This window comes from Catenisphaera adipataccumulans (assembly GCF_014202755.1).
GTDB lineage: Bacteria > Bacillota_I > Bacilli_A > Erysipelotrichales > Erysipelotrichaceae > Catenisphaera > Catenisphaera adipataccumulans.
In genome coordinates this window covers 1-57,671 of the sequence record NZ_JACHHK010000010.1, presented here as the reverse complement: position 1 = coordinate 57,671, position 57,671 = coordinate 1, and the positions used below count along the sequence as shown (strand labels likewise).

The following is a 57,671-nucleotide window of genomic DNA, read 5'->3' as shown; positions in this document are numbered from 1 at the left end:
GTTACATCCGGGAAGGCAAATATCTTCATCTTCGTTCAAGATGCAGCCGCTGGCCGATCCTGACGGGAAAGGAAGCCGTCCGGGCATTGGTCCAAGAACAAGGAATTGATAATTATTTATGGGGAAAATTGTATAAAAAAGAATGTTTTGATGGTATCCGTTTTCCCGAACAGAAAGACTCTTTTGAGGATGCTTACACAAGCTACCGTGTGCTCCTGAACGCTGAACGTGTCGGCTGTCTGCATGAATATGGTTACCATTACCGGGTCGGCCGATCTGGGTCATTGACCAATCATATGGATTACGACCGTGTTTCGGAGATGCGCGAGTCCTTCCGCTATCAAGAGCGGGCATTGAAAAAACTTTTTCCGGATGATGACTTTCAGTTTGACCGCCAGTACTGCAATGCCGATCTTTATTTAATGAGCCTGCTGGTATTTCGTCCATCGGCAAGCCAAGGATCTGAATTCAGACCTTCACCCATTCGCTGGCAGTATGTGCCTGTCAGCCGAAAAATTGCTTATCAGCTTTTGCAGGAGGCATTAAAAATAAAGACGAAACGCAAATGACAATTTGATACAATTATGGTACTCTAGACATGTTTGAGGAGTGAAACTATGGCATTTGAATCATTAAGCGACCGCTTAAATAAAGCATTAAAAAATATTACCGGTCAAGGTAAACTGACCGAAAAGAATATGAACGACATGCTGAAGGAAGTCCGCATGTCGCTGCTGGAAGCCGATGTCAACTATGAAGTTGTCAAGAATTTCATCGCCGATGTAAAAGAAAAGGCCATGGGCCAGGAAGTCATGGAATCTTTGAATCCAGGCCAGATGGTCGTGAAGATCGTTCATGATGAAATTCAGGAACTGCTCGGATCAGAAGATGCGCAGCTGAACTTTAAGAAACAAGGCATTACTACATTGATGATGGTCGGCCTTCAAGGAACCGGTAAAACAACCGCTTCGGCAAAGATCGCAAAATATTGCACGAAGAAAATGAAACGGCGGGTCCTGCTGGTCGCCTGCGATGTGGTCCGTCCGGCTGCTATTCAGCAGCTGCAGACATTGGGGCAGGACATTGATGTCGATGTCTTTACGATGGGCGCCGATGTAGATGCGGTGACGACAGCTGAAGAAGCGATGAAATATGCGCAGGATCGGCAGAAAGATTTAGTTATCTTCGATACCGCCGGCCGTCTGCATATTGATGAAGCTTTGATGCAGGAATTATCCGATATGAAAGCGTCGATCCAGCCGGATAATATTGTGCTGACCGTCGATGCGATGAGCGGTCAGGATATTATCACTGTAGCCAGGGATTTCAATGAAAAACTGGGAATAACCGGATTGATCGTCACGAAGTTAGATGGTGACGCCCGCGGCGGCGGCTTGCTTTCTGTGCGCAGCATCACGAATGTACCGGTCCTATTTGTGTCCAATGGTGAAAAAATGGATGATCTGGAAGCCTTCCATCCCGACCGTATGGCGGACCGGATCCTGGGCATGGGCGATGTCATGACTTTGGTAGAGCAAGCACAGGACAAACTGGATATGGAAGTCGAACAGAAGACTGCCGAACGAATGATGGCTGGTGTCTTCACATTCAATGATCTGCTGTCACAGTACGGCCAGATCAAGAAAATGGGTTCGATCCAGAATATGATGAAGATGATCCCCGGCCTGAATAAGATGGTCAAAAATGTCGATGATGATAAGCTGAATTCGGAGATGAAACGCAACGAAGCGATCATACAATCGATGACACCGTATGAACGTGATCATCCGAAAGTCTTGAAGGCATCCCGCAAGAACCGGATCGCAAAAGGGTCCGGCGTCAAAGTGGCAGATGTCAATAAATTGATCAAACAGTTGGAACAGATGCAGTCGATGACAAAAATGATGAGCGGCGGCAGAATGCCGAACATGGGCGCGTTCCAGAATATGCAGCGCGGCGGGGGCTTAGCCGGAACCAGCCGTCATGCCGGAAGCAAGAAACAAAAGAAAAAACGGAAAAAGAAGAAAAGATAAAAGTGTCAAGTAAAAATACTTGACACCTTTTTTTATCTATGATAGAGTTGTGACTGTCTTAGAAAAGGAAGGTATAAACAATGGTTAAATTACGTTTAAAGAGAATGGGTAAAAAAGGACATCCGTTTTATCGGATCGTCGCTGCTGATTCCCGCAGTCCGCGTGACGGCCGCATCATCGAGGAAATCGGTACATACAACCCATTGTTAGAAAAGGACCAAGTCAAGTTAGATAAAGAAAAAGCGATGAAATGGCTGCAGAACGGTGCACAGCCATCGGATACCGTTCGTTCTATTTTATCAAAACAAGGCATCATGAAAGAATTTCATGATTCTAAATTTGCGAAGTAATCATGGTTGATTTAGAAAAAACGTTGTATGATCTGTGCTGTCCGCTGGTCGAAGATGATAAGTCTTTATCGGTAAAAACGATGACATCTACCAACGACAATGAAATTTTGTTGTATGTGTATGCAGCCAGCGAAGATGTCGCCCGTTTGATCGGACGCAACGGCTCGATGGCGGCCAGTCTGCGTCAGATGATGTCTGTTGCAGCACGGGATGAGAAAAAACGCGTTTCGGTAAAATTTGAAGCATATTAGGATGTGAGTTCACATCCTGCTTTTTTTAAGAGGTGTCTATGCAGAAAGTAGGAACCATAATCAATACGCACGGGCTCAAAGGAGTCTGTAAAATTCAGTTGACGACCGATTCGCCGGCCGAGCGTTTTGCATCCGGGCAGACGCTTTATACGGAAAACCAACGGCCGCTGACGGTTGTATCATTCCGCATCCAAAAAGGATTTGGCTACTGCCAGTTTGAAGAGATCCGTACCATCGAACAGGCAGAAGCCATCAAGCCGATGGATCTGTACATCCGTGAAGAAGATTTGCCGGAACCCGAAGACGGTCACTATTACTATTATCAGCTGATGCATTGCACGGTATACAACGAACAGAATGAAGAACTAGGGGAAGTGACCGATATTCTGGAGACGGGTGCGAATGCGGTGCTGCGGATCAGCAGCGGCAAAGGAACTTTTTTATGTCCGTATGTGCCGGCCTTTATTCTTGCTGTCGATCCGGAAGCCAAGACGATCCACATCCGGGAAATAGAGGGACTGCGATGAAGATATCGGTATTGACATTATTCCCGGACTATTTTCAGTCATTGATCGGGACGAGCATCATCAAACGTGCATATGAAAAAGATTTGTTTTCGTTTGAAACCATTGATTTCCGCACATTTACGAAGGAAAAACACGGGCATGTAGATGATACGCCGTACGGCGGCGGCGCCGGAATGCTGCTGATGTGTCAGCCGATCCTGGATGCGCTGGCATCGATCCGCACCGAAGACAGCACGGTGATCCTGCTCAGTCCGCAAGGAAAGACATTCAATCAGCAGATGGCTGAAAAACTGGCGCTTCGTTCTCATTTGATCTTCATCTGCGGACACTATGAAGGCTTTGATGAACGGATCCGCGACTATGCGGATGTTCAGATTTCTCTGGGGGATTTTGTGCTCACCGGCGGGGAACCGGCTTGTGCAGTGATGTGTGATGCGATCCTTCGGCTGGTACCGGGGGTCATCAAAGCGGATTCCAGTGCGGATGATTCATTCAGCAGCGGTCTGCTGGAGTATCCGCAGTATACTCGTCCGGAAGTTTATGACGGTAAACGGGTACCGGAAGTACTGCTGAGCGGACATCATGCGAAAATTGCCGCATGGCGTCATGAGCAGGCACTGATCAATACGGCACGGCACCGTCCTGACTTGTTGGAAAACAAGGAATTATCGGCTTCGGATCAAAAAATTGTGGATGATATATTGAAAAACAAAAACTGATATGGTAACATATTTAAGCGATTGTTCCGCTGGCACAATGTGCGAATGAACAAGTAAATCGCATGTGTGACAAGGAGGAAAAACGTATGAATTTACAGTTGGTGAATGAAATTACTAAATCGCAGTTAAAAAGCGATATTCCGGAATTCCGTACCGGCAGCACGGTACGAGTTCATGTTCGTATCAAAGAAGGTAACAAGAGCCGTATCCAGGTGTTCGAAGGTGTTGTGATCGAACGCAGCGGCGGCGGTATTTCTGAAACGTTTACAGTTCGTAAAATGTCCAGTGGAATTGGTGTGGAGCGTAAATTCCCGCTGCATTCACCGGCCATTGACCACATTGAAGTTGTTCGCAACGGTAAAGTTCGTCGTAACAAGTTGACTTACTTACGCAACCGTTCTGGAAAATCAGCACGTATCAAAGAAATTCGCTAAGAAGCCGACTTACCTCGGCTTTTTTTCAATTGAGAGGAAATAGATTATGAGCAAAGAACAGAAAAAGAAATCTGAACTCGATTACAACGAAGACGATGAACGGACGTTAGGCGAGGATATTCTGGATTTTGTCAAAGTATTTGTGATCTGTGCCATTATCATCATGGTATTTATCAATTTCATCGCCTATCCGGTCACCGTCGTCGGCCGCAGTATGAAACCGACGCTGCTGAACGGAGAATATGGTTTTACGAACCGTTTTACCGTACTGACGAATTCGGAAGTCAAACGCGGGGAGATCGTCGTCATTACGATGAAAAACGAAGATACCGGCGAAACCGAACATTGGGTCAAACGAGTGATCGGCTTGCCGGGGGAAACGATCTCGTGTAAAAATGAAACGATTTATATTGACGGGAAAGCACTGGATGAATCGGATTATATCAATGAATCTTATCGTCAGGAAATGATTGATCAGTTTGGCTATTTTAATATGGATTTCGATGAAGTCACTCTGGATGATGATGAATACTTTGTCATGGGTGATAATCGTCCTTATTCAAAGGACTCCCGCTATGCGGATGTCGGACCGATCAAGAAAAGTCAGATTTTCGGCGAAGGTGTTTTTGTGCTTTTGCCGCTCAGTAATATGGGGATGAAATAATGGCCCGGTCCATTCAGTGGTATCCAGGTCATATGACCAAGGCCAAACGCCAAATGGAACAAAGCCTAAAAATGGTCGACTTTGTGATCGAAATACGGGATGCCCGCATCCCTTTTTCCAGTAAGAACCCGATGCTGGATGAACTGGTCAAAAACAAACCGCGGCTGATCGTTCTGTCCAAAAAAGACATGGCTGAGGCTGAGAAAACGGCCGAATGGATCAATTATTTTCAGACGGAAGGGGTGGCAGCTCTGGCATTGGATCTGACTGCCGGACGATATAAAAATGACATCGTCAAAGCCAGCCGCCAATTGTGCGCTCCGCTGATCGAAAAGCAAAAACGGCGCGGCATCCGTCCGCGGCCTTTGCGTGCGATGGTCTGCGGGATCCCGAATGTCGGAAAGAGCACATTGATCAATGCGCTTGCCGGCCGCAAGGCTGCCCAGACGGCCAATAAACCAGGGGTAACCAAAAGCCTGCAGTGGATCCGTTTAGGAAAAGACATCGAACTGCTGGACACGCCAGGTGTGTTATGGCCGAAGTTTGAGGATCAAACGATCGGATTGAAATTAGCATTGATCGGCAGCATCAATGATACAATCGTGCCGATGGATGATCTGGCTTTGTATGCCTGCAGCTGGCTGGGCCAAAATCATCCGGAAGTATTTGAAGACTATTATCAAGTACCCATTCATGAGCAGCCGTATGACACGCTGCAGGAAATTGCCCGTAAACGTGGTTATCTGAAAAAAGGTGAAATTGATGATGACCGCTTGATGAAAGCTTTTATCAAAGATATCCGCGATTGTCGCTGCGGAACCTTTACATGGGAGATGCCAAATGATTGAAAATCCGTTGGAAAACAAATTTCATAGAACCATTGTCGGTTTAGATGAAGCCGGCCGCGGACCAATGGCAGGCCCGCTGGTCGTTGCCGGGGTCGTCTTTCCGGATGGTTATACCAACCCGGAATTGGATGATTCCAAACGTCTGAGCGAAAAGAAAAGAGAACGGCTGTTTGCGGTCATCAAACAAGATGCCGTATGGTATGATATCGAATTCGTCGATGAGCAGACCATTGATAGGAAAAACATTTACCGGGCCGATCAGGAAGCAATGTTCCAGATTGCGAAAGCAGCGCCGGCCGATATCGTGCTGACGGATGCGATGCCGCTTGATGGTCTGCATAAACATGTGGAATCGATCATCAAGGGAGATCATAAATCCATTTCGATCGCTGCTGCCAGTATTTTGGCAAAAGTCAGCCGGGATCATTATATGTATCACTTGGATGCTTTGTATCCGCAGTACGGATTTGCGAAACACAAAGGCTATCCGACCAAGCAGCACAAGGAAGCGCTGCGGCGGTTCGGCGTACTGCCGTGCCATCGCCGTAGTTATGCGCCGGTCAAAGAACAGCTGGAACCGCGCTTATTTTGAGACAAGTCTTTTGTCTCTTTTTTATTTTTTCCGTATATCGGAATATGAATGCATTACGAAGTGCGATCTTATGGTATGCGGTCCAATACGACGGCAGCTGGCAGCAGATCGGCAAAGCCATCCGCGATGAAGAGCCTTATGAACCGATCGTATATCCTTATGAATATGTGACCATTGTGGATCCGGCATATCCTGATTGTCTGCGCCGGCTGCGTTATCCGCCCTGGATCTTATTTTATCAGGGGCATTGGGAACTGGCCGGCACGCCATGTATCGGGATCGTCGGCTCCCGTCAGTGCTCGATGGAAGGACTGAAACAAACGGTACAGGTCGTCAATCGTGTAAAGCATCGTTATACCATTGTGTCCGGTCTGGCAAAAGGCATCGATGCCGCATCGCACCAGGCTGCCTTGGATACATCGACCATCGGTATTCTTGGCTGCGGGATCGACCGTATCTATCCGAAGGAAAATAAGATATTGTATGAAACAATGCGTACCCATCATTTGATCATCAGTGAGTACCCGATGGGCTCGCCGCCGAAAGCCTTTCACTTTCCATGGCGAAATCGTTTGATTGCCGCGTTTTCAAACGCCTTGATCGTCATTCAGGCAACTTATAAAAGCGGTACGATGCTGACGGTGAAGGAGTGCATCGATTTATCCGTTCCGGTCTATTGTCTGCCGACGTCTTTCAATGATTCAGCGTATCCAGGGTGCAACCTACTGATCAGCCAGGGAGCAAATATCCTTTGCGGAATGGAAGATCTTGATGAGATATAATAATTGACAAAACGTTTTTTTTATAGTTTTATGTATCGTGAACATCGGAGGAACTTTATGAAGAAACATTTAGTGATCGTGGAGTCGCCTTCCAAAGCGAAGACGATTGAAAAATATTTAGGAAGCGACTACAAAGTTGTTTCCAGTAAAGGTCATATCTGTGATTTATCTACCTCAGGAAAAGAAAGACTGGGAATCGATATCGAAAACAATTTCGAACCGAAATATTCCATCAGCCGTGATAAACGGGAAACTGTCAAAGAACTAAAAGAGTTGACGAAAAAAGCCAAAGATGTCTATCTGGCAAGCGACCCTGACCGGGAAGGAGAAGCCATTGCCTGGCATCTGGCCCGGGTCCTGGGTTTGAATACCGACGAAAATAATCGCATCGTATTCCATGAAATCACCAAACCGACTGTGCTGGCTGCTTTGGATGAGCCGCGTAAAATTGACATGAATCTGGTCAAATCGCAGGAAACCCGCCGGATGTTGGACCGCATCATCGGCTTTAAATTAAGCAAATTGCTGCAGAATAAGATCCGTTCCAAATCCGCCGGCCGCGTTCAGTCTGTTGCGTTACGATTGATCGTTGATCGGGAAAATGAAATCAAAGCGTTCAAACCGGAAGAGTATTGGACCGTGCATGCGCAGGCAGCGAAAAATCGCCGGAAGTTTGAGGCCACGCTGTCGAAAGTGGATGGCAAAAAACCAAAAATCTCCAATAAGGAACAGGCAGATGCTATTGTAGATCGCTGCCAGGGAGATTTTGAAGTCACTGCAGTAACCAAACGGAAGAAAACCAAACAACCGAAACTGCCGTTTACAACCTCGACTTTGCAGCAGGAAGCCAGCATTAAATTAGGCTTCGGTGCCCGCCGGACCATGAGCGTTGCGCAGCGTCTGTATGAAGGTATTGATCTGGGCGGCCGTCAGGAAGGTTTGATTTCCTATATGCGTACCGATTCCACACGGCTGTCTGATCTTTTTGTCAACGATGCCATGGATTATATTGATAAAACCTATGGCAAGGAATATCATGGAAAAGTTCATCAGAAAAACAGTGCCAATGCGCAGGATGCCCATGAAGCCATTCGACCGACAAATATCAACTATACGCCGGAATCCATTCGACAGTATTTAAAGCCGGAAGAATATCGTTTGTATTCTTTGATTTATGCACGCACACTGGCAAGTTTGATGAAAGAAGCTGTTTTTGATGCGACTTCCGTCACAATGGAACACGACGGCTGTCAGTTTAAGGCGACCGGTCAGACCATGACATTCGATGGTTATACAAAAGTCTATGGAAAATATGAAAAATCCAAAGATGAACTGCTGCCGGAACTAAAGAAAGGAGACATCCTAAAAGATGTTCATGTCGAGGGCAAGCAGCACTTTACCGAACCGCCGGCACGTTATACCGAAGCACGTTTGATCAAGGAACTGGAAGAAAAATCCATCGGCCGCCCGAGCACGTATGCGACGATCATCGATACGCTGCAGAAGCGCGGTTATGCAACGTTGGAAAAAGCTTCGGAAACCAGTAAGACAAAAGTCTTTGTTCCGACCCAGCAAGGCATCTTGACCGATGAAAAACTGCGCCAGTATTTCTCCAGCGTGATCAATGTCGAATATACAGCGGAAATGGAAAAGACATTGGATGAAATTGCCGAAGGCAAAAAAGACAATGTAGCCTATTTACGATCCTTTTATGACAATTTCCAGCCATTGGTCGATCAGGCATATGAAAAAATGCCGAAAAAGGAGCTGGAGAAAGTCGGCAAGAAATGCCCGAAATGCGGCGGCGAGCTGGTGTACCGCAATGGGAAATATGGTAAATTCATTTCCTGCATCAATTTTCCTAAGTGTAAATATACCGAGAACATCGATGAACCAGAAGAAGCCAAGGAAGAAAAATTCTGCCCGAAGTGCGGTGCGCCGATGGTCATCAAACGCGGCAAATACGGAATGTTCTGGGCATGTTCCAACTATCCGGAATGTAAGACGATCGTTCCGTTAAAAGAAAAGCCGAAAGCGGAGCCGACCGGAGAAATGTGTCCGGTATGCGGGCATGAATTGGTACGTCGTCGTTCGCGTTACGGGAAGATGTTCATTGGATGTTCGAATTATCCAAAATGTCACTACATCAAGAAAGAACCGAAAAAGGAAAAGAAAAAAGATGAAGCCTGAAGTAACTATTATCGGCGCTGGTCTGGCAGGCAGTGAAGCCGCCTGGCAGTGCGTCAAACGAAATATCCCCGTTCATCTGATCGAAATGCGGCCGGTTCAGTATCCGGCCGCTTTTCATACGGAACAATTTGCGGAATTGGTCTGCTCCAATTCGTTACGCAGCAATTCTTTGAACAATGCGGTCGGCATATTAAAAGAAGAACTGCGCCGGCTGGATTCGCTGATCATGAGATCCGCCGATCTCCATGCCGTGCCGGCCGGCAGTGCCCTGGCGGTAGACCGTACAGGTTTTTCACAGTACATCACGGATGTGCTTCAGAACCATCCGTTGGTGCGGATCACTCATGAAGAAGTCACTGAGATTCCAAATGGTCCATGCTTGATCGCGACCGGACCGCTGACCAGTGAGGCACTGACACAATCGATCATCGACACGCTGCACACGGAAACATTTCATTTCTATGATGCGGCAGCACCGATCATTGAAAAAGAGTCCATTGATTTTTCAAAAGCGTATTATAAATCACGCTATGACCGTGGGGAGGCTAGTTATATCAACTGTGCGATGAACCAGGAAGAATTCGATGCTTTCTATGACGCCTTGGTGCATGCGGAATGTGCGAGGATGCACGATTTTGAACAAACCTATTTTGAAGGCTGTATGCCGATCGAGGAAATGGCCCGGCGCGGCCGGAAGACCATGTTGTTTGGGCCTTTGAAGCCAGTCGGTCTGCAGCGCAGCCCGGATGAACATCCGACCGCAGTCGTACAGCTGCGGCAGGATAACGTGGCTGCAACGATGTACAATATCGTCGGGTTCCAGACCCATCTGACTTGGCCGGAACAACGCCGGGTCTTCCGTATGATCCCCGGCCTGGAACATGCTGAATTCGCTCGCTATGGCGTCATGCACCGCAATTCGTTTATTTCCAGTCCGCAGGTGCTGCGTGAAACGTATCAGTCCAGACTGCGGGATGATTTATTCTTTGCCGGGCAGCTGACAGGCGTCGAAGGATATGTAGAATCATGTGCATCGGGCCTGATTGCCGGCATCAACCTGGCGCGTCTGGTTTCGGAACAGGAACCGATCGTGTTCGGACGCACTTGCATCATGGGCTCACAAGCCTATTACATCACGCATTGTGATCCGAAGCATTTTCAGCCGATGAATGCGAATTTCGGCATTCTGCAGTTTAATGAAAAATGTCGGAAGAATGAACGCAAGCAGAAGATGGCGGAACAAGCATTAGATCGAATCGATGCCATCAAGGAGGAACTGGATGGATGAACAAATTGAACGGTTTCTGCAGTACATCTATCGTTCTCATTCTCAATCGGAACAAACCGTGGATTCCTATCGGCGGGATCTCAATCAACTGAAAGATTTTGCCGCGGCACAGGGAATCAGCCGATTTGAAGACATCGATCGTCTGCTGCTGCTGCAGTTCATTGCCAATCTGCGCAACACGGAAAATGTAAAAAATGCGACCATTGCCCGCAAATTGAGCACCTATCGGTCATTTTATCGTTATTTAAATACGTATTTTGGCATTTCGGCCGATCCGACAGTTTCTGTTCGGGCACCAAAAAATCAGCGGAAGATACCGGAGTTTATGTTCGTGGATGAAGTCCGCCATTTTCTTGAGACGTATGATACGAAAGATCCTGTCGCCCTGCGTGATCAGACCCTGTTTACAATGATGTATGCCTGCGGGCTGCGGGTTTCTGAAGCCGTCAATCTGCAGTGGGCCGATATCGATATGGATCACCGGATCGTTCGAATCTTAGGTAAAGGCGATAAAGAACGGCTGGTGCCGTTTTTCAGCGGTTTTGAAGAGCAGCTCAAAGAATACAAACTGCGGTATTGGGAAAAATATGCGAAAGGTGATCATGTGTTCGTGAATCAAAGAGGGCAGGGCATGACCAGCCGCGGTATACAATATCTTATGCAGAAACATGCCGATGCGATCAATTTTCATATGAAGGTGCATCCCCATATGCTGAGGCACAGCTTTGCGACCCACCTGCTGGATAATGGCGCCGATATCCGTGTCGTACAGGAGCTGCTGGGACACGCCAGCTTGTCAACGACGCAGATATATACCCACGTTTCCAATCGAAAATTGAAAGAGGAATATCAGAAGGCGCATCCATTTGCACAAAAGAATTCCTTATGATATACTTATCAAGCGCGAGTGCGCGAAAAATTCACACACCATGAATTCGATCGCCCGTGCACATTGTGTTGCGATCGTTCGAAATGGTGGAGGAGCAACGGAAAGGAAGGACTATCATGTCAGAAAAAATCGTATCTATGAAGAAGCTGTTGGAGAACGGTGTTCATTTTGGTCATCAGACACGTCGTTGGAACCCAAAGATGAAACCGTATATCTACACCAGCCGCAACGGTGTTTATATCGTTGATTTAAACAAAACATTGGAAGAAATTGAAGAAGCCTACAACGAGCTGCGCGCCATCAGTGAACGCGGCGGCAAGGTTCTGTTTGTCGGAACTAAAAAACAGGCTGCCGAGACGATCGAGGAACAGGCACTGCGTTCCGGTTCCTTCTATGTCAACAAGCGTTGGTTAGGCGGACTGCTGACGAACTTCCGCACGATCCAGAAACGTGTAAGACGACTGGTTGAGATCGAGGAAATGGAAGCCAGCGGACAGATCGAAGTATACACAAAGAAAGAACAAGCTCATCTGCGCAAGGAAAAAGCCAAATTGGAAAACTCCCTGGGCGGAATCAAAGAAATGAAAAAGCTGCCGGATGCATTGTTTGTCATCGATCCGAAAGAAGAGCACAATGCGGTAGCTGAAGCGAAGAAACTGGGTATTCCGGTATTTGCGATGCTGGATACAAACTGCGATCCGGATGATGCGACATATCCGATTGCCAGCAATGATGATGCCGTTCGTTCCATTAAATTGGTGACGACGCTGATGGCGGATGCCATTGTCGATGCCAAGGGCGGTGTACGTGAACTGGCATATCTGGATGATACCGAAGATGACGTCAACATGGAAGATGTCATCAAAAATGTCGAACAGCAGATCGCTGAGAATGAGCGCCGCCGCCGTCAGAGAAACGAAGAGCGCCGCAGAAGAAATATGGAGCGCCGCAACCGCCGTTTCAAGCAACAGCAGGCACGTGAAGCTGCTAAGACGGAAGCAGCGAAAGCAGAAGCAAAACCTGCTGAGTCGAACAATGATCAGTAATGGATAGAAAGGAATAAAACTATGATTACAGCTGCGCAAGTAAAAGAATTACGTGAAAAAACCGGTGCCGGTATGATGGACTGCAAAAAAGCATTGGTTGCGACCGATGGTGATATTGAGAAAGCCATTGACTGGCTGCGCGAAAAAGGCATTGCCAAATCCGCAAAGAAAGCCGGCCGTATCGCTGCCGAAGGTTTGACCCGTGTAGCAATCGAGGGAAACAAAGCCGTGATCTTCGAAATCAACTCGGAAACCGATTTCGTTGCGAAGAACGAAAAATTCCTGAGCTTATTTGATGTCATCGGCAAAGCCCTGCTGGCCAATGAGCCGAAGACGATGGAAGAAGCATTGGCCGTTTCTACACCGGAAGGCACGATCAATGATCTGATCGTCGATGCCACCGCAACGATTGGTGAAAAGATTTCTTTCCGCCGATTCGATATCGTTACACTGAATGACGGTGAATATTTCGGAAGCTATATGCATATGGGCGGAACCATTTCTGCATTGGTTGTCATGAAAGGCAATGAAGATCCGACGATCGCAAAGAATATGGCAATGCAGGTGGCTTCGATGGCACCGTTATATGCAACAGAGGCCGATATTCCGGAAAGTGCGGTCGAACATGAACGCGCTTTACAGATGCAGATGATGAAGGAAGATCCGAAGATGGCCGAAAAGCCGGAGAAGGTTCTGAAAGGCATCCTGCAGGGAAAAGTGAAGAAACATTTCAAATCGATGTGCCTGGCCGATCAGGAATTCTTCCTTGAGCCGAAGAAGAGCGTCGCAAAATATTTGAAAGAAAACAAAGCCGAAGTTGTTTCTTTTGTCCGCTACCAAGTTGGTGAGGGAATCGAAAAGAAAGAAGAAAACTTCGCAGATGAAGTAATGTCTCAAATCAAAGGATAGTGATTTGAACCCCGCGGTTCTTGCCTGCGGGGTTTTTTTTACGTATGAAATCGTGTATAATCAGAATAGAAAATTAAAGGAGAAAAATCATATGTATAAACGCGTTCTACTGAAATTGAGCGGCGAAGCATTATCTTCTACCGGCCAGGGGTTTGATCCGAATATTTTAAAACGTCTGGCTTCGGAACTGAAAGAAGTTCATGAATTGGGTGTAGAACTGGCTGTTGTGGTCGGCGGCGGTAATTTTGTCCGCGGCAAGATGCTCTCGGAGATGGGAATGAACCGGGCGCAGGGCGACTACATGGGTATGCTGGGTACGGTCATCAATGCCTTAGCAGTGCAGAATGCGCTGGAAAATGAGGGCGTCGATACCCGTGTACAGACGGCAGTTCAAATGCAGGAGGTTGCGGAACCGTTTATTCTGCGCAGAGCCATCCGCCACTTGGAAAAAGGACGTATTGTCATTTTTGGTGCGGGCACCGGTTCACCGTATTTCAGTACCGACACGACGGCAGCTTTACGCGCCAGTGAGATCGGTGCTGATGTCATCTTAATGGCAAAGAACGGGGTCGACGGTGTATATAACTGTGATCCGAAAACACATCCGGAAGCGAAACGATATGAAAAGCTGTGGTATATGGATGTCTTGAATCAGGGCCTGAAAGTCATGGACTCGACCGCAATCAGTATGTGTATGGACAATGATATCGACTTGATCGTCTTCAACATGAACGAAGCCGGAAATATCGTTCGTGCGGTGAAACAGGAAGTCGACGGAACTTTGATCACAAAAAAGAAATAGGAGTAAAAATATGAGTGATTATTTAGATGAAGCAGAAATGCGCATGATGTCAACCATCGAAAACTTAGAAAGCAATTTGCACACGCTGCATACCGGGCATGCCAATGCCGGTCTTTTGGACGGTATTGCGGTGGATTATTATGGTGCGCCGACACCAATCAATCAAATGGCACAAATCAAGGTCGTGGAAGGAACACAGTTGGTGGTTCGTCCTTACGATCGTTCGATCGTGAAGGAAGCGACGCATGCGATCGCAGCCGCAAACATCGGACTGAATCCGCAGAATGAAGGCGATCAGATCCGCATCAATGTTCCGCAGCTGACCGAAGAACGTCGGAAAGAGCTGGCAAAGAAAGCGGATAAATTCGGTGAAGAAGCCAAGGTGGCCATTCGCAACATCCGCCGCGACACCAACGATCAAATTAAAAAAGATAAAGAACTTCGCGAAGATGAGGAAAAGGGAGAATTGGAAGATTCTCAGAAACTGACCGATAAATATGTAAAAGAAGTCGGCCGGTTAGTGGACGAGAAGAAGAAAGATATATTGAACGTATAAGCCCAAGCGATTGGGCTTTTTTCAGAAAGGACTGGCTATATGAATAAAATTCCGAATACGGTTGCGATCATTATGGACGGCAACGGACGCTGGGCACAGCAGCAGGGACTGCCGCGGACCGCAGGACACAAGCAGGGGGCAGAAACGATCCGGATCGTGGCACTGGAGGCCAATCGGATCGGCATCAAAAAATTGATTCTTTATGCATTTTCGACAGAAAACTGGAAACGGCCGGAGGAGGAAAAGAATTATCTCTTCAAACTGCCGGGCATTTTCTTTGCGAAATACATCAAAGAACTGCAGGAAAACAATATTCGGGTGACATATGCCGGTGAGCTGGAACGTTTCCCGCAGGCAACGCAGACCGTCATCAACAAGGCTGTCGCTCAGACTGCCGACAATACAGGTCTGGAACTATGCCTGGCGATCAATTATGGTGCCCGCCGTGAACTGATCCTGGCAATGCGCCGTTACGCACAGGACGTTCAATCCGGACGCCGGGGAAATACCATCGAAGAAGCCGATGTATCTAATTATTTGATGGTGCCGGAAGAAATCGATTTGATGATCCGTACCAGCGGAGAATTTCGTATTTCTAACTTTTTGCTTTGGCAGATTGCCTATGCGGAATTGATCTTTACACCGGTTGCCTGGCCGGCATTTGATGAACAGGCACTGCACGACTGTCTGGATGAATACGCACATCGTGACCGTCGCTACGGAGGGTTGACAAAATGAAAAAACGAGTAATTACTGCATTGATCATTGTTGCTGTGGTGGCGATCCCGCTAGGGTTCGGCGGCATCCCTTTGGAGATCCTCTCCCTCTTTATCGTTTTGACCGGTGCCTGGGAATGGACCCATGCCACGCCAAGCCAGAAACAATGGCCGCGATGGATCCTGCCGGTATTGATTGCTTGTGTGATCGTCAGCCGTTATGTACCGGAAAGCTATCGTTTCGCTGCTTTTGCAATTCCGACGATGTTCTTCTGGATCTTGACGATTTTTGTGGAAACATTTAGTATTGCGGATTTCTTTTACTGCATCACTTTTTTCTACATCTTTGCGCTGCTGTATTCAACGATGGGCTGGCTGGAAGCCGGACATCATCATTTGTATTTGATCACGGTCGCATTTGCCAACTATGGTTCCGATACCGGTGCCTGGTTTGTCGGCCGTAAATGGGGCAAGCATAAGATGAATCCGCGGCTGTCTCCGAAGAAAAGCTGGGAAGGTTTCTTCGGCGGCATCGTATCCGGTGCACTGATCAGTTATTTGGTCAGTCTGCTGTATATGCCGTATCTAACCTTGCCGACATATGTCAATGTGCTTTTGTGGATAGGCTGCCCGATCATTGCGGAATTGGGTGATCTGAGCTTCAGTGCGATCAAGCGATATTATCATAAAAAAGATTTTTCGAACTTTCTGCCCGGACACGGCGGAATTTTGGATCGCGTAGATTCTTTATTGATGAATATCCTGTTTTTGGGTATACTATTATCATTATCGTCTGCATTGTAAGGAGGAGCTCATTTGGATACTTTGATCGGCATCATCGCATTCATCTTCATGCTGAGTGTGATCATTATCGTTCACGAACTCGGTCACTTCTTGGTGGCTCGTCATTTTGGCGTCTATTGCCATGAATTTTCGATCGGCATGGGACCGCTTCTGTATCAGAAAAAAGGCAAGGAAACGAACTTTTCCATTCGTGCTGTGCCGCTGGGCGGATATGTCATGATGGCCGGTGAAGAGGACGGCTCTCAGGATGAAGAGGAAGACGACTGGCTGAAGAATGTTCCGGAGCATCGGCGTCTGAACAATTTGGAATGGTGGAAGCAGATCCTGGTGATGTTGGCGGGCATCTTTGTCAATGTTGTTCTGGCCTGGGTGATTTTTATCGGGGTGGCGATCAACCGCGGCTATGTCGTGGAACCGGCGCAGCCGGTCGTCTACCAGTTTACGGAAAATTCGGCGGTGAAGGAAGCCGGATTGAAAAAAGGAGACCGCATCATTAAATTATCTGCTGATGGCGAAACAGAGAAACCAAAGACCAACAGCGATGTTGCAGAATTCGTGCAGTATCACCATAAAGAAGTAACGCTGACCGTCAAACGGGACAAAAAGACGTTTGAAGTCACCGTAAAGCCGACATATGATAAAGAAACGAGCGGATACTATCTTGGTTATCAAGCAGTTGCTTATGCAAGGTATACATCAGCGTGGGAATGCTTCCTGGCCGGCAACAGCGATTTTGCTGAATCAGCCACAGCAATATTCAAAGCTTTTGGTATGCTGATCCAGGGAGAAGGACTCAACCAGCTGTCCGGTCCGGTCGGTATTTATCAGGTCACCAGCAAATCTGCTCAGATGGGCCTGCGGACTTATTTATCGCTGTTTGCGATGATCTCGCTGAACATCGGTATCTTTAACGCGTTCCCGCTGCCGGCATTGGACGGCGGACGTGTTCTGATCGTGCTGCTGGAGCGGATCTTTCGGCGCAAGATCAATCCCAAGATCGTGGAAACGGTCATCGTGGTCAGCTTCGTACTGCTGATGATGTTGATGGTCTATGCTACGTACAATGATATTTTACGATTGAGTTAAGGATGAGCAATCATCCTTTTTTGATGCCTGAAATTGTAGTATAATCAAGAAGTTAAGGACACAAGGAGTTGAAGTCATGTTTTTAAAACGAATTGAAATGCAGGGGTTCAAAAGCTTTGCCGATAAGACCGTGATTCAGTTTGACCATGATATTACCGGGATCGTCGGACCCAACGGCTGCGGCAAGAGCAACATTAACGATGCCATCCGCTGGGTGCTTGGTGAACAAAGCACGAAATCGCTGCGTTCAGGCAGTTCGATGTCGGATATCATCTTTGCCGGCAGCCAGGAACGAAAACCCGTCAATTTAGCGAAAGTGACACTGGTCTTTGACAATACTGCACATGTCTTCGATTCGCCGTTTGAAGAAATCGAAATTACGCGTCAGCTTTCCCGCGCCAACAACGAAGCTGGCTATTTTATCAATAAAACACCATGCCGTCTGAAAGATATCAGCGATCTGGTCATGGATACCGGATTAGGAAAAGATTCTCTGAATATCATCACTCAGGGAAATATTTCATCGTTTGCAGATGCGAAACCGGAAGAGCGGCGCTTGTTGTTTGAAGAAGCGGCCGGCGTGGCAAAATATAAAAAACGGAAACAGATCTCGCTGCATAAACTGGACCGCACCAAAGAAAACTTGGATCGCGTGCAGGACATCATCGATGAAATTGAGCGGCAGCTGAAGCCGCTGGCCCGCCAGGCAAAGAAAGCCAATCAATATTTTGAATATCACGAAGAATTAAGCCGTATTGAAATTAGTGTTTTGGTCGATGAGATCACGACGCTGCATGCCCGGCTGCAGGATTTGGAACGAGAATTATTTGAAAAACGTGCTAAATATACAAGCCAGGAAACAACGCTGCAGAAGCTGGATGAACAGATCCAGGGCCTGCGGTCATCCATGTATCAGACCGATCGGGATGTGAATGCGCTGCAGGAGCAATATACACAGAAGATGGAAGAAAGCATGCGTTTGGAACGCCGCAAGATCGAACTGGATGAAAAGCGCAAATACGCGATGCGGCAGGCGGACCGTCAGCAGCGTAAAGCAGAAGTACAGAAGATGCTGGCAGAAGCCCAATATGAATACAATGACCGGAAGGCCCGCTTCGAACAAGCCCGTGCCGATTACGAAACGTCCAATCAAGCGTTGAGCGCAGTGCGCACCCGTTTGTCAAGAAAAGAATATGAAGTTAATCAAGCCGAGGACATCTACCGCGATATTGCCAACCGGAAAACCGTTGCGGAGAATATGCTCCGCCAGCCATATCAGCACCAGGCCGGTGTTCGTTCCGTGACGGCAGCCAAAGCGTCGCTGCACGGCATCGAAGGAGTTGTCAGCGAGCTGCTGGTACCGGATGATAAGACAGCGTTGGCCATTCAGGCTGCCTTGGGCGGAAGCATGTATCAGATCGTCACGGCGGATGAAGCCGATGCCCGTCAGGCCATCCGGTTTTTAAAGCGCAACCGCGGCGGCCGGGCGACCTTTTTGCCGCTGACCGTCTGTAAAGGCCGCTATCCTTCAGACGGACAGCGCCTGATTGCCTCTGAAACACCGGGATACATTGCCTGGGCCAATGACTGCGCCGCGTGCGACCCGCGTTATGATGCGGTCAAGGACCGTCTGTTAGGCAATGTGCTGGTCATCGATACGCTGGAGCATGCCAATGAGGCCGCAAAGCGTCTGAATTATCGAGTCAAGATCGTAACACTTGATGGTGAAATTGTACATGCCGGCGGCAGTATGACCGGCGGCCGCGGCCGCAGCCAATCTTCTCCGATCACCTTGCGCAAAGAGCTTGAAACCATCGAGCGCCAGCTGCAGGAACAGGAAACCAAACGCAGTGCACTGCAGGATGAACTGACAGACCTGCGCAACGAAAACAATCGCATGGAACAGGAAAATGTCCAGCTGCGCGTAGAATTGGCGAAGATTGAAAGTGTCTACCAGGCTAAAAAAGAAAAATATGCGTCATTAAAAGGGGAATATGAACAATTTAATGAAAGTGATGCTAAATTGCAGGACGATGAATTGGTCGTGCAGATGTCAAAAATGCATGCGGAAATCGATGGTTTGACCGCCAAGATCCAAAATCAGCGCAAGCACCGCATGGATCAAGGAACACAGGCGGAAGAATTGGAAAACCGTGTACGTCTGATCCGTCGGGAAATGAGCGCAGCTTCGCAGGAGATCCACGAAGGCGAAGTGAAACAGACCAAATACCGCACACAGCTGGAAAATTATCTGACCCGGCTGAATACGGATTATCAGATGACGTTCGAATATGCGCAGTCGCAGAAACAGGATATAGAAATTGAAGCCGCGAAAGATCGTGTGGCTCTGCTGCATGAGAAGATCAATGCATTAGGCAGCGTGAATCCGGATGCGCCGAAACAATATGAAGAAATCAAAGAACGTTATGATTATTTGACCAGTCAGAAAGAGGATTTGGAACAAGCAGGCGCTCGGATCGAACAGGCCATCAAAGAGATGGATCACACGATGGTCACGCAGTTTACCGATATGTTCAATAAGATCAATGATCAATTGGATGGTGTATTCAAGGCAATGTTCGGCGGCGGCCGGGCGCATTTGAAAATGGTCGATCCGGAAGATGTGCTGAATACAGGGATCGATATCGATGTCCAGCCGCCGGGAAAAACCGTGAAAAACATTCAAACGTTTTCCGGCGGGGAAAAGGCTTTGATCGCCATCAGTGTGCTGTTTTCCATTTTACAGGCACGGACGATGCCGTTGTGCATTTTTGATGAAGTAGAAGCAGCACTGGATCAGGCAAATGTGGAGCGTTTTGCGAAATATTTGTCTCATTTTAAAGGAAAGTCACAATTTATCGTCGTGACCCATCGCCCGGGCACGATGGAGCAATGCGATACGCTGTACGGCGTCACGATGCAGCAGGACGGCGTCAGCCAGCTGCTGAAAGTCCAATTGAAAGATGCAGTCAATATTACGGAAGGAGAACAGAACGATGGCATTTCGTAAAGAAAAAGATCATTCCGATAAATATTTATCCGGATTGAAAAAAAGCAAGAAGAGTTTCGGCGACCGGATCCACTCGCTTTCGGATCATTTCCGCGGGGTGGATGATGAACTGCTGGAGGAGATCATGGTCATCCTGTTGGAAAGCGATGTTGGGATCCATACGGCACAGAAAATCGTGGATCTGTTTTCAGAACGATCCAAGGAAATTAAAAACTATGACTCGATGGAAGACTATTTCATTGCGATCCTGAAGGACTTTTATAATGAGGATCCGTCCGATATTATCCACTACAATACCGAAGGTCCGACCGTCTTTTTAATGGTCGGCGTCAATGGTTCCGGCAAAACGACGACAGCTGCGAAATTGATGCAGATGTATAAAGATGTTGAGTTTAATGTGGCAGTCGCTGCTGCCGATACATTCCGTGCCGGAGCGGTCGACCAGATCGAAGAATGGGCAAACCGGATCGGTGTGCCGTGTATCAAAGGCAAGCCGAACCAGGATCCATCCAGCGTCCTGGTCGATGCATGCCGCTATGCCAAAACCAACAACATCGATATTTTGATCTGCGATACTGCCGGCCGGCTGCAGAATAAATCCAATCTAATGAAGGAATTAAGCAAGATGAACCGTGTGGTAGCCAGAGAAATTGAAGGTGCGCCGCAGGAAGTTTGGCTGGTGCTGGATGCGACGACCGGACAGAACGGCATCTCACAGGCGAAGATCTTCATGGAAGCTGTCAATGTAACAGGCATCATCTTAACGAAGATGGACGGAACCGCAAAAGGCGGCGTAGTGCTTGCCATCCGCGATCAGCTTCACCTGCCGGTACGTTTTCTTGGATTGGGCGAAAAACCGGAAGATTTGTGTCCGTTTGAACTGGATAACTATTTAATGGGCATCACCAAAGGAATGGATCAGAATGCTGAATAAAATTGAAGCCAATGAACTGTTGGATATTTACGGAGAGCTGCTGACGCAGCGCCAGCAGGAAATTGCCGCATTCTATTATCAGGAAGATTATTCGTATTTTGAGATTGCAGAAAATTTACAAATTTCACGTGCAGCGGTACAGGATACGATTTCACGAGTAGATGCAGTTTTAAAGAAATATGAGGCTGCAATCGGTTATAATAAAAAAAGGAAAGAAATCCTGGCTTTATGCAAAGCGAAGGATTGGGAGAAGATCCCGACAATTTTATAGGAGGAAAATATGTCTACGATTGTTATGAGTGTCAACGCGGGCAGTTCGTCGTTGAAATTCCAAGTGTTCCGCATGCCGGAAGAAGAAGTACTGACACAGGGAAACATTGAACGTATTGGATTGGAAGATTCTATTTTTGGTATTACAGTCAATGGAAAAAAATTAAAAGAAACACAGCATATTGCCAATCATGGCGAAGCGGTCAAAATTTTGATGGATAAGCTGATGGAACTGAAGATCGTCAATGATCTGAATGATATTGATGCGATCGGTCACCGGATCGTACAGGGCGGCAGCTACTTTGATCATTCGGTCAAAGTGGACGAAGATGTTGTTTCGAAAGTAGACGAACTGGCAGCTTTGGCGCCGCTGCATAATCCGGCTGCCTTGGTGGGCTACCGTGCGTTTGCGGATGCACTGCCGGATTGTGTGCATACGTTTGTCTTCGATACGGCCTTTTTCCAGACGATGCCGCCGGAAAACTATATTTATCCGCTGCCATATGAGATGTATCTGACGGATAAGATCCGCCGTTATGGTGCCCATGGAACCAGTCATAAATACTTGACGCACCGTCTGGCAGAGATCCAGAACAAACCGATCGATGAAATGAACATCATCACATGCCACCTGGGCGGCGGTGCAAGCATCGCAGCAGTCAAGAACGGCCGGGCTTTTAAGATCTCGATGGGCTTTACACCGTTGGGCGGAATTATGATGGGAACACGCTGCGGCGATATTGACCCGGCAATCATTGTTTATTTATTCCGGAAATATCACTATACACCGGATGAATTGGACGATGTTCTGAACAAGAAATCCGGTGTCTTAGGCATCAGCGGTATTTCCAGTGATACCCGTGATGTCGAAGCGGCTGCCCGCGACGGCAACAAGCGTGCTATCCTGACGTTTGATATCTATGTTTCGCGCGTTGTTGAGACCATTGCCGGTTATTATGGCTTGATGGGCGGTGCGGATGCCATCGTGTTTACAGCTGGTATCGGTGAAAACAGCGATTTTATCCGCCGAAATGTGTGCAAGCGTCTGAAATGCATCGGCGTCGAGTTCTCTGATCAGCGCAATAAAGAAATGCGCGGACGGGAAGGCTTGATCAGTACGGATGAGTCGAAGATGAAAGTATATGTCATTCCGACCAATGAGGAATTGATGATCGCCCGAGATGCTTATAAGGTCTGGAAGCACGAGCACAATGTGGAATAAGATCATAGCCGCGCTGCAGCCGTATCCGAATATTCTTTTGTTCCGGCATGAATTTCCGGATATGGATGCGATCGGATCACAGCTGGGCATGAAGTTCTTATTGGAGCAGATTTTCCCAGAAAAGCAGATTTACGTGCTCGGGGAAATGAGTGGTTTAGCAGCTCAGTTTATTGATCATTCAGATTCTATTTCGGATGATGAGCTGGCAAAGTCTGCAGCGGTGGTCCTAGATACATCAAATGCGGCCCGTGTCGATGATCAGCGTTTTTTGAAAGCTCCTTTTAAAATTCAGATCGATCATCACATTCATCAAGAAAAATTCTGTGATCTGGAATGGATCGACGAAAAGGCTTGTGCGACTTGTGAGATCCTTGCCGATGCTTGCCGGAAAGCGCAGGTTTCACTGCCGAAAGTCAGTGCGGAATTGTTTTACGATGGGCTGATTGCTGATTCGATCCGGTTTACGATCAAAACGGTCCGGCCGCAGTCGTTGATGGCTGGTGCATATCTGCTGGAGCAGGGCGCTGACATCATGGCTTGTGAACAAATCAATTTTACCGGTTCCTATGCGGATTACCGCTATGAGGCACAGGTACGTATTCATTCGCATCGTAGAGAAAAGATGCTTTATGCGATCATGGAGCCGGATGTCTACCAAAGCTGTGAGCAGACATTTTCCTCAGCCAAAGAAAAGGTCTATGCGCTCAGCGGTGTACGCGGCATCACCGTTTGGGCTTTATTTACCCGAATGGAAGATGGGGTCCACTATAGTGCATCGCTGCGCAGCAAGTTGATCCCGATCCGGGATATTGCCGTACAGTATCATGGCGGCGGTCATGATTGTGCCAGCGGGATCAAAAATTTGACACGCGAAGAAGTGGATGAAATCGTGAATTTGTTGGAAAAGCGAAGTTTACAATAGCTTCGCTTTTTTGTGCTATCATTAATGTATGAACCATTTACATACCAGAAGCTGTTATTCCTTGCTTCAGTCGCCGTTCCGCATCAAAGAAATCGTTGATGCGGCTGCAGAGATGGGATTCCGTCATGCTGCATTGACTGATGAGGGCAATATGTTCGGTGTCATGCCCTTTTATAAAGAATGCCGCCGACAGAATATTCATCCGATCATCGGCTGTGAATTTCATGTCCGGTACGATGAAAATCTTGCCAAAGATGACGAAAAACGCATGCATCTGCTGTTTTTGGCAAAAAATGATGCCGGCCTTCAGAACTTGTATCGGATGAGCACGGCGGTGCAGTGCGGGCAAAACATTTCCTTGACGGAATGTGCCGATATCGTACAGGAGTGTGTTGTGCTGACTTCCGGCGATTCGGATGCGATGCAGGAATGGCTGGATCATGAGAATGAAACAATGCTGCGGAATTACCTGCAAAAATGCGCTGCGCTCTGGCCGGATTTTTATGTGTCGATCGCCATGAATGATTCGGCATACTGGCGTGAAAAAAATAAACAATTAAAACAAATCGCGAAAAGTCTTTCCATACCGACCGTGGCTCTTTCTCGTATTTATTACCGAAAACCGGATGATATGGAGACGCTGCGGCTGCTGCAGGCCATTGATAAAGGGACGACCATCGATGATCAGTCTTTGGATGTCAAACGGCAGCGGTATTATCGCAGTGCCCAGGAGATGGATGAACTTTACGATGCGGATGATCTGGCGCAGACCGATCGGATCGCAGCGATGTGCAATGTACAGATGAGCATGCCTAAAAGTGAGATCCCGCATTTTGAAAATCCGAAGCAGGTCGATAATGTCACCTATCTGCGTGCACTCTGCCGGGCCGGTCTAAAAAAACGCATGAACGGACGAGTACCGGAGGAATATGCCCAACGTCTGGATCATGAGCTGAAGGTGATCGTTCAAAATGATTTTACGGATTACTTCCTGATCGTGTGGGATTATATCCGGGAGGCGCGTCATCGCGGGATCTATGTTGGTCCGGGCCGCGGTTCGGCTGCCGGATCGCTGGTGGCCTACTGTATGGGGATCACGCATGTTGATCCGATCAAGAATCATTTGTTTTTTGAGCGTTTCTTAAATGCCGGCCGGAAAAACAAGCCGGATATCGATACAGATTTTCCGGATGACCGCATTGATGAAATGTTTAAATATCTTGATCAAAAATATGGCAGCGATCATGTGGCCAGGATCATCACATATTCAAATTTAAAAGCGAAAAAAGCCCTGAATGATACGGCCAAAGCGATGAATTATCCAGTACAGAAGCTGAAAGAACTGACCGCGCATTGGCCGAAGAAAGAAACCACGCTGCAGGAGATGCTGAAAAGAGATCGATCATTTGCCGGCATGGTGCAGCATGATGCGCAGACCAATCTATTATTTCGGCGTGCCTGTGCCATCGAAGGGCTGCCGCGTCATGTGTCGACACATGCGGCCGGTGTGGTGTTAAGTGATCAGCCGATCATCAATGTCTGTCCGCTGGCACAAATCGGCGATACGCTGCATGCAACGCAGTTTTCAGCCGCCTATCTCGAAGAACTGGGACTGATCAAATTTGATTTATTGTCGCTTCACAATCTAACAACGATCCATGCGATCATCACGGATTTGGAAAAATATGAACATATCCACATTGATCCGCTCAAACTGCCGCTCAATGATGCAAAGACCTACCAAATGCTTGCACAGGGAAATACGATCGGCGTTTTTCAGCTGGAAAGCGAAGGCATTTCGGATCTGCTGAAACAACTGCATCCGACTTGTTTTGAAGATATCAGTACGATTTTGGCGTTGTACCGACCGGGACCGATGCAGAATCGGGCACAGTATATGGAAAACCGCCGTCATCCGGATGCCATCCAATATATTGATCCGCGGCTGAAACCGATCCTGCAGGAAACCTACGGAATCATCTTGTATCAGGAACAAATCATGCAAATTGCCCAGGTCATTGCTGGTTTCTCATTGGAACAGGCCGATCAGCTTCGCCGTGCTATGAGCAAGAAGGAACCGGAAGTCATGCAGTCGTATCATGAAGCATTTATTGAGGGAGCAGCGCATCATCATTGTTCGCGGAAAACAGCGGAACAAATCTTTGATTGGATCGCCCGCTTTGCCGATTATGGATTTAATAAGTCGCACAGTTATGCATATGGAATGATCACTTATCAAATGGCTTATTTGAAAGCAAATTATCCACTGTATTTTTTTGCCAATTTACTAGACGGGGCAAACCGGAAAAAGATCGCAGAGATCCTCGCGGAGTGCAGGAAAATGAATGTGAAGATCTATGGCCCGGATGTACAAAGCTCGCAGAGCGGATACCGGCCGGAGAAAAATGGCCTGCGCATGCCGCTGACGGCGATCCGCGGCATCAGGGAAAAGGAAAATACCCTTATTTTAAATGAACGCGAAAAAGGACCGTTCAAAGATTACATTGATTTTATGATCCGCGTCTCGGCACAGAAATTGGAGCAGAAAGAAATCGAGAGCCTGATCGACGGCGGTGCGCTGGACTGCTTTGGTTTGACGCGGGAGACGATGCGCGATCCGGAAAATTTAAACAGTGTTCTGACGTATGCGGATTTAGTGACGACCTCGACGGAGCAAGGAGCCGTCTTTCGGTATGATCTAGTTTCTCCGCCGCGGCTGAAACCGCTCAAAGAAAACGATCAGCACAAGGCCAGACGTGAATATGATGTTCTTGGTTTCTATTTAACGGAGCACCCGATCCAAAAACTGCGGAAACGGTATCAATGCCGCAGTATCCGTTCTTGTGAGGATTTCCGCGGATATGTCCGCGTGATCGGAGAAGTGGTCCGTTCCCGGGAACATACGACAAAACAAGGCAATACGATGTGTTTTTTAACGATCAAAGATGAATCAGGAACGATCGATGCTGCTTTGATGCCGCGGATCTATGAGCGGGAAAAAGAGAAAATCACGAAAGGCGCCATCCTTCTGACCAAAGGAAGGATCACCAGTGAGTATCCCAATAGTATTTCTGTGAATCAGATCGACCCGATCGAAATAAATGAATCCGAATAAGACCTGACGATCAACAAAAAAAAGGCCCATAACAAGTATGGGTCTTTTTCAATGCAAAAATTAATGAGACTTGTATTCGTTTTTCTGCTTCTTTAACCATGCTTTTGCAGCCGGCGTGCTGGCTAAACCGCCGATCCCCGTTTCTTTGATATCCGAAGACATGTGTTGACCGATGCTGCGCATGGTGTCGATGACTTGATCGGCCGGGATCTTGGAACGAATACCGGCCAGTGCTAGATCTGCGCTGGTTACGGCGTTTACTGCTCCTATCACGTTGCGTTTTACACAAGGAATTTCCACTAAACCGCCGACGGGATCACAAGCCAGGCCCAAGAGGTTTTTCAAAGCCAGGGCACAGGCGTGGCAAATGGTTTCGTTGTCACCGCCTTCCAAATAAGCTAAAGCACCGGCTGCCATCGCACTGGCAGAACCAATTTCGGCCTGACAGCCGTCTTGTGCGCCGGACAGGCTGGCACGCTGCGCAATGACGCCGCCGATGCCGGCCGCCACAAAAAGTGCTTTGACCATATCCTCATCTTCCGTCTCATACTTTTCTTGATAGGTCAATAAGACAGCCGGCAAAACACCGCACGCCCCGGCGGTCGGTGCCGCAACGATACGGCGCATGCAGGCATTGTTGCTTGCGACGCGCAGGGCTTTTTCCATGACACAACTGATGAAATCCCCGGATATCATTTGATTGGCTTCGATGCGTTGGCGCAGCAGGCCTGCCTCTCCGCCAATCAGACCGGAAGTGGATCTTCGCTTGGCATCATAGCTCGCGTTGGACCGCCGCATTTCATCATACATCTTATGCATCCGTTCTATCACTTGCGCTTCGCTGAGGTCTTCTTCATTGCAGTCCTGATGGCAGACCACCTTAAAAAAAGACTTGCCGGTCTTTTCGCATTGTTGACAAATTTTTTCGAGACTATCGTACATTGTTATTTTCCTCCATGGATAAGTATATGATCTTGATGATGCCGGCTTGATGGCGCAGCCAGAGCAGATCCTTGGCATCGATTTCATTGTCCACTTCCATCACGGTGACCGCATGGCCGTGCCGACTGCTGCGGTCCAGTTGAATCGTGGCAATGTTGATGTTGCGGTCTGTTAATAACTCACTGATCATGGCGATCATCCCCGGCCGGTCATCGTTTTCGGCGATGAGCGTAGGACAGTCACCGGAAAAAACACAACGCATATGGTCAATTTCACGGACCTGGATCCGGCCGCCGCCGATGGAAGCCGCCACGATTTCCAGACCTTTGCCTTTGTTTCCATATAATTCCATCCGCACCGAGTTGGGATGGGCATCCGGACCTAAGTCACATTCATCTATTGAAAAGGTCAAACCAGCTTGTTTTGCCAGATCAAAGGCGTTGACAATATTTTCATCATCACAGTCCAACCCCAGCAGCCCGGCAATAAGACCGCGGTCGGTGCCATGCCCTTTTCCGGTAGCAGAAAAGGAACCGTGCAGCTGGATGACAGCAGATACGATGTCCTGCCCCATCAGCCGTCGGCTTAGATTGCCGATCTTGACAGCACCGGCAGTGTGAGAACTGGAAGGACCGACCATGACCGGTCCAATGATTTCAAATAGGTTCATTATTTCCTCCACGCTTGTTCTTGTATTATGAACAAAATCTGTATATTGTTATTATATCGTATATTATTTGCATAAGCCAGGCTTATTTATGCGTAATGAATTATATTCTTGTAAGGATTATTTTTAAAAAAATAAATCAGGTAAAAAACTTGAAATCTGTTGACACTGTTTGAGGCATGACAAGTAAGAAAAAAAGAGAAGATAAACTCAAGTACGTATCTTTATTCTTCCATTTGAGTGACACAAAACAGTGATTTTTGTTTATGAAATGTATACTTGTTTTACAGAAAATGTACAACATTTCGTAGAAAAGTCGATAAAATGATTCGATTCTGCATGTTAATTTTAAAATTTGTTAATATGAATGTAATTATTATTTAATGGAAAATATGTGGTGAATTGTTATGAAATGTGAAAATTTAATGTGGGAATGAATCGTAGTTATATGGAACAGTAAATTGTTCATGGTTTTTGAAAGCAGTAAAAGTATATTAAGAACATAGAATTTGATGAATTGGAGTAAGGATCGAAATAAATAAGATTGATAAAATACTATATATAATGACTCTGACCATCAGCATGGTTATAGGCTTCTGGCATTTTTTTGTCCCACATATGTTTGAATGGTATAAGTATCTGCCGATGCAGTATGAAAATTTGATCGTAGGGATCGATTATACGAATGATTGTTTTTCCGCTTTATTATTCGGAAGCAGTCTGCTGGGATTGATCTGGACAAAGAAAGCAATACCAGGAAGCAGAGAAGTGCAGGAATTCTATTTTTTTCTGACTCTCATATGGATATTCCGGGCATGCCTTGCCGATTTTCTGGAACCTTGGCCGCTGGAGCCGATCGCATGGGCAGCGATCCTTCAGGCGATTGTCTGCCTTAGCATGTATGATGGTCGTCTTAAGCATTCGGTTTTTCAAAATGCGTAAGGGACTGGACAATAACGTGTCGGAATCTGCAAGCTGAACAAGCAGTGGAGTGAATTCCATCTTGACGGAACGCACGAAGTCGGATAGAATACTTATGTTGCAGACTCCCGGGTCTTGCAACCGCACAGAAAAGGTATAAGTTGAGCAATCACACCTTCATGGCGAGTATCATGAATAAGGAGGTGCACGTATGTACGCAATTATCGAAACCGGCGGAAAACAAATCCGCGTTGAACAAGATGAAGTCATCTTCGTTGAAAAATTAAATGCAGCTGAAGGCGACGAAGTCGTATTTGACAAGGTATTATTTGCCGATGGTAAAATTGGCAAACCGTTTGTCGAAGGTGCCAAGGTTACCGGTGTTGTTGAAAAGCAGGGTAAAGGAAAGAAAATCACGATCGTGAAATATCGTCCGAAAAAATCCTCGACACGCCGTAAACAAGGTCATCGTCAACCGTATACACGCGTAAAAATTACGGCCATCGAGGCGTAGTCATGATTCGTGTACATGCACAGACCAAAGATCATTGTCCGGATCTGATCGTCATCAGCGGCCATGCCGGTGCGGCGGCGGATGCGCCGGATCTGATTTGTGCAGAGGTCAGTGCCGTCAGCATCGGGACGCTGAATGCACTGGATATCCAATGTCCGGGATCCTGTGATCTGCAGATGGATACCGGATATGTCAGTATCAAAGTAAGAAAACCGAATGATACGGTAAATGTGATCCTGAATACATTGATGATTCAGTTACAGATGATTGCCGATGCACATTCGGAATATGTGCAGATAGAGAAAGTCGAGGTGTAACGCATGAAATTCAATTTGAACGATCAATTGTTCGCATCCAAAAAGGGAGTCAGTTCCACAAAGAACGGTCGTGATTCTCATTCGAAACGTTTAGGAGCGAAAGTTGCAGACGGTCAAGCTTGCCACGCGGGCAGCGTTATTTATCGCCAGCGCGGAACGAAAATTCATCCGGGTACCAACGTAGGACGCGGCGGCGACGACACATTGTTCGCATTGGTCGACGGCGTTGTCAGATACGAACGTTTGGGAAAGGATAAGAAAAAAGTTTCTGTATATCCGCAAGCATAAGACTCCAGCGATGGAGTCTTTTTTTCGAAGGGAGGCCTGACCATGTTTGTCGATAAAACAAAAATTCATATAAAAGCCGGCAGCGGCGGCAACGGCATCGTCAGTTTCCGGCATGAGAAATACGTCGCATACGGCGGTCCCTACGGCGGGGACGGCGGCGATGGCGGAGACGTGATCTTTGAAGCTGATCCAGGCATGACAACATTGATGGATCTTCGTTATCAAAAAAAGATCAAAGCCGAATCCGGAGAAAATGGTAAAACCAAATGCATGCATGGTGCGAACGGTCAAGATACGATCATCAAAGTACCGTTGGGAACGCTGGTAAAAAGAGACGATACCGGCGGGATCATCGCTGATTTGACAACGCCGCATCAGCAGGAGATCATTGCACACGGCGGCCGCGGCGGACGAGGAAATTACCATTTTAAATCCGGCCGCAACACGGCCCCGCGCTATGCAGAAGACGGCAAGCCCGGAGAGGAATTCGATTGTACCGTGGAACTGCGCGTATTGGCGGATGTCGGTTTGGTTGGATTTCCAAGTGTTGGCAAATCAACCTTCCTCGATGCGGTCAGCCGGGCACATCCTGAAATCGGGGATTATCCATTTACAACGCTGGCGCCGAATGTCGGGGTCGTGCAGGTCAACGACGGCCGAAGCTTTATCCTGGCAGATTTGCCGGGATTGATCGAAGGAGCCAGTGACGGCAAAGGTCTGGGACATGAGTTCCTGCGCCATATCGAACGCTGCCGGGTCATCCTCCATGTGCTGGACATGGGCGGCGAAGAAGGCCGTGATCCGTTGGAGGATTACCGCATCATCAATCAAGAGCTGGAAAACTATGAAGCCAGATTATTGGAACGTCCGCAGATCGTGGTCGCGAATAAGATGGATCTGGATGATGCGCCGAAGAATCTGGAACGATTCAAGGCCGCCTATCCAGATGTTCCGGTTTTTGAAACAATGACATTGATCCGGGAAGGCCTGGATCCAGTACTGAAAAAAGCTGCTGACTTACTGGCACAAACACCGCCGTTTCCGCTGTTGGATGAAAAAGGCGAGGAAACGGGCATCACGTATACGTTCCAGGAGAAAAAGAAAGATATCGAAATCAAAGAAACAGAACCGCATGTCTTTGAAATTTCGGGACCGAAAATTGAACGGACCTTTGATATTCGCAAACTCAATACCGAGGAAGACTACTACATGTTTGCCAATAAAATGCGCTATATGGGAATCGATCAGGCACTGCGGGACGCAGGATGCCAGGACGGTGATACCGTGCGCATCAGCGGATTTGAATTTGAATTCATCGAAAACTGACAGGATCGCGTGCATTCCGCACGCTTTCCTGTTTTTCTTTGCGGTTTGCGTTATAATGTCGGTATGAAAAATTTAACGAGTTTTGCGAAAAAAATATTGAAAACCATGGAACCGGATGAATCAAAATGGTCCTACTGGATGGATGATCAGGAACTGTATCCGGTTTCTCATACATCAGCGATGGACGATTTTGTCAATCGAATGAATATCGCCAGAAAGAACCAGGAAAAAGTTTTCATCGGCGGGGACTATGACTGTGACGGCATCTGTGCGACGACGATCATGCACAGCGGGCTGAAAGCCTTCGGCATCCAGTGCGGATACTATATTCCCGACCGTATCCGGGAAGGATATGGCCTGAATGAAGATATGGTCCAGGCAGCCTTTCAGAAAGGATATACGACGATCATTACCGTAGATAACGGAGTCAAAGCAGTCAATGCGCTGAATTATGCCAAGGAACTCGGCATGCAGACCATTGTCACCGACCATCATAAGATCGAAGCCGATGTGCCGTGTGACTTATTGGTACATCCCGATGTGCTGGAAACGCACTTTCATCCATTGTGCGGAGCCGGCATCGCTTATGAATGCATCCGGGCGTTGCAGGCGGACGCCCCTTTGCATCTGATGCTTGCTGCCGTGGCATCGATCGGAGATGTCATGCCTGTGATTGGTGAAACGCGGGCTTTGATCCAGCAGGGCGTTCGGATGATCAATGAAACCCAGGAGCCGCATATTTTTGCACTGGCCAGTGACAAGAAACTGAACGAAACGTCGATTGCCTTTCAAGTAGTACCAAAGATCAATGCAGTCGGGCGGCTGAGCAATTTAGGTAACGTCAACAACGTTGTCCGCTATTTTCTGACCGATGACCGGCAGACGATCCGCCGTTTTGCGATGCAGGTCGACGACATCAATAAGACCCGCAGGCGTCTGAGCGAACAGATGTGCAAATTCTCGGAACAAAAATGCAGCCCGGGCGATCCGGTCATTTTGATCAACGATCCTAGTTTTCATGAAGGCATCATCGGATTGGTCGCCAATTCACTTTGTGCCAAATATGAAAAACCAGCGATCATCATGACGCAGAACCAGGAAGGCCTGAAGGCAAGCATGCGTTCGCCGTCAGGCTTTGATTGTATGGATTTTTTGAACGGTTTTGATGGATATGAAGCCATCGGCGGACATAAACATGCCGCTGGATTCTCGACCCTTTTAAAAGATTACGATGCATTCCGACGTTTTGTCCGGGCGAAGAGTTTCCGTTATGAATGGCAGCCGGAACCGCTGCAGGCTATTTCGATCCAGCCGGAGGAATGCACCATAGCCAACGTCCGCAGCCTGGACGTCCTGCGGCCGTTCGGACCAGGATTTGAATGCCCGCTGTTTGAAATTGATGAACCGCAGATTCAATCCATTTACGACATTCAAAACGGCAAACATCGTCGTTATACACTGGAAAACGGGTTGGAATGCATGAATTTCAATATGCCTGAGAAAGATAAAGTGACCAGCTTGAATCGAATCAAAAGTTTGATCGGCCAGGCACAGATTGGTCAATACCGCGGTCAGGACCAGATGACGTTTGTGATTGATTCTATTATTTATCATTAAAGTAGTGTAAAATAAGTAATATATTAATTAAAAAGAGAGGAAAATACAAAATGGATCTTAAGAACTATATTGCCAGTATCCCCGGATTTCCGAAGGAAGGAATTATTTTCCGCGATGTGACACCGATATTACAGAATGCTGATGTGATGCGCAGCGTGATTGATGCCTTTGATGCATTTGTCAAAGAACAGAATGCAGATTTTATCTTAGCACCGGAAGCGCGCGGCTTCTTATTCGGTACGACCGTCGCGATGGAATGCGGCATCGGCTTTGCGCCGGTGCGAAAGCCAGGGAAACTGCCGCGCAAGTCCATCAGTGAAACGTATCAACTGGAATACGGTACGGATGAATTATGCATCCATGCCGATGCGATCCAGCCCGGTCAGAAAGTCGTTGTCATCGATGATCTGCTTGCGACCGGCGGAACGGTAGAAGCCATTATTAAACTAGTGCATAAAATGGGCGGAGAAGTTGTCGGCTGCGCCTTTGTGATCGAACTGGATGATCTGAACGGCAAAGAGCGTTTCGGCGACATTCCGGTTTGTTCACTGACTCATTTTGCCGGAGAATAAAAGAAGAGAAAAACGAGAGGGAGGTGCTTGATATGAGTCATAAACGGGAAGTTACATTTGATGAATGCCTGCAGAATGTCGAAATTTATATCAAGCGCCCGGAAAGCATCGCTTTGATCAAGAAAGCGTATGCGTTTGCCGAGGAGCACCACAAAGGCCAGTTCCGTAAGAGCGGTCAGCCGTATATTATTCACTGTATCCAGGTCGCAAATACATTGGCCTTGATGCACTGCGGACCAAATACGATCGCGGCCGGACTTCTGCACGATACTGTTGAAGACTGCGAGGATGTAACGACGGATACGATCGCTGCGGAATTCGGAGCAGAAATCGCCATGTTGGTGGACTCGGTCACAAAGATCGGTAAGATCAAGTTTCAGGATGAAGAAGATTTCCAAGCCAACAACCACCGGAAATTGTTTATTGCGATGGCCAATGATATTCGAGTGATCTACATTAAATTGGCCGACCGGCTGCATAACATGCGGACGCTGCAGTACATGCCGGAAGCAAAACAAAAACGAATTTCCAAGGAGACGCTCAGTGTTTATGCGCCGATCGCTCACCGGCTGGGAATGAATGAAATTAAAAGCGAACTGGAAGATCTCTCATTTAAATATCTGGAACCGAAGAAATACAACGAGATCAAAGAACTGGTTCAGAAACGAGTCAGCGAACGTGATGAGCAGGTTCAGAACATGATCGCCCACATTCAAAAGATGCTGGATTCCTATAAAATTCCATATCGGATATTTGGGCGCAGCAAGCATTTTTACAGTATCTACAAGAAGATGGTGCGCAAAAACAAACGCTTTGAAGAAATTCTGGATCTGTATGCGATTCGGATCGTCACTGACAGCATCGTTCATTGTTACGAGATCTTAGGCTATATCCATGCGACGTACCGGCCGATCCCGGGACGGTTCAAGGATTATATCGCGATGCCGAAAGCCAACTTGTATCAGTCGCTGCACACGACGATCGTCGAACCAAGCAACGGCAATATTTTTGAGATCCAGATCCGGACCGAAGAGATGGATGAAGTGGCTGAACGCGGTGTTGCCGCCCATTGGAAATACAAAGAAAATGCCGGCAGCGGTGAAAGCGTACAGAAAGATATTGAAGATTCGCTGGCCTGGTTCCGGGACTTTTCACAGTTTTCTGATGAGGAAAGCCAGGATGCCAAAGAATACATGCAGGTGCTGCAGAAAGATATCTTTGAAGCCAATGTCTATTGTCTGACCCCGCGCGGCAAAGTGATCACCTTGCCGCCGCAGTCTACACCGATCGATTTCGCGTACCGGATCCATACCGAAGTCGGTCATAAGACCGTCGGGGCAAAAGTCAACGGTGCGATCGTACCGCTGAATACCGAACTGCATACCGGCGATGTCGTAGAGATCCTTACCAATAACAACTCACCGGGTCCGAGCGAAGACTGGATCAAGATCGTCAAAAGTGCGCATGCACGCAATAAGATCCGTTCCTATCTGCAGCGCAAGAACCAAGAAGATCAGAAAGAACTGATCAAGAAAGGCGAGACCATGCTGCGCAATGAATGCCGGCGGCAGGAGATCGATGAAAAACTGCTGGAACCGAAGCAACTGGCAGCGGTGATCAAAAGCCTGTCCTTTAAGACATTGGACGATTTCTACATCGGCGTAGCCAATAAGCGCGTTTCGCTGCAGGCCGTCATTGACCGGATGGCCACCACACAGCCAAAGAATACCATCGACGATGCCGAGATCATGAAAATTTACAATAAAGATGATCATAAGGTTCGTCACAGTGAATGCGGTGTCATCGTACAAGGCGTCGATTCGATCGCAGTCAGCCTGGCAAACTGCTGCAGTCCGATCCCTGGGGACGATATTGTCGGTTATATTTCGCAGGGGCACGGCATCAAGGTCCACCGTGCCGACTGTCCGAATGTCGCCCATGAAAAAAAGCGCCTCATTCCGGTGGAATGGGCGGATGATCTGGAAGAAAAACAATACGATGTTAAATTGGTGATCTACAGCGATGACCGCAACTATTTATTAAGTGATATCGTAACCGTTGTGCAGCAGTGCAATGCCTATTTGATGCATGTCGATTCTGGCGTGGATCAGAACACCTTGACCGCCACGACGAAACTGACGGTATCGGTCCGTGATGCCGATCACCTGCGGACTTTAATGTCGAATTTAAAAAAAGTACGGAGCGTCAATGATGTCATCCGTACAGTTCAGTAGTTTATCTGCTGAACTTTTTTTTGATTTCCCAATAAATATAAAGAATGCGGGAAATGATCTCCCGATAGATATGGCGCGGTTTATGATCCGGATACCAGTCGGCACTGTAATCGTCAAAGAACTGCGCTGCGATGGCACAAGCCCTGAGGGCATGCGTCTGACTGGTGATGATCATCACGCTGGCGCTGCCGGTGATTTCGTGAGAAAACTTCATGTTTTCGAAGGTATTCCGTGATTTGGTTTCCGTTTGAACAGGAATATCGGCAAATTGCAGAATATAAGCTTTCATCGCTTCTGATTCTACATATTCATTGGCAGCGGCGCCGCCGGCAATCAGGATGTGCTTGAATTTACCGGCCTTGTAGTCCTGCACCGCAAGTTCGCTGCGTTTTTTCTGGCTGGTGCATAAGGTCCCGTCCGCATGGCATGGACAGCCCAACACGATCCCATAATCATAGACATGATCCGCTTTAGGGATCGGCGGAAAATAGTGACGATAAATCAGGATCAGTACGACGATAAATACAATAAGTCCGATCATACAATGATCACCTGCCGTTTCGTTTCGTCGGGTCGTACACTATTGTAAAGCATCCGGCTTTTTAAGTCTACTTCCTGCAGAAAGGGATCCAGCTGAGAAAAGCGGGAGATCGCCTGATGATTTTTCACGAGCTGACGGCCGGTTTCGTTCATCCCCAAAAGGATCAATTGATCAAAATGGCCGTGCTTTTGCATCTGCGCTTTTGTGATCTGCATCATGATCCAGAGACATGTCCGCCGGATACGGGCTTTCGTATATTTTTTGGTGACGCTGCGTTCTAGAAATTCTTCCCAGGTCTTGGCTCTTGCATTTTTTTTCAGCAGCGATTCGATGCCTTCGTCGACCATGAAAAAGCGAGATAACGTCTGCACATCTGTCATCTGCAGATACGTGCGCAGATATGGATAGTACGCTTCCCAACGTTGATTGGTATCAAATGTCTCATCCGGCCGGGTGCCGTTTAAGAAAGCATCCCGAATGGCGGTCGCACTTTCAAACCGCGGATCACGTTGAACGATAATGGGTCGGATATGCATTTTTTTACAATGGATAAGATAATTGGATGCTAAAATATCATTGGGCTGTAAATGATATCCCTGATTACGATGATAGCTTGTGCTAGGATCGATCGTCCGTTTCGGCGGCTGCATCAAAGCAGCCGGATCACCGGATTCAGAACCGAAGCAAAGGGCATCGATCGGCAGCTGATGCAAGGCTTCCATCGCATAGCGGGCAAATTGTTCCGCGCCCTGGGTGCCGAAACAAAACGGCAGTTCCAGGACCAGGTCGGCACCGTTGGCCAGGGCAGCCTTGGTTTTGGCTGCCGGAGACATCAAAGAGGGCAGACCGCGTTGGGAATAATAACTGGTTGTTATGACCGCTAAGGCGTCGCAGCGGCTGCGAAGTCTGGCTTCATGGATAATATAGGCATGGCCTTGATGAAACGGATTGAATTCCGCGATGATCCCACAGCATTTCATGTTTCCATGATACCATAAAGAGGGGATTTTTGTGTTGACTTTCATAGGGCCTTTTAGTATAATTAGCCTTGCGACATGAGGTGAAAATCGTGAAATTTACCAAAAAGGATTTTTTGAGTGCAAAAAACGGAGTGATTGAGATCGATGAACAACTCGCCGTGGAAGAAAACGATTTTCTCCGTCATACTCAAGTGAAGTCGATCCCGGATATCCATGTGAACGGAACCCTTCAATTTGACGGAACCTCTCTGGTCTTCTCAGATCTCGTATTGGACGGTACCTTCATCGTACCGGATTCGATATCTTTGGAAGATTTAGAAGTGGCTTTCGATACGACGTCGCAAGTTACTTATTCGTTCGATCCCATTGAGGATGACGATGATGATGAGATCATTGTGGTAAAAAAAGATACGATCGATCTGAATCCGGAAATCTTCCAGGCAGTTCTTTACGAAGTGCCGATGAGCATTACCCGGGTACCGCGCGATCAATATCCAAAAGGTGACGGATGGCAGGTATTATCGGAAAACGACGAACCGGATGAAGACGAAATTGATCCACGATGGGAAAAATTGAAAGAATTTAAACTAGATGATGACTAGGAGGTGCAATCATGGCTGTACAGCAAAGAAGAGGATCTAAAACACGCAAGGCAAAGCGCAGAACACATTACAAGCTGAGTGCTCCGACGATGGTTCGCTGCCCGAACTGCGGAGAATACAAATTGGCGCATAAAATGTGCGAATGCGGAGAATATAAAGGCCGTCAGGTTATCGAACCGCAGGACTAGTTCCGAACGTGCAGATGAGACATCGGGTGTTCCCGATGTTTTTTTTATGAATTAATTAAAAAATTTCTGTTTTCATTTTATATAAAATTCAAAAATTCTAAACAGAAAGAATGAATTTGTGATCGTTTTTGAAGATCCTTTATTTTTTATTCTGATTGTTCTGAAAGGAGATTTCGTGTATAATATTCTTGCTGTGTTGTAGACAAGGAGTGATGAAGTGAATAGTACACTTATTATCTTGTCCGTGATAGCAGGTCTTGTCGTCGGTATACTGATCATGGTCGGTTATTCGAAGGCAGGTTTAAATAAAAGTCAGCAAGAAGCAGAACGTATTTTGAAAGATGCCGATTCCGAAGCAGAAGCTCGGATCAAGCAAGCCGTTTTAGATGGCAAAACGCAGGCGCATGATTTACGTGTCGAAGCGGAAAAAGACATTAAAGAGCGCAAACAGGAAGCAACCAACCTGGAAAACAAATTACTCCGTCGGGAGGATAATTTGAATTTTCGTGATGAAGCGTTGAACCAGAAAGAACGTGAAATCAATCAGAAGATGCAGAAAGTGACCAACAAACTGTCATCACTGGATGAAAAAGATAAGATTTTGCAGGAGCAGATCGATAAACAAATCGAAGTTCTGGAAGGCGTCGCCAAGATGTCCAGCCAGGATGCGAAAAATGAATTATTCGCAAAAGTTGAAAAGAAGATGGAACATGAAACCATCGCTTATATTAAAGACAAAGAAGACGAGGCCAAAGCGACCGCGACCGAAAAAGCCCAAAGCATCATTGCTTTAGCCATCGAGCGGATGGCGCAGACGGAAACGCAGGAACGTACAGTCAGTGTTGTTTCGCTGCCGGGGGAAGAAATGAAAGGACGGATCATCGGCCGGGAAGGCCGCAACATCCGCTGCTTTGAACAGGCGACCGGTGTCGAGCTGAATATCGATGATACACCAGATGTGATCACGATCACGTGTTTTAATCCGGTGCGCCGCGAAATTGCCCGTCTTTCGTTGGAACACTTGATTCGTGACGGCCGGATCCAGCCGGGACGGATCGAAGAAGTGGTAAAGAAATACCGCAAAGAAGTGGATCGTGAAATTCAGAAGGCCGGCGAAGATGCGGTCTTCAAACTGGGAATCGGAAAGATCGACCGAGAAATCGTTAAATTGATCGGTACGTTAAAATACCGTTATTCCTATGGACAGAATGCGCTGCAGCATTCGATGGAAGTTGCTTATCTGGCAGGCGCCATGGCCGCAGAGCTCGGTTTGAATCAGCAGCTCGCAAAGCGTGCCGGCTTACTGCATGATATTGGTAAAGCACTGAACATTGAACAGCATGATGGTTCACATGTGGAATTGGGATATAAATTCTGTAAGAAACACGGCGAAAAAGAGATCGTATTAAATGCGATCCAGTCTCACCACGGCGATGTGGAACCGAAGTTTTTGACCAGTCATCTGGTCATCGCTGCCGATACGATCAGCGCAGCCCGTCCGGGAGCTCGTAAAGAGAGTGCACAGGCATATATTGACCGTCTGGACAATCTGGAGAAGATTGCTAAAAAGCATGATGGTGTACAAAATGCTTACGCCATTCAGGCCGGCCGTGAGATCCGCGTCATGGTCAAGCCGGAAGTGGTCGATGATATCACTTGTGTAAAACTGGCACGGGAGATCCGTGATGAAATTGAAGAGACGCTGACCTATCCGGGACAGATCAAAGTCAATGTCATCCGCGAAACCCGTGCACAAGAATTAGCAAAGTAAAAGCAGATTGCCGGTATTCCGGCAATCTTCATTTTTTATGGGAGGAACTCATATGAAAATTAAACCAGACTGGGTCTTACCGAATTTACGGGAAGCACAGAAGCGGACCCATCAGCCCATCCAGACCTTGGACTCATTTCAGATCGATGAAACCATGCAGTTTCTAGGAAGCGGTAAAACCTATTATTTATCAACATTCGGCTGCCAGGCCAATGAGCGCGACTCTGAGACATTGGCCGGCATTCTAGATGCGATGGGTTTTGCATCTGCACCAGATGAAGAACATGCTGACGTGATCTTATTAAATACTTGTGCGATCCGCCAGAATGCCGAAGAAAAAGTCCTCGGAGAAGTCGGCAGTCTGAAACGGCTGTACCGCGAAAATCCGGATCTAGTGATCGGTGTGTGCGGCTGTATGGCACAGGAAGAAAAACTCACCAATATCCTGCTGGAAAAATATCCGCAGGTCCGATTGATTTTCGGAACCCATAATCTTCAGGAACTGCCGAGTATGCTTTATGATGTCATGATGAATCACAAACGGGTCGTAAAAGTGTATTCAAAAGAAGGAGAGGTCTACGAAAATCTGCCGGTGCATCGCTTTGGAAAGCATAAGGCCTGGGTCAATATCATGTATGGCTGCGATAAGTTCTGTACGTATTGTATCGTGCCGTATACCCGCGGCAAGCAACGTTCCCGTACCAAAGACCGGATCCTGGCTGAAGTGCGGCAGTTAAAAGCCGAAGGTTACAAGGAAATCACCCTTTTAGGGCAGAATGTCAATGCGTATGGCAAAGATCTGCAGGCAGATTACAGTTTTGCGGATCTGCTGGCAGAAACGGCACAGATCGGCATTCCGCGCATCCGCTTTATGACCAGCCATCCTTGGGATTTTTCTGATGCGATGATCGATACGATCGCTGCCTACGACAATATCATGCCGGCGGTTCATCTGCCGCTGCAGTCGGGGGATAACGAGATCCTGAAGCAAATGGGACGTCGGTATACGAAAGAATCTTATCTAGAACTATTTGATACGATGAAAGCACGGATCCCCAATGTGGCGATCAGTACGGATATCATTGTCGGTTTTCCCAATGAAACGGATGAACAGTTTGAACATACATTGGATGTGGTGCGCTATTGTAAGTTTGATAACGCCTATACATTTATTTTTTCTGCCCGTCCCGGGACACCGGCAGCCCGTATGGCGGATGCCGTTGATCATGAAACCAAACAGAAACGGCTGCAGACTTTGAATACATTATGGAACCGCTTTGCGCTGGAGAAAAACAAACAATATGAAGGAAAGGTCGTACAAGTACTGACGGACGGCGCCAGTAAGCGGAATGCGGATGTATGGTCGGGCTATACAGATACCAATAAGCTGGTGAATTTTACCGGAACGGGAATTCATACCGGCGATTTTGTGAATGTGCAGATTGAAACTGCTAAAACGTTCTCGTTAGACGGAAAGGCTGTGCTATAATTAGAACAGAATATGACCGCAGGAGGCTCTATGGAAGCAAAATCAAATCATAATCAAAAACAGCCTGATGAAAAGGTGAGGATCTTCGCCTTGGGCGGCCAAGACGAAGACGGAAAAACCATGCTCTGCGTCGAAATCGACGAGCAAATTTATTTGATCGAAGCCGGTATGAAATACCCCGATGAAAACGAATCGCTCGGGATCGAATTTATCATTCCGGATTTCAGCTATTTAATTGAAAATAAAGACCGCATCGCTGCCATATTTATCACCCATGGGCACGATGATGTCATGACGGCACTGCCGTATTTATTGAAACAAGTTCATACTCAAGTATACACATCGCCGCTGGCGGCAAAGGAAATTCAGAAACGGCTGCGTAAAGAGCATATCACCGGCAGCCGCATCCATGTGGTAAAACGCAATGACCAGAAACGGATCGGCAAACGGCGGGTGATCTTTCTGCCGATCACACATGCCTATCCAGGTGCATTCGGCGTTGCCATTCAGACCAGCCAAGGATATGTTGTCTATTCTGGTGAATTCATCGAGGATTACGATGATATGGAAGATTCCTACCGCGGCGATTTCAGCACGTGTTCCAGGCTGCGCAAGGAAGGCGTATTGGCACTGCTGCAGGAAAGCAAAGGAGCGGACCGCAGCGGACATACATCACCGATGCACCGTATTACGCCGACGTTCAACCGGATCCTGGATCAGCACGAAGCACAGCGTATTTTTATCAGTGTTTATACACAAAGCGTTTATCGTGTACAGGAAATCATCGATTGCTGCCTGGCGCATAACCGGAAAATGGTTTTCTACAATAAAGATATGTGGGAACTGCTAAAAAACCTGAAGACCATCGGTTATGAAGTGCCGGAAGAGTGCGTGATGGATATTTCTGACTACAAGCCGGAAATGAAAAATGTCGTGATCATCATCAGCGGCCAGGGACCGAGCTTGTTCCGGATGCTCAATAATATCGCCAACAACGAAGTGGACGATATCGAATTCCATCCGGATGATGTGATCTGTCTGGCCAGCCAGGTCATCCATGGCGTCGAACAGTATTTCAAGACCATGGAAAACGATATCTATAAAGCCAACGGTCATTTGTACGTCGTGGATGCTTTAAGCATGCATCCGTCCAGAGAAGACTTAAAGATGATGCTGTTTTTGACCCGTCCGAAATACTATATTCCAGTGCGCGGGCAGTATCGCCTGCTGCATATGAATGCACAAGTTGCAGTGAATATGGGATACAGCGCGTCCAATATCCTGATCCTGGACAATGGACAGGTTGCGACGTTTGAAAAAGGCAAGCTGCGTTCCTGCAGCATGGAATTTCAGCTGAAAGATACATTGATCGACGGCAAGGAAAACTGGGATATGGCCGGTGCGGTCTTAAAAGACCGTGAGATCCTTTCGACGGACGGCGTCGTCATTTTGGCCATCGGGATCGATGCAAAAACCAAGAAGATCATCAACGGTCCGGATGTACAGACCCGGGGGCTGATTTATCTGCGTGATGCAGAATATATTTCCGGTGATCTGGGCAAGATCATGATCGATGTCATCGAAGATGATGTCAAACACAAAGTATATGAGAACGTGGAAACGCGGGAAAAAATCCGCAGCCGCGTGAAAGATTATCTGATCCACCATACGGCGAAACGGCCGATGATCTTACCTGTCATTATGGAAATTCGCAAGTAGTAAAGGAGTGATGCGGATCTATGGCTGCTGCCAAAAGAAAACGAACACAAACCAAACGAAAAACTGCGAAAAAGAAAACGAACCGCAATAAGACACAATCGAATCTTTCTCGAGTGTGTCTTCTCTTATGTTTGATCGCTGTCTGTATCATGGCTGTCTTCCGTCTGGGGATGGTCGGTACCTTCTTTTATCAGTTGTTCAATCTCTTTGTCGGTACGCTTGCCGTCCCGATGATGATCGTGGGCATTCTGATCTGTTTTATGGTGTTTTTTGATGTTTCGGTCGATTCCAAATGGATCCGTTATGTCTGGGGCGGTGTGCTGATCATTCTGTCGCTGGATCTTTTGTTGGCGGTGCAGGAATTCCCGCAGGAACCATACTGGTATGGGTTTGCCCATACCGCAGAAAATGCGATGAATATTCTGATGGACGGCCGTTCCAGCGCGTCCGGTCTGATCGGCTGTCTGCTGCTGGGGATCTTTGGCTCAATGTTCAGTACGGTCGGCTGTTATGTGATCGCAGTCCTGTTCGTAGGCATTGCGGTGGTGCTGATCGGATATGATTCATTGGCAGACATGGTACAAAACCGTGCAGAAAAAACCAAGGAAAAACCCGTCCGGACCAGGAAGAAGAAAAAAGCCGATTCCGACCTATTTATCGAAGCCGATGATCCGGAACCGGTACGAAAACCGAAACGGACCAAAAAGACCGATATTCCGGAGCCAATCGAAGCGTCGGTGGAACCGGAACCAGAGCCGATCGAAATACCGGCTGCCGAATCTGATTTTCATTCGGAAGAATATAAAGATTATCAGCTGCCCGGCCTCGATCTGCTGGAAGATCTCAGCCGCAAGTCCCGTTCCAATGCCAACGCCAATGCAGCGAAAGAGCAGGGACGCAAGCTGATCGAGATCTTAGATGAATTTGGCGTCAAGGCGGAGCTTGTGCAGATCCATATTGGTCCGAGCGTGACGAAATTTGAGATCAAACCGGAACTGGGCGTGCGGGTCAGCCGCATCAGCAATCTTCAATATGATATAAAGATGGGACTGGCAGCAACGGATATCCGGATCGAAGCACCGATCCCGGGAAAGAGTGCCGTGGGCATCGAAATTCCGAACGTCGAAAAGACCACGGTTCAAATGAAAGACTTAATGCGGTCGATCCCGCCGAAATATGCCCACCAGCCGTTATTGTTCTGCCTCGGCAAAGATTTAATGGGAGAAAATGTATACGGCCGTCTGGATAAGATGCCGCATTTACTGATTGCCGGTGCGACCGGCAGCGGTAAATCCGTCTGCGTCAATTCGATCATCTGTTCGTTGTTGATGCGCACCCGGCCGGATGAAGTCAAGATGGTGCTGATCGACCCGAAAAAAGTGGAGTTCACTCCTTATAAGGGCATTCCGCATTTGATCGCTCCGGTCATCACAGACGGAGATATGGCCAATAAAGCGCTGAAAGTCGTCGTGAAGATGATGGATCATCGTTACGATGTGTTTGAAGAACTGGGGGTCCGCAATATTACGGCCTATAACGCTTATGTCAGTGAACATCCGGATGATCATTTCAAACCGCTGCCGCGGATCATTGTCATCATTGATGAATTGGCTGATTTGATGTTGGTGGCGGCAAAAGATGTTGAATCCAGCATTCAGAGAATTACACAGCTTGCCCGGGCTGCCGGCATTCATTTGATCGTTGCGACCCAGCGTCCGAGCGTGGATGTCATCACCGGTGTCGTCAAAGCCAATATTCCAAGCCGGATCGCATTTGCGGTCTCGCAGGCCGTGGATTCGAGAACGATCCTGGATCAGTCGGGAGCCGAACGTCTGCTCGGCAACGGTGATATGTTGTATTTGCCGAACGGGGAAACCAATCCGCAGCGCATTCAAGGCGTGTTCATTAAAGACGGTGAGGTCAATGCGATCGCTTCTTATGTGAAAAAACAAGCCAAGCCGCAGTATGATGATGCTTTTGTGAAACTGCGTGAGATTGCTTCGCAGGGCGGACAGGTCGATCCGGCTTCTGTCGATCCGATTTATGAGGATGTGAAACATTTTGTGATCCAAGGCCGGCGGGCCAGTACATCTTTGATCCAGCGCAAGTTTTCGGTAGGGTATTCCCGTGCCGCCCGTTTGATGGATTTCCTGGAGGAAGAGGGAATCATCGGACCGGCCAACGGAAGCAAGCCGCGGGAAATTCTGGTGCATAATACTTTAGAAGATGAATCAGATTGATTATAATGGATTTGTTGAAGAGAAAGGATCTGTACTATGAATATTTTTTTGAATGCGGCAGGATTGAAAGATGGATGCATTTCCGATGCGGTAAGTCTCGGTGACTTCGTGTATGTGAGCGGGCAGTACGGTGAAGGAAATTCCATAGAGGAACAGACGATGGTTGCCTGCCATAAGTTGTCTCAGGCATTATCGGAGTTTGGCTTAGATCTGCGTCATGTCGTGAAGTTCACCGTCTACTTATCGGATCTGACAAAGAAAGATAAATTCCTTTCCATTTATAAAAATTTTATCGAGGCGCCGTATCCGGCCATGACCGTAGTTCAGGTCAATGCATTGGAAGAAGATGCCATGGTCAGCATCGATGCATTTGCGATCAATACGCTGCGTTATGAAAAAACCGCGCAGCAGGAAAGCTGCAGCCATAATTGTGATACTTGCGACGGCTGCTAAGACGCATGCAGATAGCACCAGATGTGGTGCATCGTAGCGCGGATGCGCTGCGGATTCTCGACCGTCAGCGATGTATGATCTTTGAATCGGATCGTACATCGTTTTTCTTTATAATCCACATCTTCAATTTCCGCGTAATTCACCCATTTACATGAGGCATGGCGGGTGGATTCAATCGGGAAGTAGATCATGGATGTGCTGACGTAGATCGGTGTAAATTTACGTTGTTTGATTTTATAACGAAACGCAGCTTTGCGCCCCTCCAGCGTTGAGCCATGTTCCAGACACAGCTGATTGAGATAAGTCATCGCATTGACAGCCGGAACGTGATTAGCAGTATCTTTCCGGACTTCGCAGACGGCTGCGCGGGCATAATCGTAATAAAAATAATTCGGCATACCCATACCTTAGCGAAAATTTCTTACAAAATCGTGACAATATGAAAAAAAACCTTCCGAAGAAGGTCAAAGCCATGATATTTTGTTTTCGGTTCCGCTGCGGATCCGGCCGATATTCGCTTTGTGACGGTAGATCACCAGGATCGTCATGATCCATGCGGCCGCGATCACGGATAAATCGGCGATGTTCCAAACCGTACCAGTAATATATAAAGCGGAAAACAACAGTGCACAGATGCTGCCAAGGGATACGAATTTGAACAGGTACAAGACCACCAGAAACATCAATAACGGAAGCAGAAAGTAGCGCGGATCATGGAAAATGAAGATCCAAAGCGACAGGAAAAAGCCAAATGAACTGGCGACAGCCTTTCCGCCTTTAAAGTGCGCGAACACCGGGAAGCAATGCCCGATGCAGCAGGCTGTACCGGCCCAGATACCGGCAGATACACTGATCTGACAGGCCAGCCCCATCGCCAGAACGACCTTCAAAGCGTCAAGCAAGATCACAATGGCGCCGACTTTTTTGCCAAGTACACGGCCGGCGTTGGTACCGCCCAAATTGCCGGACCCGTATTTCCGCACGTCCGTATGATAAAATACTTTACCGATTACCAATGCAAAGGGGATCGATCCCAAAATGTATCCCAGCGCGATGGCCAGAATCATTTTCATTTTTTTCACCTCTCCGTCTATTCTATCATTTTTATGCATAAGAAAAAACACTTATTTCGATTTCTGAAGGGAAAAGAAAACCGTTGAATTTCAACGGTTTTAGCACGATTCATCAGGAAAATCAGCGGTTTTTTCGATTCTATATGTTATAATTATCGTTGTTTGCGAAAGGAGAATGAATTTGCCAAATTCTACCTATGATGAAAACAGTATTGTGATTTTAAAAGGACTGGATGCGGTTCGTAAGCGTCCGGGCATGTATATCGGCTCCACCGATTCGAAAGGCCTGCATTATCTGGTCTGGGAGATCGTCGACAATGCGATCGATGAAGCGCTGAACGGATATGGCAATGAAATCCACATTACGTTAAATAAAGACGGCAGTGTGACCGTAGAAGATCATGGCCGCGGAATGCCAGTGGGGAAACACGCTTCAGGCGTCAGCACGCTGCAGGTCATCTTCACTGTCCTGCATGCCGGCGGTAAGTTTACCAGCAAGGGCGGCTATCGCAACGCCGGCGGTCTTCACGGTGTCGGTGCCAGTGTCGTCAATGCGCTGAGTGCCTGGTGTGAGGTGACGGTCAAAGACGGCAAAGATATCTGGTCGATGCGCTTTGAGCACGGCGATCAAAAGATCGGTCCTTTGGTGCATGAAGGCAAGACCCGCGAAACCGGCAGTACGGTGACATTTAAGCCGGACTACGACTTCTTTAAAGACAAGCGTTTTTCTTATTCAAAGATTTGTGAACGCGCCCAGGAAGATGCATTTCTGCTTCAGGGGCTGAAAATGATCGTCACCGATCTGCGCAAAGAACCGCGTGAAAATGTGTATCAGTACGAAAATGGTCTGAAAGCATTTGTGGCCGAGATCAATCGTGACCGCACACCGATGCATGATGCCTATAGTTTTTCCGGCGAGGTCCATGATATTCATGTTGACGGCTGTTTCCAGTTTACCGACGAATACCAGGAAAATGTATTTTCTTTCACAAATATGGTCCGGACACATGACGGCGGATCGCATGAGACCGGTGCCAAACAAGCATTCACAAAAGTCTTCAATGAATATGCGCGGAAAAATGGTTTCCTCAAAGAAAAAGACAAAGGCTTTGAAGGCAATGATGTCCGTGAAGGACTGACTTTGGTCCTGCACCTGACCATTCCGGAAGAATTGCTTCAGTTCGAAGGCCAAACCAAAGAAAAACTTGGCACACCGGAAGCCCGCACGGCAACGGAATCGGTCGTCAGCGAAAATCTGCGGTATTTTTTGGAAGAGAATACTGAAACAGCCAATGCGCTGGTACGTAAAATGGTCAAAGCGTCCAAGGTCCGCGCCGCGGCACGCAAGGCTCGTGATGATGCGCGCAAAGGCAAAGGCAGAAATAAATCAGAACGTGTCTTATCCGGGAAATTGGCCGGCGCACAATCGAAAGATGCCCGCCGTAAAGAACTGTATTTGGTCGAAGGCGACAGTGCCGGCGGTTCAGCGAAACAAGGCCGTGACTCGAAATATCAGGCGATCCTGCCGCTGCGCGGAAAAGTACTGAATACCGAAAAAGCCAAGCAGGAAGCCATTGAAAAGAATGAAGAGCTGAATACGATCATTCACGCCCTGGGCGCCGGTTTTGGTGCGGATTTCAATGCAGAGGATTCCAACTACTACAAAGTGATCATCATGACCGATGCCGATGTCGACGGAGCCCATATTCAGAACTTGCTTCTGACGTTCTTTTTCCGATACATGCGCGGTTTGATCACGCATCATATGTTATATATTGCTCTGCCGCCGCTTTACCGCATCGTCAAAGGCAAAAATGAATACTATTTGTATTCGGATGATGAACTGGCAGCGAAGCGCAAAGAACTCAAATCCGGTTATACATTGACCCGCTACAAAGGATTGGGAGAAATGAATGCCAGCCAGCTGTGGGATACCACGATGAATCCGGAAACCAGGACCTTGCTTTGTGTGACGATCGAAGATGCGGTGCTGGCGCAGCGCCGGGTCAGTGAATTCATGGGCGACCGGGCGGATCTGCGCCGCAGCTGGATCGAAGACAATGTCGAATTTACTTTAGAAGAAGATTATCATAAGGAGGATCGCGCATGACCAAAAAGAAGCCGGAAACACATGAACGCATTCTGCATGAAAATCTGGAAGATATCATGGCGGAAGGCTTTGCGAGCTATGCGAAATCGATCATTCAGGAACGTGCCCTGCCGGATGCACGCGACGGCCTGAAACCGGTCCAGCGCCGTATTCTTTATGCGATGTATGAAGCCGGCAACACCTTCGATAAGCCGTATCATAAATCAGCGAAAACGGTCGGCAATGTGATCGGTAACTATCACCCGCACGGTGATAGTTCAGTTTACGAGGCAATGGTCCGCCTGTCCCAGGATTGGAAGATCCGGCTGCCGTTGGTGGATATGCAGGGAAACAATGGTTCCATCGATGATGACCCGGCAGCGGCCATGCGTTATACCGAAGCCCGTCTGTCGCAAATTTCCAACTACATGTTGAAAGATATTGAAAAGGATACCGTTGAATGGGTGCTGAATTTCTCGGATGAAAAGTACGAGCCGACGGTCCTGCCGGCGCGTTTTCCAAACTTATTGATCCATGGGATCTCGGGCATCGCGGCCGGTTATGCGACCAATATTCCGCCGCACAACTTAAATGAAGTCGTGAATGCGACGATCTATCGTATCCAGCATCCGGATTGTTCCTTGGATGACCTGATGCATTTTGTCAAAGGTCCGGATTTTCCGACCGGCGGCATCGTCATGGGGGAAGAGGGCATTCGTCAGGCCTTTGCGACCGGCCGCGGAAAAGTCATGATCCGATCCAAAGTGGAAGTCAAACAAACGCGGACCGTGAAGCAGCTGATCGTCACCGAGATCCCGTATGAAGTTGTCAAATCGGCGATGGTCAAAAAGATCGATGAGATCCGTCTGAACAAAAAGATCGACGGCATCCTGGATGTACGGGACGAAAGTGACCGGACCGGACTGCGCGTAGTCATTGATCTGAAACGCGATGCCAACGATGAACAGATCCTGAATTATTTATATAAGAATACGGATCTGCAGATTTCTTATACATATAATACGATCGCCATCGTTGATAAAGCGCCGGTACAAATGTCGCTGGCGCAGTGCCTGGATGCATTTATTGCGCATCGGGAAGATGTCGTGCTGCGCCGCAGCCGCTTTGAGCTGAAGCGTAAAAAAGCCAGAGCACATATCCTGGAAGGATTGATCCGCGCGGTATCGATCATGGATGAGATCATCAAGATCATCCGGGCCTCAAAAAATAAGACCGATGCGAAAAACAACTTGATCCTGCGTTTTGACTTTACCGAAGAACAGGCAGAAGCAATCGTCACGATGCGGCTGTATCGTCTGACGAATACCGATGTCAAAGAGCTGCGGACCGAGTTTGCCGCGCTGCAGAAAGAAATCAAACAGCTGGAAGCAATCGTTGCAGACAAAGACGTCCTGCATCGGGTGATCATCGATGAACTGAAGGAAATCAATGAAACGTTTCAGACACCGCGCCGGACCCAGGTGGAGGCCGAGTTCAAGGAAATCGTCATTGATGAAAAAGCGATGATCGCCGATGAACAAGTTGTCGTTACCATCACACGCGACGGTTATGTGAAACGCGTTTCGATGCGCAGCTTCAATGCATCACAGGGTACGCCGACCGGACATAAAGACGGAGATGCCGTCTTGTGTTACGGACCAGCCAGCACGCTGGATACGCTCCTGCTGTTTACCGACCGAGGGAACTACGCCTATTTATCGGTTTATGAACTGGAGGAAGCCAAGTGGAAAGACTTGGGTTCACATTTAAGCAATTATTTGAAGATCGATGGGACAGAAAAAATGATCAAAGCCTGTCTGGTTAAATCGTTTGAGCCTTCGATCCAAATCATCATGGCTTCGAAGTATGGCATGATCAAGCGGATGCGGCTTTCGGATCTGGAAGTTTCCCGCCATAATAAAGCCATGGTTTGTATGAAAATCGGCAAACTGGATGCGATGGTGCAGGTACAGTTCTCTGATCGGCCGGATGATCTTGTGATGATGGCAGGTGTTTCTGGTTTTGCGCTGCAGTATCCGGTATCGGAAGTTGCCCGTTCGACGGCCCGCACCAAAGGTGTGAAGGCCATGAATTTACAGAAAGGAGACACCATTGCCGACTTTTGCCTGGCTGCACCGGAAACCGAGCAGATCCTGGTCATCAATACGCAGGCGCAGATGAAGCGCATGAAAGCGGATGAAATTGCCAAGATCCATCGTCCCGGCAAAGGCAGCCGCTTGTGTAAATTGGTGAAATCCAATCCAAGTCAGATCTGCCGTCTGCTGCCAGTCACAGATCAAGAGATCCAGATGATGGCCGATGATGAGGAATTGACGTTTAAAGCCAGGGATATTTCAATGATGCCGGCCTCTTCCACGTTCTCAACGCCATTTGGCAAGCATGAAAACGTCGCTGTCATTGAACCGTTGACCTGTGTATCAAATGGACAGTGGCCGGCGGAAGAAGAGGAAGTCACGCAGCAGACTTTATTTCGTTAACAGTTGAAAAAGAATGAATAAGATAGTAAAATAACCACAGATAGCGAGGATGATCAGTATGAGTCTAGGATATTCCATTTTGTATACATTGATTGGGTTGGTAATTGGCTTGTTCATTGGTTTTTATTTTACGAAGAAGCGTTTTGAAAAAGAATTAAAGGAAAACCCGCCGATCAATGAAAAAATGATTCGCGCTATGTTCCTTCAGATGGGGCGGAAGCCCAGTGAAGCGCAGATTCGCCAAATCATGAAATCTGTGAATCAGAATCGAAAATAAGAAGTGCGCAGATGCGCACTTCTTTTTATAAAGGAGACATCATGAAAACGATCAAACGAATCTTGATTACGATTGTGTTGATCATCGCATTTGCGGCCGCTGGTCTGTTTTATTATGGGTATCGGCAGTATCAGGCCTATGAATCGGAAGCGGATTTGATCACCTTGGTTGAAAATGTTCAAAGTAAGCAGAATTTTGTTTCGTATGATCAATTGCCGGAAAGTTTGGTCAATGCGACGGTATCGATCGAAGACCGGCGGTATTTTTCGCACGGCGGTGTGGATTATATCGGTATTCTTCGCGCGATTGTCAGTCAGTTTGACGACAGCTATGTACGCAGCGGCGGATCGACCATCGAGCAGCAGACGGCAAAGAATCTTTATCAGAAATATAATTCAAATTTTCTTGATTGGAAGCTGGCGGAATTTTATTTTGCCAAAGAGCTGGAGCAAAACTATTCGAAAGAAGAAATTTTTGCGCTCTATGTCAATATCATCAATTACGGCGATAACAATATTGGGATCTGGGAAGCGTCTGAAAATTATTTCGGTGTGGAACCGTCTGAATTGACCTTGGCACAAAGTTCGCTGCTGGCCGGTATTCCGCAGTCACCGAGCCATTATCAGCTGTCGGATCACTATACTGAAGCCAAGCAGCGGCAGAAGCTCGTTTTAAATGCGATGGTGCGTGATCAAAAGATCACGCAGGCAGAGGCGGATGAAGCCTATGCCGAAGATGTCAATTTACAATAAATCCGCATCAATCTGATGCGGATTTTAATCGTTCACATAAACCGGTTTGACGGATATGCGTCTGTTTGATACGTACCTGTGTTTCAAATACTTCGCGGCTGCCGACTAAATAAAGCTGCTGCTTGGCGCGGCTGACGGCTGTATAGAGCAGACGCTTATTGAGCATCGAACGAGTGTACGGCGAAATGACGCAGATGACACTGCGGTATTCGCTGCCTTGTGCTTTATGGATACTAATGCACCAGGCATGCTTCAGATAGATCAGGAAATCATCATCAAATTCCACGATCTTGGTTTGAAAATCAATGCCGATCAAGACATTGCCTTTGTCTTTTTCGATGTATTCAATGATGCCGATGTCACCATTGTACACATCCTCATCGGGCATGTTCTTCAGAAGCATGACTTTGTCGCCTTCCCGGAATATCGTTGTGGCAATACGGTATTCATGCTTATTTGATGCGGCTGGATTCAGCAGGTCCTGCATCGCCCGGTTGACTGCATCAATGCCTTCGATGCCTTTGTACATTGGGGCGAGGACTTGAATATCCGGATCTTGATCTGCTATTTCCAATATCGTCGGAATGATATCTTCCGGCTTTTTTTCAAGCAGTTCCACACCGTCCTGATAGGTGCATGTCTGTTCCTGGCGGATATCTTTGGCTAACTGTACGATGCCGGAGCCGGCCGCCTGACGATAGATCTTTTTCAGGTGCATGATCGGACAGATCCCTGATTCAATGATATCCTGGAAGACCTTGCCCGGACCGACGCTTTCCAGCTGGTCTTCATCGCCGATCAGCAGGATCCGGCAGCGCGGCGGCAGCGCAAGCATCAGGGAGGCAAATAAATGGGTATCGACCATGCTGCATTCGTCAATGATCAAAAAATCAATATTAAGCGGATTCTCTTCATTGGCCGCAAACGAATTGTCATCTTTGTTCCATTTTAACAATGAATGGATGGTCTTGCTGTCGTAGTCCGACAGCGCGGACAGACGCTTGCTGGCACGGCCGGTCGGTGCACACAACTGCACGACTGATTCTGGGAACAGGGTACGGCACATTTGCAGGATGCCGCGTACCGTTGTCGTCTTGCCGGTACCTGGTCCGCCGTTGATGATCATCAGAGAATGACGGAAAAACGCACGGATGGCTTCTTTCTGCACTTCATCGAAAGTGATCACTGCTTCGAATTCAATACCGGAGATCAATGTATCCATGGTTTCATCATCCGTTGATTCGACCGGAAAGATATGTGCTTTCAGCTGCTGGGCGATGATCGTTTCATCTCTGTACAAGCCGAATGGATAAATGCGGCGGCCGATGACATCGATGCTGTCCCATTGTGTCAGCCGTTCCAAGGCGGCATCCAGCAGCTCGTTATCATAAGGGAACATACGGTGAAATTTTTCCATCGCAATATAGGTATCACCGGTACGCATGGATTCATTGCGAAGCCGATCAAAAACCATCGCGTCCAGACGGCGCAGATCGTTTTTCTCCATCCCCATGCCGTCGGCGATCTTCAACGCAGATTTATAACCGAATCCGTAGATTTCATAGAAAGGAATGAAGCAGTCTTCATGCAGTATTTCTTTGATACTTTCGTAGTTTTCCTGCAGCAGGGCGATTTGATTCGGCGTCAGTCCGTAGTTCATCAACTGAACATAGGTGGAATCGAATGTTTCAAAGTTTTGGATACCGGCAGCGATGATCTCCCGTTTCGAAGCCGACAGAGAAGGGACATCATTCAGGCAGCCGGGATCTTTTTTTATTTGTGCCAAACAGTCTTCCCCCAGCGCATCGACAATCGATTCTGCCGTTTTCGGACCGATGCTCGGAAAGTCTGCACTGCTCAGAAAACGGATCACGGTATCCTTCATGCTCGGCAGTTTCGGAACGGCAGAATGGATGCTGAACTGTTCTCCATAACGACGATGTACGATGTATTCACCGGTGAGTTCATATTCCCGGTCGGTGACGGCCTCCGGCATCGTGCCGGCGCCTTTGAATGTCTGATGTGTTTTTAGATCGACAAAACGCGCAACCACATAATGGGTGCGCGGCTGTTCATAAATGACATAATCAAGGCGGGCATTGATGATCTCAGTCAAGATCGGACCTCTCCGGCTTGAATGATCTTTTCATTCAAATCAACACCGTCCTGGTATACTTGTTCGATCGTTCCGCCGCCGATGCATTTCATGCCATCATAGAACACAGCTTCCTGTCCGACCGTTACTGAAGCGACGGTCTGCGGATATCGAACCAGAGCAGACGTTTCATCGATTGGTTCGATTTGAATGTCCTGATCTTTCTGACGATAGCGGAACTTGGCCGTGCAGTGCTCAGGAATCTCGTTTTGATCCGGCAGCAGCCAGTTGATATCTTTGACCAGACAGGCATCGCTGTGCAGCCAGCTGCGGCGGGAAGTATGGCAGACAAAGAGAATGTTTTTCTGCACATCCTTGCCGACAACGAACCATGGGCCTTTGATATGGTTGATGTTCAGGCCCTTGCGCTGTCCGATCGTATAGTAAAGGACCCCCATGTGACGGGCAATGACCTTGCCTGTATCCACATCGACAATATCTCCTTCCTGGCTAGGCAGGTAATTGCTTAAAAACTCGCGGAAATTTCGTTCACCGATGAAGCAGATCCCTGTACTGTCTTTTTTTGAGGCCACGCTTTCCAGATGAAGTTCTGCGGCAATGCGGCGGACCTCCGGCTTTTCGATCTTACCCAGCGGGAAAAGCGTGTGCGCAAATTTCTCTGCACCAACCTGGCAAAGAAAGTAAGTCTGATCTTTATTCTGATCCTTGGAGCGAGTCAGATATGTAAATCCGTTTTTGGTCAGCGTATCCGCATAGTGGCCGGTGGCAACACAGTCAAAACCAAGATCCATTGCCCGTTCATAGAATTTATCAAATTTGATGTATTTATTACAGAGTATATCCGGGTTTGGGGTCCGGCCTTTTTTATATTCGGATAAAAACGTTTGGAACACGTCATCCCAGTATTCTTTGATATAGTCGACGCGCTGCAGCGGCAGGCCAAGCTGGTCAGCGACCTTTTTGGCATCGGCATAATCCTGCTCCTGCGGGCATTGATCATCGAAGATGGTCGGATTGCCGGCAATATCATTGTTTGCGTAACTGTCCCAGTTGCGCATAAAGCAGCAGGTCACATCATATCCTTGTTTTTTCAGTAAATAAGCTGCTACTGCAGAATCGACGCCGCCGCTTAAACCGACTAATACTTTCATGGTACATCCTCCTTCGGATATTATACTATATTATATACTGAGGTTTTGCTCATTCAGTCTAAGTTCTGAAGCTCTACGGTATTTTCTCACAGAATTCCTGATCTGTAAAACGGAATGCGGCAGGAAACCGGCAGTGATTCACTGCACCCAAACGGCTTCGATGATCAGCGACGGAATGCTCGGCCCTTCCATTCTATTGTTTGCCTCATCCATGAAAATTGGTTGAAAAAACCTATGGCTGCATCCATAGGCTTTTTGAATTTTCTTCGGGATCATTTTCGTTGGGCTTCAGGAAACGGATCCTTATGGATCACATTTTGCTTTCAATTTTGTATAAATATGATGTGTTTTCTTTTTACTTTCTAAATTGAAAACAGATATTTTGGATGAATCCTTTTTTTCAACCACGATGTAAGCCTCTGCATGTTTATCAATATATCATTTACATTGATTGATCGATCGAATCGTATTTTCGTCTGAAACCAGAAAATCAACATTCGCATCGCCCAAATAATAATCATCATTTCCCCATCGATAACCATTGGCGGCAATTTTTATTTGAACATCCTCATAAAATATTCAATCTTGCCGATTTGATCATAGGGCAGGGTTTCATCCTCTTTGAATTCAACAGAACTCGAGTTTAAAGATGCGATCACTTTTGGATTATCCTTAATAGCGGTGATCATAGAATAACTGCAGAACATCGCAATAATGAGGATGCCGAATACAACGATGCCTTTTTATTTTTCTGCAGTTTGGGACTGACAGCGAACGGCAGAACGAGGAAACATGCGATGATGAACAGAGTCAGTTGACCGGCCGAATTTTCATCCATGTCGATCGTAACTCGGCAAATGACTGACACCGCAATGATGAGAATTAATAATATTGTTGATTTTTTATCCATAACAACCTCTTATCGGGATCCTGCACCCAGACTGGAAGATAAGCACCTTATGCGTTTACTAACCGTATTTTGTCATTGATAAATAAATTGTATAAAAGGCACAAGATGAAGGTCAAATCTTAATTTCGTCATGATGAATATGCAGGGTAACGGATTGGCTGAAGATGTATGGTCTTGGGTTGATGACGGAAAAGATACAAAGAAAGGGAAGCATTTTTCACTTTCAGTGTTGATTTGAGCTGAATCGATCCATAAGAAAGAATCCTCTCTGGAATTGTTTTATGATCCCATGTGTGGATGCACTTATATGGATCACTTTGAAACGATGCGTGCCGTTCAGCAGATGCCGTCCCATCCATTTTCGCAATAAATTCTATACTATAGTTAACGGGTCATAAACGAACGTTTTACGCAACAAGAATCACAATAAGCAAAGCAGTCATCTTATGGTGACTGTTTTTTTTG

At 47.4% G+C, this 57,671-nt stretch carries 55 protein-coding genes and 1 other annotated feature (1 of these 56 running past the window's edge); of the genes, 46 read left to right on the top strand and 9 right to left on the bottom strand.

The window, feature by feature from the left end; genetic code table 11:
* The 27 genes from HNQ47_RS09805 to HNQ47_RS09675 form a co-directional block, all read left to right on the top strand.
* Window positions 1-569: the 3' portion of a glycosyltransferase family 2 protein gene (locus HNQ47_RS09805; protein WP_183329227.1), read on the top strand. Its footprint begins 346 nt before the window's first position; 569 of the gene's 915 nt are visible here — the last part of the coding sequence; its start codon lies off the left edge, out of view; the stop codon is at window positions 567-569.
* A 48-nt stretch (window positions 570-617) separates the two neighbouring features.
* Entirely contained in the window at window positions 618-2,033 is a 1,416-nt protein-coding gene (ffh, locus tag HNQ47_RS09800) for a signal recognition particle protein (RefSeq protein WP_183329226.1), read from the top strand.
* A gap of 80 nt (window positions 2,034-2,113) precedes the next feature.
* Complete coding sequence (rpsP, locus tag HNQ47_RS09795; RefSeq protein WP_183329225.1) at window positions 2,114-2,383, top strand: 30S ribosomal protein S16; 270 nt, start codon at window positions 2,114-2,116, stop codon at window positions 2,381-2,383.
* A gap of 2 nt (window positions 2,384-2,385) precedes the next feature.
* Window positions 2,386-2,634, top strand: a complete 249-nt coding sequence (locus tag HNQ47_RS09790; RefSeq protein WP_183329224.1) for a KH domain-containing protein — start codon at window positions 2,386-2,388, stop codon at window positions 2,632-2,634.
* A gap of 38 nt (window positions 2,635-2,672) precedes the next feature.
* Window positions 2,673-3,161, top strand: a complete 489-nt coding sequence (gene rimM / locus HNQ47_RS09785) for a ribosome maturation factor RimM (protein ID WP_183329223.1) — start codon at window positions 2,673-2,675, stop codon at window positions 3,159-3,161.
* Window positions 3,158-3,880 carry a tRNA (guanosine(37)-N1)-methyltransferase TrmD gene (trmD, locus tag HNQ47_RS09780; RefSeq protein ID WP_183329222.1) on the top strand — a complete coding sequence of 241 codons (723 nt, stop codon included), beginning with the start codon at window positions 3,158-3,160 and terminating at the stop codon, window positions 3,878-3,880. The genes rimM and trmD overlap by 4 nt, the downstream gene beginning before the upstream one ends.
* Window positions 3,881-3,966: 86 nt before the next feature.
* Window positions 3,967-4,314: a 50S ribosomal protein L19 gene (rplS, locus tag HNQ47_RS09775; RefSeq protein ID WP_183329221.1), complete on the top strand. Its 348-nt coding sequence runs from the start codon at window positions 3,967-3,969 to the stop codon at window positions 4,312-4,314.
* Window positions 4,315-4,360: 46 nt separating this feature from the next.
* Window positions 4,361-4,978, top strand: coding sequence for a signal peptidase I (gene lepB / locus HNQ47_RS09770; protein WP_183329220.1), 618 nt, complete (start codon window positions 4,361-4,363; stop codon window positions 4,976-4,978).
* Window positions 4,978-5,826: a ribosome biogenesis GTPase YlqF gene (ylqF, locus tag HNQ47_RS09765; protein ID WP_183329219.1), complete on the top strand. Its 849-nt coding sequence runs from the start codon at window positions 4,978-4,980 to the stop codon at window positions 5,824-5,826. The genes lepB and ylqF overlap by 1 nt, the downstream gene beginning before the upstream one ends.
* A complete protein-coding gene (locus HNQ47_RS09760) occupies window positions 5,819-6,418 on the top strand; it encodes a ribonuclease HII (RefSeq protein WP_183329218.1) in 600 nt (199 codons plus the stop codon). The genes ylqF and HNQ47_RS09760 overlap by 8 nt, the downstream gene beginning before the upstream one ends.
* 44 nt (window positions 6,419-6,462) lie before the next feature.
* The gene (locus HNQ47_RS09755) at window positions 6,463-7,200 is read left to right on the top strand and encodes a DNA-processing protein DprA (protein ID WP_183329217.1); all 738 of its coding nucleotides are present in this window, start codon (window positions 6,463-6,465) and stop codon (window positions 7,198-7,200) included.
* Between the two features lie 57 nt (window positions 7,201-7,257).
* Window positions 7,258-9,390 carry a type I DNA topoisomerase gene (gene topA / locus HNQ47_RS09750; protein ID WP_183329216.1) on the top strand — a complete coding sequence of 711 codons (2,133 nt, stop codon included), beginning with the start codon at window positions 7,258-7,260 and terminating at the stop codon, window positions 9,388-9,390.
* A complete protein-coding gene (gene trmFO, locus HNQ47_RS09745; RefSeq protein ID WP_183329215.1) occupies window positions 9,380-10,678 on the top strand; it encodes a methylenetetrahydrofolate--tRNA-(uracil(54)-C(5))-methyltransferase (FADH(2)-oxidizing) TrmFO in 1,299 nt (432 codons plus the stop codon). Before topA ends, trmFO begins: the two co-directional genes overlap by 11 nt.
* Window positions 10,671-11,567: a site-specific tyrosine recombinase/integron integrase gene (xerA, locus tag HNQ47_RS09740; protein WP_183329214.1), complete on the top strand. Its 897-nt coding sequence runs from the start codon at window positions 10,671-10,673 to the stop codon at window positions 11,565-11,567. Before trmFO ends, xerA begins: the two co-directional genes overlap by 8 nt.
* A gap of 116 nt (window positions 11,568-11,683) precedes the next feature.
* A complete protein-coding gene (rpsB, locus tag HNQ47_RS09735) occupies window positions 11,684-12,613 on the top strand; it encodes a 30S ribosomal protein S2 (protein ID WP_246346139.1) in 930 nt (309 codons plus the stop codon).
* A 21-nt stretch (window positions 12,614-12,634) separates the two neighbouring features.
* Complete coding sequence (gene tsf / locus HNQ47_RS09730; RefSeq protein ID WP_183329212.1) at window positions 12,635-13,522, top strand: translation elongation factor Ts; 888 nt, start codon at window positions 12,635-12,637, stop codon at window positions 13,520-13,522.
* A 91-nt stretch (window positions 13,523-13,613) separates the two neighbouring features.
* The gene (gene pyrH, locus HNQ47_RS09725; RefSeq protein WP_183329211.1) at window positions 13,614-14,324 is read left to right on the top strand and encodes a UMP kinase; all 711 of its coding nucleotides are present in this window, start codon (window positions 13,614-13,616) and stop codon (window positions 14,322-14,324) included.
* A gap of 10 nt (window positions 14,325-14,334) precedes the next feature.
* Window positions 14,335-14,880, top strand: coding sequence for a ribosome recycling factor (frr, locus tag HNQ47_RS09720; RefSeq protein WP_183329210.1), 546 nt, complete (start codon window positions 14,335-14,337; stop codon window positions 14,878-14,880).
* Window positions 14,881-14,919: 39 nt separating this feature from the next.
* Window positions 14,920-15,618, top strand: coding sequence for an undecaprenyl pyrophosphate synthase (gene uppS / locus HNQ47_RS09715; protein ID WP_183329209.1), 699 nt, complete (start codon window positions 14,920-14,922; stop codon window positions 15,616-15,618).
* Window positions 15,615-16,400 carry a phosphatidate cytidylyltransferase gene (locus tag HNQ47_RS09710; protein WP_183329208.1) on the top strand — a complete coding sequence of 262 codons (786 nt, stop codon included), beginning with the start codon at window positions 15,615-15,617 and terminating at the stop codon, window positions 16,398-16,400. The genes uppS and HNQ47_RS09710 overlap by 4 nt, the downstream gene beginning before the upstream one ends.
* A 12-nt stretch (window positions 16,401-16,412) precedes the next feature.
* The gene (gene rseP / locus HNQ47_RS09705; RefSeq protein ID WP_183329207.1) at window positions 16,413-17,486 is read left to right on the top strand and encodes an RIP metalloprotease RseP; all 1,074 of its coding nucleotides are present in this window, start codon (window positions 16,413-16,415) and stop codon (window positions 17,484-17,486) included.
* A 76-nt stretch (window positions 17,487-17,562) separates the two neighbouring features.
* Window positions 17,563-20,496, top strand: a complete 2,934-nt coding sequence (locus HNQ47_RS09700; protein WP_183329206.1) for a chromosome segregation protein SMC — start codon at window positions 17,563-17,565, stop codon at window positions 20,494-20,496.
* Entirely contained in the window at window positions 20,483-21,430 is a 948-nt protein-coding gene (gene ftsY, locus HNQ47_RS09695) for a signal recognition particle-docking protein FtsY (RefSeq protein WP_183329205.1), read from the top strand. Before HNQ47_RS09700 ends, ftsY begins: the two co-directional genes overlap by 14 nt.
* A complete protein-coding gene (gene ylxM, locus HNQ47_RS09690; protein WP_183329204.1) occupies window positions 21,420-21,701 on the top strand; it encodes a YlxM family DNA-binding protein in 282 nt (93 codons plus the stop codon). The genes ftsY and ylxM overlap by 11 nt, the downstream gene beginning before the upstream one ends.
* A gap of 9 nt (window positions 21,702-21,710) precedes the next feature.
* The gene (locus HNQ47_RS09685) at window positions 21,711-22,922 is read left to right on the top strand and encodes an acetate/propionate family kinase (RefSeq protein WP_183329203.1); all 1,212 of its coding nucleotides are present in this window, start codon (window positions 21,711-21,713) and stop codon (window positions 22,920-22,922) included.
* Window positions 22,912-23,844 (top strand): DHH family phosphoesterase, encoded by a 933-nt coding sequence (locus tag HNQ47_RS09680; RefSeq protein ID WP_183329202.1) that lies wholly within the window; start codon window positions 22,912-22,914, stop codon window positions 23,842-23,844. The genes HNQ47_RS09685 and HNQ47_RS09680 overlap by 11 nt, the downstream gene beginning before the upstream one ends.
* A 28-nt stretch (window positions 23,845-23,872) precedes the next feature.
* Entirely contained in the window at window positions 23,873-26,959 is a 3,087-nt protein-coding gene (locus HNQ47_RS09675) for a DNA polymerase III subunit alpha (RefSeq protein WP_183329201.1), read from the top strand.
* A gap of 60 nt (window positions 26,960-27,019) precedes the next feature.
* Here the strand turns inward: HNQ47_RS09675 and sdaAA are convergent, their stop codons facing one another.
* Together sdaAA and sdaAB are read right to left on the bottom strand one after the other, a co-directional pair.
* Entirely contained in the window at window positions 27,020-27,901 is an 882-nt protein-coding gene (gene sdaAA / locus HNQ47_RS09670; RefSeq protein ID WP_183329200.1) for an L-serine ammonia-lyase, iron-sulfur-dependent, subunit alpha, read from the bottom strand.
* On the bottom strand, window positions 27,891-28,571 hold the full coding sequence (sdaAB, locus tag HNQ47_RS09665; protein ID WP_183329199.1) for an L-serine ammonia-lyase, iron-sulfur-dependent subunit beta: 681 nt from the start codon (window positions 28,569-28,571) through the stop codon (window positions 27,891-27,893). Before sdaAB ends, sdaAA begins: the two co-directional genes overlap by 11 nt.
* Before the next feature lie 615 nt (window positions 28,572-29,186).
* On the opposite strand from sdaAB, the gene HNQ47_RS09660 reads away from it, so the two are divergent.
* The 8 genes from HNQ47_RS09660 (at window position 29,187) to HNQ47_RS09625 (ending at window position 36,357) form a co-directional block, all read left to right on the top strand.
* A complete protein-coding gene (locus tag HNQ47_RS09660; RefSeq protein WP_183329198.1) occupies window positions 29,187-29,510 on the top strand; it encodes a hypothetical protein in 324 nt (107 codons plus the stop codon).
* 108 nt (window positions 29,511-29,618) lie between these two features.
* Window positions 29,619-29,689: a sequence feature (ribosomal protein L21 leader region), on the top strand.
* A gap of 11 nt (window positions 29,690-29,700) precedes the next feature.
* Complete coding sequence (gene rplU, locus HNQ47_RS09655; RefSeq protein ID WP_183329197.1) at window positions 29,701-30,003, top strand: 50S ribosomal protein L21; 303 nt, start codon at window positions 29,701-29,703, stop codon at window positions 30,001-30,003.
* Window positions 30,004-30,005: 2 nt separating this feature from the next.
* Window positions 30,006-30,320, top strand: a complete 315-nt coding sequence (locus tag HNQ47_RS09650; RefSeq protein WP_183329196.1) for a ribosomal-processing cysteine protease Prp — start codon at window positions 30,006-30,008, stop codon at window positions 30,318-30,320.
* 3 nt (window positions 30,321-30,323) lie between these two features.
* On the top strand, window positions 30,324-30,608 hold the full coding sequence (gene rpmA, locus HNQ47_RS09645; RefSeq protein ID WP_183329195.1) for a 50S ribosomal protein L27: 285 nt from the start codon (window positions 30,324-30,326) through the stop codon (window positions 30,606-30,608).
* A 42-nt stretch (window positions 30,609-30,650) separates the two neighbouring features.
* Window positions 30,651-31,934 carry a GTPase ObgE gene (gene obgE / locus HNQ47_RS09640; protein WP_183329194.1) on the top strand — a complete coding sequence of 428 codons (1,284 nt, stop codon included), beginning with the start codon at window positions 30,651-30,653 and terminating at the stop codon, window positions 31,932-31,934.
* Between the two features lie 63 nt (window positions 31,935-31,997).
* Window positions 31,998-33,551 (top strand): single-stranded-DNA-specific exonuclease RecJ, encoded by a 1,554-nt coding sequence (locus HNQ47_RS09635; RefSeq protein ID WP_183329193.1) that lies wholly within the window; start codon window positions 31,998-32,000, stop codon window positions 33,549-33,551.
* A gap of 50 nt (window positions 33,552-33,601) precedes the next feature.
* Entirely contained in the window at window positions 33,602-34,123 is a 522-nt protein-coding gene (locus tag HNQ47_RS09630; RefSeq protein ID WP_183329192.1) for an adenine phosphoribosyltransferase, read from the top strand.
* A 32-nt stretch (window positions 34,124-34,155) separates the two neighbouring features.
* Window positions 34,156-36,357: a RelA/SpoT family protein gene (locus HNQ47_RS09625; protein ID WP_183329191.1), complete on the top strand. Its 2,202-nt coding sequence runs from the start codon at window positions 34,156-34,158 to the stop codon at window positions 36,355-36,357.
* 1 nt (window position 36,358) lies between these two features.
* Here the strand turns inward: HNQ47_RS09625 and HNQ47_RS09620 are convergent, their stop codons facing one another.
* Both HNQ47_RS09620 and HNQ47_RS09615 read right to left on the bottom strand, forming a co-directional pair.
* The gene (locus HNQ47_RS09620) at window positions 36,359-36,898 is read right to left on the bottom strand and encodes a YdcF family protein (protein WP_183329190.1); all 540 of its coding nucleotides are present in this window, start codon (window positions 36,896-36,898) and stop codon (window positions 36,359-36,361) included.
* Window positions 36,895-37,878: a nucleotidyltransferase family protein gene (locus tag HNQ47_RS09615; RefSeq protein WP_183329189.1), complete on the bottom strand. Its 984-nt coding sequence runs from the start codon at window positions 37,876-37,878 to the stop codon at window positions 36,895-36,897. The genes HNQ47_RS09620 and HNQ47_RS09615 overlap by 4 nt, the downstream gene beginning before the upstream one ends.
* A gap of 89 nt (window positions 37,879-37,967) precedes the next feature.
* Here HNQ47_RS09615 and HNQ47_RS10145 point away from each other — a divergent pair, with 89 nt between their 5' ends.
* From HNQ47_RS10145 to HNQ47_RS09580, 7 genes are all read left to right on the top strand, one after another.
* Complete coding sequence (locus tag HNQ47_RS10145; protein ID WP_183329188.1) at window positions 37,968-38,480, top strand: YceD family protein; 513 nt, start codon at window positions 37,968-37,970, stop codon at window positions 38,478-38,480.
* Between the two features lie 11 nt (window positions 38,481-38,491).
* Window positions 38,492-38,668 carry a 50S ribosomal protein L32 gene (gene rpmF, locus HNQ47_RS09605; RefSeq protein ID WP_183329187.1) on the top strand — a complete coding sequence of 59 codons (177 nt, stop codon included), beginning with the start codon at window positions 38,492-38,494 and terminating at the stop codon, window positions 38,666-38,668.
* A gap of 217 nt (window positions 38,669-38,885) precedes the next feature.
* Entirely contained in the window at window positions 38,886-40,439 is a 1,554-nt protein-coding gene (rny, locus tag HNQ47_RS09600) for a ribonuclease Y (RefSeq protein WP_183329186.1), read from the top strand.
* A 52-nt stretch (window positions 40,440-40,491) separates the two neighbouring features.
* Window positions 40,492-41,928 (top strand): tRNA (N6-isopentenyl adenosine(37)-C2)-methylthiotransferase MiaB, encoded by a 1,437-nt coding sequence (miaB, locus tag HNQ47_RS09595; RefSeq protein WP_183329185.1) that lies wholly within the window; start codon window positions 40,492-40,494, stop codon window positions 41,926-41,928.
* Window positions 41,929-41,958: 30 nt separating this feature from the next.
* Window positions 41,959-43,647: a ribonuclease J gene (locus tag HNQ47_RS09590; protein ID WP_183329184.1), complete on the top strand. Its 1,689-nt coding sequence runs from the start codon at window positions 41,959-41,961 to the stop codon at window positions 43,645-43,647.
* Between the two features lie 20 nt (window positions 43,648-43,667).
* Window positions 43,668-45,887: a DNA translocase FtsK gene (locus HNQ47_RS09585; RefSeq protein ID WP_183329183.1), complete on the top strand. Its 2,220-nt coding sequence runs from the start codon at window positions 43,668-43,670 to the stop codon at window positions 45,885-45,887.
* Between the two features lie 36 nt (window positions 45,888-45,923).
* Window positions 45,924-46,340: a RidA family protein gene (locus tag HNQ47_RS09580; RefSeq protein ID WP_183329182.1), complete on the top strand. Its 417-nt coding sequence runs from the start codon at window positions 45,924-45,926 to the stop codon at window positions 46,338-46,340.
* On the opposite strand, the gene HNQ47_RS09575 is transcribed toward HNQ47_RS09580, so the two are convergent.
* Complete coding sequence (locus HNQ47_RS09575) at window positions 46,337-46,738, bottom strand: competence protein ComK (protein WP_183329181.1); 402 nt, start codon at window positions 46,736-46,738, stop codon at window positions 46,337-46,339. The genes HNQ47_RS09580 and HNQ47_RS09575 overlap by 4 nt on opposite strands.
* Before the next feature lie 66 nt (window positions 46,739-46,804).
* Window positions 46,805-47,413, bottom strand: a complete 609-nt coding sequence (plsY, locus tag HNQ47_RS09570) for a glycerol-3-phosphate 1-O-acyltransferase PlsY (RefSeq protein WP_183329180.1) — start codon at window positions 47,411-47,413, stop codon at window positions 46,805-46,807.
* Window positions 47,414-47,594: 181 nt separating this feature from the next.
* Between plsY and HNQ47_RS09565 the strand changes: the two genes are divergently transcribed.
* From HNQ47_RS09565 to HNQ47_RS09550, 4 genes are read left to right on the top strand one after another with little or no spacing between them, the layout of a single operon-like run.
* The gene (locus HNQ47_RS09565; protein ID WP_183329179.1) at window positions 47,595-49,523 is read left to right on the top strand and encodes a DNA gyrase/topoisomerase IV subunit B; all 1,929 of its coding nucleotides are present in this window, start codon (window positions 47,595-47,597) and stop codon (window positions 49,521-49,523) included.
* A complete protein-coding gene (gene parC / locus HNQ47_RS09560; RefSeq protein ID WP_183329178.1) occupies window positions 49,520-52,000 on the top strand; it encodes a DNA topoisomerase IV subunit A in 2,481 nt (826 codons plus the stop codon). Before HNQ47_RS09565 ends, parC begins: the two co-directional genes overlap by 4 nt.
* A 58-nt stretch (window positions 52,001-52,058) precedes the next feature.
* On the top strand, window positions 52,059-52,277 hold the full coding sequence (locus HNQ47_RS09555) for a YneF family protein (protein WP_425486194.1): 219 nt from the start codon (window positions 52,059-52,061) through the stop codon (window positions 52,275-52,277).
* 41 nt (window positions 52,278-52,318) lie between these two features.
* Window positions 52,319-53,029 (top strand): biosynthetic peptidoglycan transglycosylase, encoded by a 711-nt coding sequence (locus HNQ47_RS09550; RefSeq protein ID WP_246346137.1) that lies wholly within the window; start codon window positions 52,319-52,321, stop codon window positions 53,027-53,029.
* Window positions 53,030-53,036: 7 nt separating this feature from the next.
* On the opposite strand, the gene recD2 is transcribed toward HNQ47_RS09550, so the two are convergent.
* The 3 genes from recD2 to HNQ47_RS09535 all read right to left on the bottom strand — a co-directional run bounded on the left by recD2 (window position 53,037) and on the right by HNQ47_RS09535 (window position 56,572).
* Complete coding sequence (recD2, locus tag HNQ47_RS09545) at window positions 53,037-55,145, bottom strand: SF1B family DNA helicase RecD2 (protein ID WP_183329176.1); 2,109 nt, start codon at window positions 55,143-55,145, stop codon at window positions 53,037-53,039.
* Complete coding sequence (gene mnmA / locus HNQ47_RS09540) at window positions 55,142-56,296, bottom strand: tRNA 2-thiouridine(34) synthase MnmA (RefSeq protein WP_183329175.1); 1,155 nt, start codon at window positions 56,294-56,296, stop codon at window positions 55,142-55,144. The genes recD2 and mnmA overlap by 4 nt, the downstream gene beginning before the upstream one ends.
* A 138-nt stretch (window positions 56,297-56,434) precedes the next feature.
* Window positions 56,435-56,572, bottom strand: a complete 138-nt coding sequence (locus HNQ47_RS09535) for a hypothetical protein (RefSeq protein ID WP_183329174.1) — start codon at window positions 56,570-56,572, stop codon at window positions 56,435-56,437.
* Between the last annotated feature and the right edge of the window lie 1,099 nt (window positions 56,573-57,671).

Coding starts and splice junctions, on each gene's coding strand:
- ffh (WP_183329226.1), top strand. CDS start 618: ATGGCATTTGAATCATTAAGCGACCGCTTAAATAAAGCATTAAAAAAT.
- rpsP (WP_183329225.1), top strand. CDS start 2,114: ATGGTTAAATTACGTTTAAAGAGAATGGGTAAAAAAGGACATCCGTTT.
- HNQ47_RS09790 (WP_183329224.1), top strand. CDS start 2,386: ATGGTTGATTTAGAAAAAACGTTGTATGATCTGTGCTGTCCGCTGGTC.
- rimM (WP_183329223.1), top strand. CDS start 2,673: ATGCAGAAAGTAGGAACCATAATCAATACGCACGGGCTCAAAGGAGTC.
- trmD (WP_183329222.1), top strand. CDS start 3,158: ATGAAGATATCGGTATTGACATTATTCCCGGACTATTTTCAGTCATTG.
- rplS (WP_183329221.1), top strand. CDS start 3,967: ATGAATTTACAGTTGGTGAATGAAATTACTAAATCGCAGTTAAAAAGC.
- lepB (WP_183329220.1), top strand. CDS start 4,361: ATGAGCAAAGAACAGAAAAAGAAATCTGAACTCGATTACAACGAAGAC.
- ylqF (WP_183329219.1), top strand. CDS start 4,978: ATGGCCCGGTCCATTCAGTGGTATCCAGGTCATATGACCAAGGCCAAA.
- HNQ47_RS09760 (WP_183329218.1), top strand. CDS start 5,819: ATGATTGAAAATCCGTTGGAAAACAAATTTCATAGAACCATTGTCGGT.
- HNQ47_RS09755 (WP_183329217.1), top strand. CDS start 6,463: ATGAATGCATTACGAAGTGCGATCTTATGGTATGCGGTCCAATACGAC.
- topA (WP_183329216.1), top strand. CDS start 7,258: ATGAAGAAACATTTAGTGATCGTGGAGTCGCCTTCCAAAGCGAAGACG.
- trmFO (WP_183329215.1), top strand. CDS start 9,380: ATGAAGCCTGAAGTAACTATTATCGGCGCTGGTCTGGCAGGCAGTGAA.
- xerA (WP_183329214.1), top strand. CDS start 10,671: ATGGATGAACAAATTGAACGGTTTCTGCAGTACATCTATCGTTCTCAT.
- rpsB (WP_246346139.1), top strand. CDS start 11,684: ATGTCAGAAAAAATCGTATCTATGAAGAAGCTGTTGGAGAACGGTGTT.
- tsf (WP_183329212.1), top strand. CDS start 12,635: ATGATTACAGCTGCGCAAGTAAAAGAATTACGTGAAAAAACCGGTGCC.
- pyrH (WP_183329211.1), top strand. CDS start 13,614: ATGTATAAACGCGTTCTACTGAAATTGAGCGGCGAAGCATTATCTTCT.
- frr (WP_183329210.1), top strand. CDS start 14,335: ATGAGTGATTATTTAGATGAAGCAGAAATGCGCATGATGTCAACCATC.
- uppS (WP_183329209.1), top strand. CDS start 14,920: ATGAATAAAATTCCGAATACGGTTGCGATCATTATGGACGGCAACGGA.
- HNQ47_RS09710 (WP_183329208.1), top strand. CDS start 15,615: ATGAAAAAACGAGTAATTACTGCATTGATCATTGTTGCTGTGGTGGCG.
- HNQ47_RS09700 (WP_183329206.1), top strand. CDS start 17,563: ATGTTTTTAAAACGAATTGAAATGCAGGGGTTCAAAAGCTTTGCCGAT.
- ftsY (WP_183329205.1), top strand. CDS start 20,483: ATGGCATTTCGTAAAGAAAAAGATCATTCCGATAAATATTTATCCGGA.
- ylxM (WP_183329204.1), top strand. CDS start 21,420: ATGCTGAATAAAATTGAAGCCAATGAACTGTTGGATATTTACGGAGAG.
- HNQ47_RS09685 (WP_183329203.1), top strand. CDS start 21,711: ATGTCTACGATTGTTATGAGTGTCAACGCGGGCAGTTCGTCGTTGAAA.
- HNQ47_RS09680 (WP_183329202.1), top strand. CDS start 22,912: ATGTGGAATAAGATCATAGCCGCGCTGCAGCCGTATCCGAATATTCTT.
- HNQ47_RS09675 (WP_183329201.1), top strand. CDS start 23,873: ATGAACCATTTACATACCAGAAGCTGTTATTCCTTGCTTCAGTCGCCG.
- sdaAA (WP_183329200.1), bottom strand. CDS start 27,901: ATGTACGATAGTCTCGAAAAAATTTGTCAACAATGCGAAAAGACCGGC.
- sdaAB (WP_183329199.1), bottom strand. CDS start 28,571: ATGAACCTATTTGAAATCATTGGACCGGTCATGGTCGGTCCTTCCAGT.
- HNQ47_RS09660 (WP_183329198.1), top strand. CDS start 29,187: ATGTTTGAATGGTATAAGTATCTGCCGATGCAGTATGAAAATTTGATC.
- rplU (WP_183329197.1), top strand. CDS start 29,701: ATGTACGCAATTATCGAAACCGGCGGAAAACAAATCCGCGTTGAACAA.
- HNQ47_RS09650 (WP_183329196.1), top strand. CDS start 30,006: ATGATTCGTGTACATGCACAGACCAAAGATCATTGTCCGGATCTGATC.
- rpmA (WP_183329195.1), top strand. CDS start 30,324: ATGAAATTCAATTTGAACGATCAATTGTTCGCATCCAAAAAGGGAGTC.
- obgE (WP_183329194.1), top strand. CDS start 30,651: ATGTTTGTCGATAAAACAAAAATTCATATAAAAGCCGGCAGCGGCGGC.
- HNQ47_RS09635 (WP_183329193.1), top strand. CDS start 31,998: ATGAAAAATTTAACGAGTTTTGCGAAAAAAATATTGAAAACCATGGAA.
- HNQ47_RS09630 (WP_183329192.1), top strand. CDS start 33,602: ATGGATCTTAAGAACTATATTGCCAGTATCCCCGGATTTCCGAAGGAA.
- HNQ47_RS09625 (WP_183329191.1), top strand. CDS start 34,156: ATGAGTCATAAACGGGAAGTTACATTTGATGAATGCCTGCAGAATGTC.
- HNQ47_RS09620 (WP_183329190.1), bottom strand. CDS start 36,898: ATGATCGGACTTATTGTATTTATCGTCGTACTGATCCTGATTTATCGT.
- HNQ47_RS09615 (WP_183329189.1), bottom strand. CDS start 37,878: ATGAAATGCTGTGGGATCATCGCGGAATTCAATCCGTTTCATCAAGGC.
- rpmF (WP_183329187.1), top strand. CDS start 38,492: ATGGCTGTACAGCAAAGAAGAGGATCTAAAACACGCAAGGCAAAGCGC.
- miaB (WP_183329185.1), top strand. CDS start 40,492: ATGAAAATTAAACCAGACTGGGTCTTACCGAATTTACGGGAAGCACAG.
- HNQ47_RS09590 (WP_183329184.1), top strand. CDS start 41,959: ATGGAAGCAAAATCAAATCATAATCAAAAACAGCCTGATGAAAAGGTG.
- HNQ47_RS09585 (WP_183329183.1), top strand. CDS start 43,668: ATGGCTGCTGCCAAAAGAAAACGAACACAAACCAAACGAAAAACTGCG.
- HNQ47_RS09580 (WP_183329182.1), top strand. CDS start 45,924: ATGAATATTTTTTTGAATGCGGCAGGATTGAAAGATGGATGCATTTCC.
- HNQ47_RS09575 (WP_183329181.1), bottom strand. CDS start 46,738: ATGCCGAATTATTTTTATTACGATTATGCCCGCGCAGCCGTCTGCGAA.
- plsY (WP_183329180.1), bottom strand. CDS start 47,413: ATGAAAATGATTCTGGCCATCGCGCTGGGATACATTTTGGGATCGATC.
- parC (WP_183329178.1), top strand. CDS start 49,520: ATGACCAAAAAGAAGCCGGAAACACATGAACGCATTCTGCATGAAAAT.
- HNQ47_RS09555 (WP_425486194.1), top strand. CDS start 52,059: ATGAGTCTAGGATATTCCATTTTGTATACATTGATTGGGTTGGTAATT.
- HNQ47_RS09550 (WP_246346137.1), top strand. CDS start 52,319: ATGAAAACGATCAAACGAATCTTGATTACGATTGTGTTGATCATCGCA.
- mnmA (WP_183329175.1), bottom strand. CDS start 56,296: ATGAAAGTATTAGTCGGTTTAAGCGGCGGCGTCGATTCTGCAGTAGCA.
- HNQ47_RS09535 (WP_183329174.1), bottom strand. CDS start 56,572: ATGATCCCGAAGAAAATTCAAAAAGCCTATGGATGCAGCCATAGGTTT.